This window comes from Desulfovibrio piger (genome assembly GCF_012843875.1).
GTDB lineage: Bacteria > Desulfobacterota > Desulfovibrionia > Desulfovibrionales > Desulfovibrionaceae > Desulfovibrio.
This window is the reverse complement of record NZ_JABAFY010000012.1, coordinates 1-57671: the sequence shown is the minus strand read 5'-3', so window position 1 is coordinate 57671 and position 57671 is coordinate 1. Positions and strand designations below refer to the sequence as shown.

The window sequence follows — 57671 nt, the reverse complement described above, 5'->3', positions numbered from 1 at the left end:
GGTGGCGGATGTGGACATGCAGCGGGGGCTGGTGCTGGTGTCGGGCAAGGGCGCCAAGGACAGGCTCGTGCCGCTCCATTCCTTGGTGCTCGATCTGTTGCAGCAGTGGCTGTCCTTCTGGCGTGACGACTTTTCGCCCCAGAGCCGCTACCTTTTCCTCAACCGTTCCGGCAAGGGCCTGAGCCGCCAGTACGTCTGGAAGATGGTCAAGAAATACGCCTTGCTGGCGGGCATACGGCGCTCCATCTCGCCGCACACCTTCCGCCATTCCTTTGCCACCCACCTGCTGGAAGGCGGGGCTGACCTGCGGGCCGTGCAGCTTTTGCTGGGCCATGCCGACATCAGCGCCACCGAGATCTATACCCATGTGCAGGCCGAGCGCCTCCATGCCCTGCACAGGCAGTTCCATCCACGGAGTCAGTCGTAATGTCCGCATCTTCTCCCCGGATCCTGGTCACCTGCCATGCCAATGCCGATTTCGATTCCTTTGCGGCCATGCTGGCTGCCCACTTCCTCTATCCCGGCAGTCTGCTGCTGTTCCCCGGGACGCAGGAGCGCGGCCTGCAAAAGGTCGTGGCCTCGCTGGATGCCAAATGCTACCATCTGACCGAAAGTGCCGACATCCCCTGGGACGAGATCACGCATCTCGTGCTGGTGGATACGCGCCAGCGGGAGCGTGTCCGGCATGTGTCGACCCTGCTGGACAGGGAAGGGGTGACCGTCGAGGTCTGGGACCATCATCCGGCCTCGTCCGAGGATGTCCCGGCCCAGACGAGCCATGTGGAGACCGTGGGCTCGGTCACGGCCCTGCTGGTGCGGGAGCTGCGGCAACGGGGGATCGTGCTGGAAGCCGCGGACGCCACCCTGCTGGGGCTCGGCATCTACGGGGACACGGGCTCTTTCACCTACAGTTCCACCACGCCGCTGGATTTTGAAAGTTCCGCCTGGCTGCTGACCCAGGGCATGGATGTCAACGCCATCAACGAGATGGCGGCCCATGAGCTGACCAGCCTGCATGTGCGGGCCCTCAACAGTTTGCTGGAATCGGCGCGCGTCTACCATATCAACAATGAGCCGGTGGTCATCGCCGAGGCCTCCATGGAACACTACCTGGGGGATTTTGCCTATCTGGCCCATCGGCTGATGGAGATGGAGAAGTTCACGGTGCTTTTTGCCGTGGGCCGCATGGAAGACCGGGTGCAGGTGGTGGCCCGCAGCCGCAGCGATGCCATCAATGTGGGCCGCATCTGTGCGGAGCTGGGCGGGGGCGGGCATGCCTATGCCGCGTCGGCCTCCATCCGCAACCTGACCCTCAACGAGGTCCATGACGCCATCGTGCGCAATCTGCACATGCAGGCAGGGCCGGAAAAGACCGCCAGCGATTACATGTCGTCCCCGGCGGTGGGGATCGAGTCGGACCGCAGCATGCGTGAGGCCGATACCCTGATGATGCATTTCGGCCTCAAGGCCGTGCCTGTCTTCAAGCCCGGGACACGCCGCTGCATCGGCATCCTGGATGCCCAGACGGCTTCCCGCGCCACCAGCCACAAGCTGGGCGACCGGCCTGTGGACGACTACATGCGTCGCAATATCAAGAGCCTGGCCCCGGATGCGCCTTTGCGGGACATCTCGTCCATCATCGTGGGCGGCCGGCAGCGTCTGGTGCCCATCGTGGACAAGGAACTGGTGGTGGGGGTGGTGACCCGCACGGACCTCATCAACGTCATGACCTCCGAGCCCGGTCAGGTCCTGGACTATCAGGAAAACAACTCGCGCGAGCGCAATGTGGCCAAGTTGCTGCGTGACCGTCTGCCCGCACGGGTGCGCCATTTGCTGGAGCTGGCGGGCCGTCTGGGGCAGCGGCTGAACATGCCTGTCTATGTGGTGGGCGGCTTTGTGCGCGACCTTTTGCTGGACCGGCCCAACCATGACGTGGATTTCGTGGTGGAGGGCGAAGGCGTGGCCTTTGCCCGGGCCCTGGCCGCCGAACTGGGCGGCCGTGTGCGTGAACACCGCAAGTTTTTGACGTCCATGGTCATCTACCATGACGAAGACGGCCTGGAACAGCGCATCGACGTGGCCACCGCGCGCCTGGAGTATTACGAATCCCCGGCGGCGCTGCCCACGGTGGAGCTTTCGTCCATCAAGATGGACCTGTTCCGGCGCGACTTCACCATCAATGCCCTGGCCATCCGCCTGGACTGCACGCCCTACGGGCAGCTGGTGGACTTTTTCGGCGGGCAGCGTGACATCAAGGAAGGCGTGCTGCGCGTGCTGCACACCCTGAGTTTCGTGGAAGACCCCACACGCAGCCTGCGGGCGGTGCGCTTTGAACAGCGGTATGGCTTCCATATCGGGCCCAGCGCGGAAAAGCTCATCAAGAACCTGCTCAGCCTGCATATGCTGGACAAACTGTCCGGAAAGCGTATCTTCAACGAATATACCCACATATGTGACGAAGACGATCCCGCGGCCTGTTTCGAGCGCCTGGATGGGCTGGGCCTGTTGCGGGCTCTGGGGCCCTCCCTGACCCTGACGCCGAGCAAGCGCCAGATCCTGCAGCAGGTACGTTCCATGCTCAACTGGTACCGCCTGCTGTATTTCGATGAGAGCGTCGAGAACTGGCTGATCTACTTCCTGGCCCTGGGACACCGGCTGAACTATGCCGAAGTCTCCGCCAATTTCGCCGCCCTGGGGCTGCCCGAAGGACGCAAGCAGGAGATCTTGCAGCAGCGGGAGTCCATGCGGCATGTGCAGCCCAAGCTGGCCCGCTGGCAAAAGGCCTTTGAGGCCGGAACAGGCAGGATCAGCGAGCTGTATCTGCTGCTGGAAAAGTTCTCGCTGGAGTTCCTGCTCTACATCATGGCCGGTGTGGAAGACAGCGGGCTGCAAAAGAACCTTTCCCGTTACATCACCCAGTGGCGCCGTGAAAAGCCGGATATCGACGGCCGGGATCTGCGCGACATGGGCATCGCGCCGGGACCGCTGTTCGGGCGCATCCTGCGGGCCGTACTGGTCGGCAAGCTGGACGGAGAGACCCCGGATGCGGACAGCCAGCGTCGTCTGGCGCTGGACATGGCCCGGCAGGAAGGCGTATTTCCTAAATAAAAGAGCGGCGTTCAGGGCAGGACTTGCCCTTGAAGCGCAAGCCGTGTATTGAGGAAAAGAAAATGAAACAATTGTGGACGCCCTGGCGCATCGAGTACATCCTTGGCCCCAAGCCGGACAGCTGTGTTTTTTGTCTTCCCGAAAGCAGGGATGAAGACGAGGAGCGGCTGGTCCTGTACCGGGGCAGGCATGCTTTTGTGATCATGAACAAATTCCCGTACAGCAACGGGCATATCATGGTCTGTCCCTATCGGCATGTGATGGCGCTGGCCCAGCTTGAAACGGATGAGACGCACGAGATCATGGACCTGATGCAGCGCTGCACGCTGGTGCTGCAGGAACATTTTCACTGCGAAGGCATCAATATCGGCCTCAACCAGGGGCAGGCTGCCGGAGCCGGTATCCGGGAACATCTGCACTTCCATCTCGTGCCGCGCTGGAACGGGGATTCCTCCTTCATGGCCGTGATGGACGAGGTGCGCACGATCCCGGAACATCTGCGCAGCAGCTATGCTCATCTGAAGCCGTATTTCGACAGGTTTTGAACACCACCGCGCAGAGGAGGAGACTATGCGCTATATAAAGGTCCTGTTACTTGTTCTGCTGATTTTCTTCAGTCTGGTCTTCTTCTTCCAGAACCAGACGGCCCTGTCGACGGCCATGACGCTCAAACTCAATCTCTTCTTCGTGCCTGAGATGACGTCCATCCCGCTGCCGTTCTACTTCATCGTCATCGTGGCCTTCTTCGTGGGCGCCCTGCTGGCGGTGGCCCTGCTGTTGTGGGACAAGATGCACCTGACGGCCCGTTACATGAAGAGCAAGTGGCGTGTGTCCGCTCTGGAACGTGAAGTGGCCAAGCTGAAGAAGAGCCTGGACGGTGAGACCGCGCGCGGCGATTTCCTCCGCAAGGTCTCCCAGGAAAAGGCCCAGGCCATAGAAGCCGCTCCCGCCAAGGAGAAGGCCGAGGCCAAGCCGGAAGAAGTGACCGCTCCCGATCCTGACAAGGCCTAGTCCCTTTCCCCCGCGCATCAGGCGCATTTTTCTGCAGCGGCGTCGTCCTTGGATGGCGCCGCTGCGCAATTACGCATATGGCAGAAAAAACTCCCAAGCTGACTCCCATGTTCGAGCAGTATCTGCGCATCAAGGCCGACTACCCTGATGCGCTGCTGTTCTACCGGATGGGCGACTTTTACGAGCTCTTCTTCGACGATGCCGTCACCGCGGCCCGGGAACTGCAGATCGCCCTGACCAGCCGCAGCCGGGACACGGAAAACCCCGTGCCCATGTGCGGTGTGCCCTGGCATGCCGCACAGGCCTACATCGCCCAGCTCATCGACAAGGGCTTCCATGTGGCCATCTGCGACCAGACCGAAGACCCCAAGGCCGCCAAGGGGCTCGTGCAACGGGCCGTGACCTGCGTGGTGACGCCCGGCACCGTACTGGAAGACGCCAACCTGGACGCCCGCAGCCACAATTATCTGGGAGCCGCTTTCTGGGAGGGACACAACGGTGCCTTCGTCTGGGCGGACATCTCCACGGGCCAGTGGTCCGGCATGGAGGTGAAGCGCCTGCCCGAGCTCTGGCAATGGATCCAGAAGCTGGCCCCGCGCGAGCTGCTGGTGCCGGACGACAAGGAGTTGCCGCCCAAATGCCTGCTGGAAGGCGTGCGCCTGCTGCGTCGTCCCGTGGCCGGTTTCGACGCCCGCAAGGCCGAACGCCGTTTGCTGGAAGCCCAGTCCGTGCAGGAACTGGCAGCCCTGGGCCTGCAGAACAAGCCCTGCCTCGTGCGGGCCTGCGGCGCGCTGCTGGTCTATCTGGAGCAGACCCAGAAGCGCCGTCCCGAGCATCTGATGCCCTTCCAGCCGCTGGACCTGGGCCGTCACATGCTGGTGGACGACGTGACGGAGCGCAATCTGGAGATCTTCCAGCGCCTCAACGGCCACAAGGGCAAGGGGACCCTGCGTCATGTGCTGGACGATACCATGACGCCCATGGGCGGCCGCCTGCTGGAAGATATGCTGCGGCATCCGTGGCGCGAAGCGGCCCCCATCCTGGCCGTGCAGGACGCCGTGGCCCTGCTGCACGATGATGACAACCGCCGGGCCCTGTTGCGGGAAGCCCTGAAGGACGTCTATGACCTGGAGCGCCTTTCCACGCGCGTGACGGTCAACCGGGCCACCCCGCGGGATTTCATCGCCCTCGGCAACAGCCTTGCGGCCCTGCCTGCCGTTCTGGCGGCCCTGACGCAGCCCCTGGACGGGAAATATCCGTTGCCCGGGCAGGAGAACGGGGAGGACGCGCCCCGTGTCATCCATGAGTTGCTCAAGGGCTGGGACGATCTGGCCGATTGTGCGCATCTGCTGCGCAGCGCGCTGGTGGACAGCCCGCCGGTGGTCATCACGGACGGCGGCCTGTTCAAGGCCGGGTACAATGCCGAGCTGGACCGTCTGCTGGATCTGGTGGAACACGGCGAGCAGAAGCTGCAGGAAGAGCTGGCCCGCGAACAGCAGGAGACCGGCATCGCCAAGCTCAAGCTGGGGTTCAACCGGGTCTTCGGCTATTATTACGAATTGAGCAAGGCCGCGCACAGCGGGCCGGTGCCGGAACATTTCATCCGCCGCCAGACCCTGGCCAATGCCGAACGCTTCACCACGCCCGCCCTCAAGGAGCTGGAAGAAGCGCTCCTTTCCGCTTCCGAAAAACGCAAGACGCTGGAATATCAGCTCTATCAGGATCTGCGCACCTTCATGGCCCAGCAGCGGGAGCGCATCCTGCACATGGCGGACGTCATCGCCCATCTGGACTACTGGCAGAGCCTTGCCGAGGTGGGGCGCCGCAACGGCTGGTGCCGTCCCGAACTGGACGGCAGTGCCGACATTTTCATCGAGGAAGGCCGCCACCCGGTGGTGGAGGCCATGATAGGCGCGGCCAATTTCGTGCCCAACAATATCACGCTGGATGCCCGGCGCCGCCTGTGCCTGCTCACCGGCCCCAACATGGCGGGCAAGTCCACGGTGCTGCGGCAGGTGGCCATCATCTGCCTGCTGGCGCAGACCGGTTCCATGGTCCCGGCCACACGGGCGCGCCTGGGGCTGGTGGACAGGCTGTTCTCGCGTGTGGGCGCTTCGGACAATCTGGCCCAGGGGCAGAGCACCTTCATGGTCGAGATGATGGAGACGGCCCGTATCCTGAGGCAGGCCACCAAGCGCAGCCTGGTCATCCTGGACGAGATCGGGCGCGGCACCAGCACCTATGACGGTGTTGCCCTGGCCTGGGCCGTGGTGGAAGATCTGGCGGCCCGGGCGCATGGCGAAGTGCGCACCCTGTTCGCCACCCATTATCACGAGCTGACGGCGCTGGAAAAACGCGTGCCCGGCGTGTTCACCATGAATATCGCCATCCGGGAATACGGGGGCGACATCCTCTTCCTGCACAAGCTGGTGCCCGGCCCTGCGGACCGCAGCTATGGCGTGGAGGTGGCCCGCCTGGCAGGCGTGCCTGCGCCGGTGGTGCAGCGGGCACGGGCCATCCTGGCGGAACTGGAGCAAAGCCGGGGCGAGGGAAAGCGCATGTCGCCCCAGACGGAGACGCTGGCGCTTCCCGGCATGGAAAAGCGGGTCGCCCGCGAGGAGCCCCCGTCTTTGCCCATCGACATCCCTGCCGCACCGGCCGCCGGGCCGCATCCGCTGGTCCTGCTGCTGCGGGACCTGGATCCCGAGGAGCTCTCGCCGCTGGCGGCCCTCAAGCTGATCATGGAGTGGAAAAAGCTCTGGGCCGATGCTCCCGATACGGAGGAAAAACATGTCTGAGGTCAGTCCCTGGTCCGTCATCCAGTCCATTGCCGAGCGCCGTATCGAAGAATCCATGGCCAAGGGCGATTTTGATGACCTTCCCGGCCGGGGCAAACCGCTGGAACTGGAAGACGACAGCCATGTTCCCCCGGAGCTGCGCATGGCCTACAAGGTGCTGCGCAACGCAGGCTGTGTGCCGCCGGAACTGGCCGAGCGCAAGGAGATCAGCAATCTGGCCGACATGCTGGAACATTGCGAGGACGAGCAGGAGCGCGTGCGCCAGATGCAGAAACTGCGGTTCATGATCCTGCAGGCCCGCATGAAGCATCAGCGTCCCCTGAACCTTGATGACGACACCTATTACGACCGCCTGCTGGAGCGGCTTTCCCGGCACGACAGGAAAAAATAGCGTCTTCTGTTTCTTAGGCAAAAGGACACGAAAAAAGGCTGCCCGCAGGATGCGGACAGCCTTTTTCAGTATCGTCGTGTCGGACGGTCAGCTGCTAGCCAACCAGGGGACGCTTCATGTCGGCCTTGGGCACGCCCAGGCGCACGATGAGGTCCACTTCGCAGGGCTTGCAGGCCTGGCAGATTTCCAGGTCGCCGCGCAGGGACATGTACAGGTAGGCGTCGGTGGCATCCCAGCCGGTAGCGGCAGCCACCAGGCCCTGCATCTGCACGCTGGCGTGGCGCAGGGCTTCTTCATAGCCGGCGGCGCTGGCCATGGTGTACCAGGTGTCGGCGGTCTCCAGCACGGGCCATTCCAGCGGGCAGTTCTTGATGACGCTCACGCGGGCGATGACGGTACCGTTGATCTCCAGACCGGTGCCGCACAGTTCGCTGTCACCCATGACGGCGTGCATGTCGCCCATCTGCACCAGACCACCTTCCACGCGCACGGGGAAGTAGGCGGTGTTGCCCTTGACCATCAGCTTGCAGTCCAGGTTGCCGCCGTGGCTGCCGGGGTAGCCGCAAGGCACGCTCTTGCCCTTTTCGGGGGCCACGCCGATGACGCCGATCATGGGATTGATGGGGAAGGTCACGTCATTGAAGACGGCCTTGCCGTTCTCGATGGGGATGCGCTTGGTGCGGGTCTCGCACTTGTCCCAGAGGGGGCCGATCTTGGGCAGGGTGGTGGTGGTACCGATGGTGTCGCACTGCACGTCCAGCAGTTCCACCTTGATGACGTCGCCGGGCTGGGCGTCGCGCACGAACAGCGGGCCGGTGGCGGGGTTCATCTTGCTGTAGTCGCAGCTGGTCACCAGCTGGCTTTCGGAATGCATCTGGTTGCTGAAGCAGTCCTGGGTGCGGAAGATGACGATCTCGCCGGAATCGATGGTGCCGGTGGGTTCGTTGTCGGCACTGAAGGTATAAACGACCTTGTCAAAGTACTGCATGATTCAACTCCTGCAATGAAGGTTACACCATATCGCTCTTGCGGAAGGCTTCGGGGACGACCTTGTAGCCCTTGCTTTTGACGTAGCCGATGACCAGGCCGATGGCCAGCCAGCTGAAGCCCACGATCTGGGTCATGCTGTCGAAGGAGAGCCACACATAACCGAGGATGAGCACGCCGCAGAAGGGGCAGATCACATAGTTGAGCAGGGCCTTGCCGCCGCGCATCTTTTCACGACGCCAGAAGAAATTGTACACGGCGAGGTTCAGCAGGATGAAGGAGGTCAGGGCGCCGAAGTTCACCAGGCGGGCCAGGTCTTCCACGGTGGAGAGCTCGGCCACCAGGATGGAGAAGATACCCACGGCGATGGTGGCGATGTAGGGGGTCTGGAAGCGGGGATGCACCTTGCGGAGCAGGCCGGAGACGCCGGGCAGCACGTTGTCGCGGGACATGCCGTACAGCACGCGGGAGGTGGCGGCCTGGGCGTTCATGGTATTGGCGATGCCCACGGCCAGGATGTTGACCACCAGCAGGACCTTGCGGAACCAGTCACCGGCGGCGAGCTCGGCAGCGTCGAAGAAGGCCGTGTCGGGGTTCATCTTGCTCATGTCGGGCTGGATGATGGTGGCCACATAGGTCTGGAGCATGAACAGGAAACCGATGCAGAGCAGGGCGGCCATGGTGGCGCGGCCGATGGTCACTTCGGGGCGGTGGGTCTCTTCGGCCAGGGTGGAGATGCCGTCAAAGCCCAGGAAGGAGAGGCAGGCGATGGTGCAGGCCAGGCCGATGAACTGCAGGTTCATCTCGCCGGGGCGGTACAGGGGATCCATGACCAGCTGGCCGGTGCCGCCGCCTTCACCAAGGACGTAGTTGAGGCCGAAGCCGATGAACAGGGCCAGGACCACGGCTTCCACATAGAACATGATCCAGTCGGCACGAGCGGTATAGGTGATGCCGCGGACGTTGATGAGGGTATTGATGCCCACGAACACGATGACCCACATCCAGCGGGGGGTGGCCGGGAAGAGTTCCACACACCAGTTGGCGGTCATCAGATAGAGCAGGGCGGGCACGAACACATAGTCCAGCAGGATGAGCCAGCCGGCGATGAAGCCCACATGGTGGTTCAGGCCGCGCTGCACATAGGCGTAGACAGAGCCCGCGATGGGGAAGCGGTTACTCATCTTCATGTAGCTCAGGGCCGTGAAGAACATGGCGCAGATGCCCACAAAGTAGACAAAGGGCGCCATCATATGGCTGTCTTTGGAAATGTAGCCATAGATGGACATGGGGGCGATGACCACCATGAACAGCATACCGTAAACAAATACGTCCTTGAAGCTGAGTTCGCGCTTCAGCTCCTGGCCGTAGCCAAAATTGTCCGTGGAACCTGTGTTCGACATAAAGCAACCTCAAAAAAATTTTTACCGGGCAGACGAACCGGTATGTGCGTTTTAGCCCCTTTTTTCATAAAGTCAAAGCCTAATTGCCCGATATGCGCAAAACATGTACCGCCATGTCCGGGACTCCGCCGGGCAGGAACGGATACCACCTGACATGAGCGGAGAAAAATTTTTTTGAAAAAAAAGCTTGCATACGGCAGGCCTTCGGTGTAATGTCCTCTCTTGCAACGGGATGTGGCTCAGTTTGGCTAGAGCGCAGCGTTCGGGACGCTGAGGCCGCGCGTTCAAATCGCGCCATCCCGACCATAAAAAAACAGACGGGTTCCAGTGAAGCTGGAGCCCGTTTTTTTTATGCTGCAAGCGGTATGTGTCCCTTGCCTTGTACTGCCTGTGCCCGTGAGGGGGGAAGGAGAGTCCGCCTCTCAGCCCAAAGGGGGCCAGTTTTTTTGAACTGTCGCAATCGGTGGGACCAGGTCGCTGGGCAGTTCGTGTTCCAGGGGGAACAAGCCTTTCCACAGGCTGATTCTGTTCCCGGCTTTTGCGGTAACATCCGGCAGCTAGCCTGCGTCGTCAGACGGTGTTCCTATGGCGGCAGAAAGTGTGGGGAAAGGGGCCTGGTCTGTTATGTGGTCCCATCGAAAGCGGGACGGCCGATAAGAGCGGCTGCATAAAAATTGATTTTTTTACGCAAAAATGTTTGACAGGGCAGGGCGATTGCTATACATAGCTTTTCACGACGCGCTCGTAGCTCAGCTGGATAGAGCAACAGGCTACGAACCTGTAGGCCAGGAGTTCGAATCTCTTCGGGCGCACCACAACAAAAACAAGCGGTTAGCTGTAACAGGCTGACCGCTTTTTTTGTTGTCTTCTGCATTTTTGGGGCCCCGCGTGAGGACTTTTCAAGAGCTACTTGGCTGACACGCGTGCGCACCCGTCAGCAGCATGCAACAGGAATGATGGCAAACAAGGCTGTGGGAGGACTGCAGACGACAGGAGCTGGTCCGCCTGGCAGAGGGAATGTCTTCGCGTCAGCCCGAGTCCCGTGTGCTTTGTTTGAGCCTTCCATTATTGGCTAAAAACAAGCTGGATCAGCAAACAGAGAAAGGGCGTGGGGATGTCTAAATGACACCCCCACGCCCTTTCTCTGTTTGGAGCAATCTCTAGCCACCGTCCCTACGTCGAAAAGGTGCCGAGCGCTGTTCTCAAGTTTCGTAACAGCTCACAACCGTAAACTTATTCGCAGCAGCGCGCAGGATGGTCGCAAAATGGTCGCAAAGCCAAAAAAAATGGGACACCGTTTTTGCCGGTATCCCATTGATTTTATTTGGTGCGCCCGGCAGGAATCGAACCTGCGGCCTACTGCTTAGGAGGCAATCGCTCTATCCGACTGAGCTACGAGCGCGCGTCGTATCTTGTAAAGCAGTCTGACGCGCGCTGTCAAGTTGAAGCTGGCGGGCGGAAGGTCCTGTATTTCCGGGGCTGAAGGCAGGCCGTTTTGTGCCGCAACGCAGGAAAAATCCTCTACAACGATTCCGCTAGTATGACGCGCTCAGCTCAGGAACGCTTGTGCGGCAGGTGCAGCATGGGACCAAGCGCGATGCCCATGGCCCCCAGCACGACAACGACAGCTCCCAGCAGGCTGAGCAGGCCCAGATGCTCCAGAGGAAATACCTGGGGCAGGGCCAGCGCCCCCAGGGCTTCCAGGCCAAGCGTGAACAGCGGGGTGGTGGTGACCACAGCGCTGACCTTGGCGGCATGCCAGTTCTTCATGGCCGTGGAAAAAGCACCGTAGGCGACGATGGTATTGATGCAGGCAAAGATCAGGCAGGCCGTCTGCAACGAGTCCAGCTCAAGAAAGGCCGAAGGAGTGGAGAGCGGCGTCAGGGCCAGGGCACCGGCAAGATAGATGAAACGCATGATGCGCCCGGGCGAGATCGTGCGCAGCAGGACTTTCTGGGCGATGCCGTAGCTGGCCCAGACGACGGCGGCCATGATCCCCAGCGCCATGCCGATGAGCATGTCACCGTTGGCCAGCTCCAGCAGCCGGGTATTGAAAAACAGCAGAAGGCCCGCGAGCAGAACGATGACGCTCCCCCCCTGGATGGGGAGGAATGGCTCGCGCAGGACGAACACACTGCCCAGCAGCAGGAGGACGGGGCCCGCCTGTGCCAGGATCTGGCAGGCGGAGGCGCTGAGGTAGGCCACCGACGAGTTGAAGAACACGAAGTTGCAGCTTAGGCCCGCTGCGGCCAGAGCCAGCAGGACTTTTTCCCGGCGGCCCAGCGGTGTGCTGTTGCCGGGATGTCGGCAGGAAAGGCCCCATGTCCAGGCGGCAGCTACCCAGAAGCGCAGGCAGACGATGGAAAGCGCGTCCACCGTGGAAAGCAGGTGTTTGAGGGCCAGCGGCAGGGCCCCCCAGAATAAGGCCGTGAGCAGGGCCAGCATCAACCCGGTAGCGTTGGAACCCGGCATGTTCATCCTCCGTTGAGCGTTACGGGGGGCACCCTACAGCTTTGTCATGGGCTTGTCATGCGGAAATGAAGGCAGGGGGCGGGCCGAGCCATGAGCGGACGGGGCAGGGCTCCGGCATGGTAGACGCTGCAGCAGCCGTTACATCGGGAACAGGGCGGAAGCTTGCAGCAGATCCCTGAAAAGGCGCATGGCGGGCGTGCTTTCTCTGTTCTTGTGCCAGACGCAGATGGCCTGGACGATGCATCCAGACATGCGTACCGGCAGCTCTATCAGACTCCCCGTGGCCAGTTCCTGCTCCACGGCAAACGTGGGCAGGAAGGAGACCCCCAGGTTGGCAGCCACGGTTTTTTTGATGGATTCGAGGCTCCAGAGCTCTATGGTGTTGCGAAAAAGGATGTCCCGGGCGCGCAGGTGGGCTTCCATACGTTCCCTGTAGATGCTGCGAGGCTCGTTGATGATGAAGCTGGTCTCCTTCCTCTGGTGGGGCGTATCGAAGTCCCGGAGCCCGGGAGCGAGCAGGGGGGAGGCGACGATGATCCCTTTTGCCTGGCCGAGCGGCAGTACTTCCAGCGTGTGCGGATGTCCGCCCACATCATAATAGACCCCCAGATCATACTGGCCGGAGAGGATGCCTTCCCTGATGTCGTGACAATTGAGGCTGTGCAGCTGGAGCTTCACAGCCGGAGCCCGCTCCACGAAATCGCCGAGCAGGGCATGGAGCTTGTAGGAGAGCAGGGATTCCGCCACAGCCACACGCAGCTCCCCGTGCAGGGACGCAGGGTCGTTGCATGCCGTGATGGCCTGCATGGAATGCAGGATAGCTTCCATATGAGGCAGGATGCTCTTGCCGGCAGGGGTGAAGACCATGCGCCTCCCAAGACGCTCGAAAAGGCGTACAGAAAGCTCGTTCTCGAGCTGGCGCACCTGAAAGGTCACGGTGGACTGGGAGCAGTTGAGGCGCTGCGCGGCCTTCTGGAAACTGCCTTCTTCCAGGATGGTCTTGATGACGACGATGCTGCGCGTATCCACAGGCCCCTCCAGAATATATCGAGATTATAGAATCATGGCTGCGAATATATTTGCTTTTTCGCATAAAGTCATCAGCGTACCCTGCAGAGATGTCGCTTGGCCCGGTACGGGATCGGGTCATAGATACGACAGTCGTCCCAAAACGCTACGGAGGGGCACATGCCTGCATCGGTACTTTCGGCTTTTTTCGTATTCACCTTCATCACGGCCATCACGCCCGGCCCCAACAACATCCTGGCTCTTACGACGGGCGGCCGGGCAGGATTCAGGGGCAGTATCCCTGTTCTTGCCGGGATCTGCGGCGGTTTTTTCTGTGTCATGGCCATTTGCGGTGTACTTTCTTTCTCGTTTTCCGTGCTGTCCGCCTCCTTCCTGCAGATCATGCGCTATGTCGGGAGCGCCTATCTGCTCTGGCTGGCATGGAAGACCGCCATGCCGAAGGCAGGGGGCAACAGTGACGGGCGTGCCGATGCGGGCTTCATGACCGGATTCGTGCTCCAGTTCGTCAACGTCAAGATCATGGTCTACGGCATGACGGCCTATTCCGCCTTCATCCTGCCGCACCATGATTCTGTTGCGGCACTTCTTGCCGGGATGTGCTTCCTGACCATGATGGGCAGTCTGGGCACCATCGTGTGGGCCGTGGCGGGAGCCAGTCTGCAGAGCGTTTTCCAGCGGCATGCCCGCGTGACGAATGGATTGCTGGGGGCTATGCTGGTCGGTTGTGCCTGGTCCCTGCTGGATCAGTGATGCCGATGGGCCGCAAACGCCGGGAAAGGGCCCGCAGCCTACAGCCTTTATCATGCTTAAAACACATGGATAGATATTTGATATAGGTATTTTACCTGATAACTGCCTTTCTGCTATCTCCTCAGGGAACGCAGGCGGTCGCCATCAGGCCTTGTGGCAGCGGTCAGCCTGATCTTCATCATGAAGGAGAATAAGCCATGATGTCTCTGGACACATTGCTGGAACACCTGGATGCGGGACAGCCGCTGGTCACGGGCACGGAAGCCTTTGACTGCATGCACGGCTATTCGTACGAGGCCATGCGCCTGACCGCGGAGCTGAACAATGCCTTCCATACGCCTGAAGAGATCCGGGAGATCATGGGGCGGATCACGGGACGCCCGATAGATGAGACGTTCCGTCTTTTCCCGCCGTTCTATACCGACTTCGGCAAAAATATCCGCATCGGGCGCCGTGTTTTCATCAATGCCTGCTGCTGTTTCCAGGATCAGGGCGGGATCAGCATCGGTGACGGGACGCTCATCGGGCACCGGGTGACCCTGGCCACCATCAACCACGGCTTGCCGCCGGACCGGCGTCATGTCCACAACATCGCGCCCATCGTCATCGGCAAGGATGTCTGGATCGGTTCCGGTGCCATCCTCCTGCCGGGGGTGCATGTGGGCGATGGCGCCGTGGTGGCGGCAGGATCTGTGGTCCGTGAGGACGTTCCGCCGCGTACCATCGTGGCTGGTGTCCCGGCCAGGATCATCAAAACTGTGGAGCAGGGCGCCTAGGCCTGCCGTACCATTGCACGCAGGACGCCGCCCTGCGGGTCGTCCCGCCGGATCATGAACCGGCTCAAAGCCGGACAGGGGAAAAGAATATGCAGTACGCGACGCATTACGAAGAAGGGAAAAAAGTTTCGTTCAAAAAGTTCGATCTCAATTTGGCGGGCCTGCTGTTCCTGCCCGATGGTTTTGATGCGGACGCCAAATATCCGGCGGTGGTGGTCACCCATCCCGGCGGCGGCGTGAAGGAACAGTGTTCCTCGCTTTACGCCTGGCATCTGGCCCGGGCCGGCTATGTGGCCCTGGCATTCGATGCCTCCCATCAGGGCGAGAGCGAAGGTCTGCCCCGGTGTCTGGAAGATCCTTTCTCGCGCGTGGAGGACATCCGCTCGGCTGTGGATTACCTCGTCACCCTGCCGTACGTCGATGAAGAGCGCATCGGGGCCATGGGCGTCTGCGCGGGGGGCGGCTATACCATGAGCGCCATCCAGACCGATGTGCGCATCAAGGCGGCGGCCGGGATCAGCACCTGGGACGTGGGCGACAGCGCCAGAAACGGCTTTCCCGGTGTCGAGATCGAGAACTTCATGCAGAAGCTGCTGCAGGAAGTGGCCCGCGCCAGAACGGCGGCAGCCCGGGGAGAGGAAGCTCCCTGCTGGAAGTATGTTCCGGACGGCCCGGACGAGATCGACGAGCATACGTCCGTGATCCAGCGGGAAGCCTACGAATACTACAGGACGCCGCGCTGCAGTTATCCGACGTCCGTCAATCGTTACCTTGTTTCCAGCAATGACAAGCTGGCGGCCTTCGATGCCTTTGCCTATCTGGATACGGTGTCGCCCCGTCCTCTGCTGTTCATCGTGGGCAGCCGGGCGGATACGCTCTATTTCACGGAAGATGCCTACCGGCGGGCCAGGGAGCCCAAGAAGATCCATGTGGTGGAAGAAGCCAGCCACGTGGACCTGTATGACAAGCCGGAATACGTCACTCAGGTGGTGGAAGCCCTGAAAGAGTTCTTCGGCAAGGCGCTGTAGGCATAGCCCTTTCTTGTGTTGCCGGAGGGCTGCTCTTGCGGGGCTGTATCCTCCGGCAGCAAGGGGCAGGCGGAGGACTGACCGTGTCCTGCCTTCCTGTGTGCTGTCTGCGGGATGGCCTGAGTTCAGGGCAGCGGAGAGGACGCACCCAGGTTTCTGCGCTGTGAGGGAAAGCCTGCAGAGAGAAAAAAGAAGATCAGCCCGGCCTCTTTACACGAGGGGCCGGGCTTTTCGTCATACGGGAGAGCCGGTAAGCGGCTTTTATCGGAAATCGTCCAGGTAGTGCAGACAGGCGGCAGTCTGCCGGCGAGACAGGGGCTTTGCCGGCGGAAAAGCGTTTGACAGGCCCGGGCGGGCGTGGAATGGAATCATGTCCATGAACGCCGTCGTCATATCGCTGTTTCTTGGTGGGCTGGCCCTGTGCATCGTCACGGGCGCATCCTTGCTGTGGGCTCTGGCCTTCGGACTGCTGTGTTTTACCGGGCACGCTTTCCGTCTGGGCTTTCGGCCCCGCGAGATCGTGGGCCTGTGCGGCAGGGGCGTGCGGACCATCGGCAACATCCTGAAGATCTTCGTCCTCATCGGTATGCTGACAGCGGTCTGGCGTTCGGCCGGGACCATCCCCTACATCATCCACCACTGCCTGCCGTGGGTGGATCCTGCCCATTTTCATTTATGGGTCTTCCTGCTGTGCAACCTGCTGAGCCTGCTGCTTGGGACCTCGTTCGGCACGGCCAGTACATTGGGCGTCGTTTTCATGCTGCTGGCGCGCACGGCCGGGCTCGATCCGCTCCTGACGGCCGGGGCGGTCATGAGCGGCATTTATGTGGGGGACCGAAGTTCGCCCATGTCGTCCAGCGCGGCGCTGGTCTGCGCCCTGACAGGGACGTCCATCTATGACAACGTACGGCTCATGTGGCGTACGTCCCTGCTGCCCTTCTTTCTGGTCTGCCTGGCCTACGTCCTGTTGCCGTCGGCACGGGCCGAGAGCCTGCCGCATGTGGACGGTCTGTTTGCCGACGGGCTGGTGCTGGATGCCCGGGCCCTGCTGCCGGCCGTCTTCATGCTGGTCCCCCTACTGTTGCGCTGGGATGTCAAAAAGATCATGGCATGCAGTATCCTTGCCGGATGCGTGGTCTCTCTGGCTGTCCAGCAGATGTCACCGGCTGCCTTGCTGCGCTGTCTGGTGCTCGGCTATGAGCCTCCGGCGGGCATGGAGATGCTGGCGGGGGGCGGCCTGCTCTCCATGGCACAGGTGGCGGGCATCGTCCTGTTGACTTCGGCCTATGCGGGCCTTCTGGAGGCGACCGGTCTGCTGGATAGTCTTTCTTCGCTTTGCAAGCGGCTGTCCTTACGGCTGGGGGCCTTTCGGACCACGGTGCTGGCAGGCCTGCCCGTGGCTGCCGTGAGCTGCAACCAGACGCTCGGCATCATGCTGACGAAGCAGCTGTGCGCCCCTCTCTGGCAGAACGGGAAGGAGATGGTCCTGCCGCTGGAAAACGGCATCGTCCTGCTGGCGGCCATCATCCCCTGGAGCATCGCCGGGAGCGTTCCTTGCGCCATCATGGGCGTGGGACCGGAGTGCCTGCCTTATGCTTTTTATCTGTATATGGTGCCGTTGACGGACATGCTGTTGCGGCGCCGCTAAGACGGTATGTCTGGCGGCTGTCGGGCAGGGGAGAGCAGGAGGCCGCGTCCTTTTCCGCGTGTTTTTTCTGCCCTGTCGTATGCAGTCCCGGCATCTGGTGGAGCATTTTTCCCGGCAGTGTCCTATATGTAAAAAGCCCCGGCCTTCCTTCATCTGCGGAAGCGTCGGGGCTTTTTCGTTACCATTTTGGGGGGAACTGAACAGGGGCGCTCACTGGCGTCAGGCCATATTGCCCGGCAGTGTGTCCTTTGCCGGGGCACTGGAGAAAATGCTCTGCCGGGAAGCTGTTTTTTTACCGGCCGGCGGGCAAAAGCGGTTTCCAGGCAGTTCGGGCAGGCCGTATCTTGGGGTGGTTGCAGAGAAGATCTGGCGTTTTGTCGCCCATATCCGGGATGCGGCTAGACCAGATACAGTTCCGTCCCGGCTTCCTGGAGCATGTGCTGCCAGTGCTCCTCGAGCGGGGCATTGGAGAACACGGCTTCGATATCGCAGACATTGGCCACCCGGACCATGGCGGAACGGCCGAATTTGGAATTGTCCGTGGCTAGGAAGACCCGGCGCGAGCATTCGATGATGGTCCGGGCCACCGAGACCTCCCTGTAATCGAAGTCCAGCATGTTGCCTTCCTGGTCGATGCCGGAGATGCCGATGATGCCGTAATCCACCCGGAATTCCCGGATGAAATTCTCCGCGCTGGGGCCGATGATGCCGTGGTCGTGATGCCGCACCGTGCCGCCGGCCACCACCACGTCGAAGTTGGGATTGCGGGCCATGATGGCGGCCACGTTGAGGTTGTTGGTCAGCACCCTCAGGTTGTTGTGCCCCAGCAGGGCATAGGCGACCTCCTCGGTGGTCGTGCCCAGGTTGATGCAGATGGAGGCCCCGTCGGGGATATGTTTGGCCAGCATCTGGGCGATGGCCTTTTTTTCAGGCAGGAAGAGCTTTTTGCGCTGCTCGTAAAGGATGTTCTCCGTGCTCAGCGGCATGCCGACACCGCCGTGGAACCGCTGCACCTTGCCCTGTCCGGCCAGGGTATTGATATCCTTGCGGATGGTCTGCGGGGTCACGGAAAAACATTTGGTGAGCTCGTCGATGGTCGCATAGCCGCGCGCGTTGAGCATGTGCAGCAGGGCCTGATGGCGTTCCGTTGTCTTGGTCATGGGGTGTCCTGATGGGGGTGAGGATGCCGCAATATACTGGAATGACAGGGGCCGCGCAAGCCGCTCCCGGATATCGGATGAAAAGGTTTCGTTTTCGAACTTCTATTATCAAAAAACGAAAATTGATTGACGCGGAGCCTGTCTAAGGCTTATGACAAAAACAAGTATATACGCCTGTTTTCCCGGCATCCTGTCGGGATCGGTCCCCGGATAGGGCATCCGGCCCGGCCGGATGGTTTGCTTTGTGAAACAGGTGGCCTGACGGGCAAAAGGCCGTCAGGGTGCGGAAAAGGTGCTCCTTATCTCAATCCCAAATCAGCAGAGGTGGATGATGAAACGTATCGTTGCACTGCTTTTGGCCTGCGCCTTTGTCATGGGTGCGCTGGCTGCGCCTGCCATGGCTGCCAAGACCGTCGTCATCAAGATCGCCGGTATGAAGCCCGAAGGCGAACCTGAAACCATCGGCATGCACAAGTTCGGCCAGTATCTGAAGGAACTGTCTGGCGGCAAATACGAGGTGCAGGTCTTCCCCAACAGTACCCTGGGCAAGGAAGATGCCTACATCGCCAGCACCCGTAAGGGCATCATCCAGATGTGTGCCACGGGTACCCAGACTTCGGCCCTGCATCCTGCCATGGCCATGCTGGAAACCCCCATGCTGTACGACAGCTATGACCACGCCCGCCGCGCCATGGAAGGCGAGACCTTCAAGCTGATCAATGAAGGCTTCACCGAAAAGTCCGGTCTGCGTACCCTGAACGCCTTCCCTCTGGGCTTCCGTCACTTCTACACCAAGAAGCCCCTGAACAGCGTCAATGACGTGAAGGGCCTGCGCATGCGCGTGCCCAACATCCCTCTGTACACCAACTTTGCCAAGGAATGCGGCATCAGCGGCCAGCCCATGCCCTTCGCCGAAGTGCCCAGCGCTCTTGACCAGGGCGTCATCGACGGCGGCGACAGCCCCCTGTCCGATATCGTGGCTCTGAAGATGTACGAGATCACCCCCCAGATCACCCTGACCGGTCACATCCTGGTGATCCACTCCCTGTACATCAACGAAAAGTTCTACCAGAGCCTGCCGGAACAGGACAAGGCCTGGTTCAACGAAGCCGCCAAGCGTGCTGCTGACGACATCTGGCAGATGGTGGAAGAAGGCGACGCCAAGGCCATCGAGACCATCAAGGCCGCCAAGGGTTCTGTGAACACGCCTTCCAAGGAATTCCACGACTACATGGTGGAAGCGGGCAAGCGCAGCTGGAAGCTGTTCTATGACACCGTTCCCAATGCCAAGGAAATTCTGGAAAGCGCCGCCAGCTACCGCGACGCGAAGTAACATCTGAACACCGGGGGATGCCGCATGGGGCGGCGTCCCCCTTTTTCGACCCTGAACCACGCATGCAGACACCGCAACAGCGGTTTTTCTTCCGATACGCAGGGGGATACGATGAGCAGCGAAACCAAAACGACGCCCGCGACGGCTCCCGGGCAGCCGGCTGCCGAAAACAGGCACGGTTTGTCTGGCGAACTGCTTTTTGAAATTTTCTGTGCGGTCATCTTTCTGGGGATGATCGGTCTGGTCTTCTATAATGCCTTTTTGCGCTATGTATTTGGCGGAAGTTATCCCCCCAGCGAGGAATGGGCGCGCTTTCTTTTCATCTACATCACCTTTTTCGGTGCCATTGAGGCGTTCTACTGGAAAAAGCATATCGCGGTGGACATGTTTGTGGACATGTTCTCGGGCATGTCCCGCAAATGCATAGAGATCCTGGCCATTCTGCTGACCATGGGCGCCCTGGGGCTGCTGCTTGACGGCGGCATCACCTATGTGCTGCAGACCATCGACACCAACTCGGTCGCCACCAATGTCAACATGGCCTTCATCAACAGCACGCTGCCCATCATGGCCTTCACGGCCATCCTTATCTGCCTGCGGGATCTGATCGCCCTCGTGCGCCGTCCCGCCAGCAGCTTCGTCAAGGCGACGGAAGAGGAAAAGATCGAGCAGGAAATCAGCAAGGAGTTGTAGGGGATGGAGCTTTTTCTTTTCCTTGGCAGCCTCTTTGCGTTCCTGTTCGTAGGCATTCCCATCTCCATGGTGCTGGTGCTGTGCTCCATCGTGCTCATGTGGCATTCCGGCATGTGGGACAGCATGATCATTCCCTCCACCATGCTGGACGGGGCCAACAACTATCCCCTCATGGCCATCCCCTTCTTCGTCTTTGCCGGCGAGATCATGGCCGAGGGCGGCCTGTCCAAACGAGTGGTGCAGCTGGCCCAGCTCATGATCGGTCGCGTGCGCGGCGGTCTTGGTTATGCCGCCATCATCTCCAGCGTGATCTTTGCCGGTCTGATGGGCAGCTCCGTGGGTGAAGCCGCGGCCCTGGGCGGCCTGCTGCTGCCCATGATGGCCGAAGTGGGCTACAAGCCCGGCCGTGCGGGCGGCGTCATCGCCTCGGGCGCCATCCTTGGCCCCATCATCCCGCCCAGCACCAACTTCATCCTGCTGGGTGCGACCATCAGCGGCCTGTCCATCACCAAGCTGTTCATGATCGGCCTGTTCCCGGGCATCTTCATCGGCCTGGCCCTGATGGTGGTCTGGTTCTTCATCGTGCGCATCGATGGTTATAACGAGACCATCACCTTCACGCGTGAAGAAAAGTGGAAGATCATCCGTGACGCCACCCCGGCCTTCATGATGCCCGTGCTGCTGCTGGGCGGCATCCGCTTTGGCGTGTTCACGCCCACGGAAGGCGGCGCCTTTGCGGCCATCTACGCCATCATCGTCTGTATGGGGTACTACCGGGAACTGAGCTTCCGCGGTCTGCTGCGCGTCAGCGCCCGTGCGGCACGGACCACTGCTGTGGTCATGCTCATCGTGGCTACGGCCACGGCCGTGGGCTGGTTCATCACCATCGCCCAGATCCCCAACCAGGTGACCGATCTGTTCCGGCCGCTCATCGACAGCCCCGTGCTCCTGCTGCTGGCCATCAACATCTTCCTGTTCCTGGTGGGCATGGTCATGGACCTGACCCCCAACATCCTGATCTTTGCCCCGGTGTTCTATCCCCTGATCACCCAGGCCGGTATCGACCCGTACTTCTTCGGCCTGCTGTTCATCCTGAACCTGGGCGTCGGCGTCATCACCCCGCCCGTGGGTACGGTGCTTTACGTGGTCTGCGGTGTGGGCAACATCAAGATCACCAAGCTGGTGCAGGGCATGTTGCCGTTCCTGGTGACGGAGATCATCATGCTCTTCCTGCTCCTCTTCTTCCCCTCGCTCTCCCTTACGCCGCTCAACTGGCTTATGGGCGGCTAGGTTCGATCCGCATCTTTGCCATGCAGGGCCCCTTCGGGGGCCCTTTTTTTATGCCCCGTGATGAGAAGAGGGAGACTGCGGTGCCTAAGGGAGGGGAGAGGTCTGTATCCGGGATGGATCCGCTGGGGACTTCCTGCTGGGAGGGACGAGCCCCGGGCAGAGGAAGGACAGGTACAGGCATAACGGCGTCGCGCCTTCGTCGCCGGTCAGGCGCTGCCCGCGGTCTTGCAGGCATGATGGAGCTGGAAGAGGAGAAGGTGCCCTCTTGTCTAGGCTGCCGTCAGGGGACCTTCCCTCAGTACCCTGTTGCGGATGGCGGTGGCAAAGATGAGCGTACACCATAAAAAAAGCATCCCCACAGGAGATGCTTTTGCGTTTTCAGGTTCGTTGTCAGCGGATGATTCAGGCAGAGCGCGATGTCCCCAGCCTGTTCCCCAGCAGGAAAGCCAGCAGGGCCGCGAGAGTAGAGGGCACGATGGCATGGATGCCGTACATGGAGGGCTTGAGGACGCTCAGAGCAAAAAAGCAGGCCACCCCCACCAGAATGGAGCTCAGGGCGCCGGCCGCATTGGCCTTGCGCCAGTACAGGCCCAGCAGCAGGGGCCAGAGGAAGGTGGCTTCCAGACCACCAAAGGCAAACAGGTTGATCCAGACCAGCAGGTCCGGCGGCTCCAGGGCTGCCATAAAGACAACGGCGCCGATGGCGGCCGTACAGCCCAGGCTGAAGCGCTTGATGCGCTGCAACGGCATGCGGCTGCTGTCGCCCTTCAGGACGTACTGTACATACAGATCCTTGATAATGGCCGCTGAGGCCAGGAGCAGCATGGAGTCCACCGTGGACATGATGGCCGCCAGAGGCCCGGCGATGAAGACCCCGGCCCAGAACGGCGGCAGCAGCTCCAGTATCAGGCTGGGCATGGCCATGTCGCCTACGGCAAGGCCGGGGATGACGGCCCGGCCCAGTGCCCCGGCCAGATGGACGCTCAACAGGAGGAAGCCGATGATGACCGTGCCCATGATCATGGCGCTGTGCATGGCCCGTGAGTCCTTGTAGCCCATGCAGCGCTGGCTCGTCTGGGGCAGTCCCAGTACGCCCAGGCCCACCAGTACCCAGAAAGAGAGGATCATGGGCTGGGGCACGGCATCCTTGGGCCCTGTGGGCGTGATGAGGCCGGGATCGATGGCCTTGAGGCGCAGCATACAGGCCTCCATGCCGCCGCCGGCCTGGACCACCGCCAGCAGTACCACGACGGAAGCCACAGTCATGACGATGCCCTGCATGGCATCGGTAAGGACAACGGCACGGAACCCGCCCAGCGCAGTATAGGCGATGACCGTGATGCCGAAGAGCGCCAGTCCGACTTCATAAGGGTAGCCGGTGATGGCCTGGAACAGGCGGGCACCGCCGATGAACTGGGCTGTCATGGCAGCCACGAAAAAGACCAGCAGGGCCAGAGAGCAAAGGATGGCCACGGCGTCACTGCCATAGCGGACGCGCAGGTAGTCGGTGATGGTCACGGCATTCATGGCCCGGGCTTCCATGGCGAAGCGTTTGCCCAAGACCCCGATGGTCAGGAAGACGGTGGGCATCTGGATCATGGCCAGCAGGACCCAGCTCAGACCCACGGTATAGGCCACCCCAGGCCCGCCGATGAAACTGCTGGCACTGGTGTAGCTGGCCACCACGGTCATGGCCAGCACAAAGCCGCCCATGGAACGGCTGCCCAGAAAGTATTCCTCAAGGAAGCCCGACGCGTTCTCATGTTTGCGGGAAAGTTTTCCGGCCCACAGGGCCACCACAAAGGAAAGCGCCAGATAAAGGACGATGGGGAGCAGCGTGGAGGAAGCAGCCGTCATGGACGTTCCTCCCGGCCGGGATGGTTTTCGGAGGAGGGCGCTTCCGATGCCTGTGACGCATCGTCATCGTCAAGGGGCATGTCCTTGAAGAAAAAGCGCACCAGTCCCCAGACGAGCAGACAGGCTACAGGGTAACCCAGCACACAGCTGTAGAAGAACCAGTCCGGCATGCCCAGCGTATAGCTGTAGTTGTCCGGGGAATCGCTCCCCAGTCCGTAGGCTGTCAGATACCACCAGAGGAAATACAGGGCGTAGGCGGCCAGGGCGAACAGGGCTTCCCGGTTCGCCTGAAGGAAACGCGAGTCGTTTTTGCGGGCCATGGGTACTCCGGGGCTGAAAGGGACGGGACGGCCACTGCTCCCGCCAGTATGACAGAGTGTGCGTCCGTAGTCGAGCAGGCAGCCATGAAGGAAAAGTATCCCGCCGGGATAGAGATAGAAACAAACGGCATTTGCTGTGCCGTCCTGGGCCAATACAGGGCCAGCTCCTGCCGTCTGTGTCTGCCCTTTTGACCTGCAGGGCCGTCCTGCGTAGGCTGGCGGGAACACGTCGTACGGAGAATGAAGACCATGCACATGCTTGCCGCCATCGATCTGGGGGGGACCCACTGCCGTTTTGCCCGTTTTGCCGCCACGCCCCGGGGGCTGGATCTGGAGGCTGTGGAAACGTGTCCGACAGCCGGCCTGCAGGACAGTGATGCGGTCCTGCAGCAGTGGGAAAGCTGTCTGCACACCCCGCTGTCACGGGTGGCAGCGCTGGTCATGGGCGTTGCCGGGCCTGTGCAGGATGGCCTGCGCGCTCGTCTGAGCAATGCTCCCTTGCGGATAGATCTGAATGCCGTCATGCCGCAGTTCGGTCTGCGCCGGGCCCGTGTGGTCAATGATTTCGTCTGTGAGGCCTGCGCCTGCCTGACCCGGGTGGGGGAGCGGTCCCTGCATCTGCTGGGACCGGCTGACATCCCTTGTCCGTCGCATCGTTCTCCCGGGGAGGTGCCTGCGCCTGTGGCCGTGCTGGGGGGCGGTACGGGACTGGGGTCCGGCTGGCTGGTCCCGCAGACGGACGGCGGGCGGTTGCGCTGGTCGCCCCTGCCGTCAGAGTCCGGGCATCAGGCCTTTGCCTTTCTGGGGCGGGAAGAAGAGGACTTCGCGGTCTTTGCCCGTGAACGGCTGGGACGGTCATTGCTGCGTCCTGATGATGTGGTCACGGGGCGCGGTCTGGCCGTGCTGCACCACTTTCTGACGGGCCGGGATCTGACGCCTGCCGCTGCGGCGGCCGAAGGTCTGGTGGGGGATCATCCGACCCTGCGCTGGTATGCCCGTTTCCTGGGGCGGACATGTGCGCACTGGGGGCTGGCCACGCTGTGTTACAGCGGCCTTTTCCTCACCGGGGGCATGGTGTTGCGCAATCCTGCGGTCACAGAGCATCCGGCTTTTGCGGAAGGTTTTTCTCTGGCTCCGGAGCTGGGGGTGCTGGAGCGTATCCCTGTCCGCCGTTACACGGATGCGTACAGTGGACTGTGGGGCGCGGCCTGGCTGGGGGCGAATCTGGCCGGGGTGCCGACAGGGAGATAGCCAGCTCTGCAAAAACAGACGCACCGGTGTCTTCCGCTGGGGAAAGCCGGAGAAAAAAGATGACGCAGGTCCTAGGACCTGCGTTTTTCATGTCAGGCAGGGCCGTCAGGAAATGAAGCCCGTAGACAAGAGAATCCGGCAGGCGTGCCTGCCGGATAGAGGAGGGATTAGGAGGTTGCGGGGAGGCCTCCGGCCTGGTGCAGAACGGAAGGGGGGAGAGGAGCCTTTCCTGCCATCTCACCAGAGGAGTATTTTTTATTTAACGATTGTTCGAATGTTAATAGATATGGGAAGTCCGGTTTATGGGCAGTATTCCCTGGATAACTTTGCCGTATCGGAGAAAAAAGACAAAGGCTCCCCTTCTTTTTTAATCGATTGATTGACTAAAATTATAGGGAGCGCTACGGTCCAGGGCAGGAGGAAGAGCATGGACGATATGCTGGAGGATAAAAGACGCAGCAAGGGAGAGGCTACCCGGATGGCCTTGCTGGAAGCGGCCCTGGTCCTGTTTGGGGAACGCGGCTTCGAGGGGACGAGCACTCGAGATATCGCCGGGCTGGCCGGCTGCAATCAGGGGCTCATCTCTTTCCATTTCGGCGGCAAGGAGGGCCTGTACGATGCGGCCCGTACCGTCATTTTCGAGAATCTGGGCAGCATCGTGCGCCCCATGACACGCCGTCTGGAGGAGGCCCTGGCTGCGGAGACGGATGCCGCAGCCCTGTGCGGCATGTTGCAGACGGAGATCACGGCGATCCTGACCACGTTCATACGCAAGCAGCACCACCAGTCCTGGTTCCTGCTGCTGCGGCGTTCGCTGCATGTGGGCGACGAAAAAACACGCGATCTGCATTCGGCCCTATTCCTGCCCCTGCTGGACGTCATCGGCCGCATCCTGGCAAAGGCCGGTCCTGCAGGAGAAGACAGCGCCCTGAAAGCCTTCCTGCTGGTGGATATGGCGTTCAGCATCCTGCGTGATTATCCCATGTTCTCTGCGATCTCTCCTGCGCGTGATGCGGAGGCGGATGCCCGGGAACTGGCCGGGATGCTCTTCCGGGGGATACTGGCCCGCTGAAGGAGGAAAAGATGATGCGTCGTTTCTTGTTGCCGGCAGTACTGGGGCTGGTGGCTGCGGGGATCGCGGTCATGGCTTTGTCCGGCCTGCTGGATGTCGACCGGGAAAACACCTTCATCCAGGGAGAGATGGACGGGACGCGGATAGATGTCGCGGCCAAATTCTCGGCCCGGGTGGCCGCGACACCGGGGCGGGACGGGGCGCCCGTGCGGCAGGGCGATCTGCTGTTGCGCCTGGACGGGACGGAGATGGAGGCCCGTGTGCTGCAGACCCGTCAGGAGCTGGAACGGGCGCGGGCCCAGCTGGAAAAAGCGCTCAACGGGACGCGCGAAGAAGAGATCCGCCGCCTGCACCAGCAGCATCAGGAAGCTGTGGCGGCGCTGGCCCTGGCGGAAAAGACCCACGCCCGCTGCCGTGTCCTGCATGCGCAGCAGGCCGTCTCCACCCAGCGCTATGATGAAGCGGTCAATGCCCTGACCCAGGCCCGGGCCCGCGAGCTCGCCATGAAGGCCGCGCTGGAAGAAGCCGTCACCGGTTCGCGGCAGGAGGACATCGCGGCGGCCAGGGCTGCCACCCAGGCACTGGAAGCGCGCCTGCAGGAAGTGGAGAGCATGGCGCGGGACGTGGAGCTGCGCTCGCCCGTGGATGGGGAGATCAGCAAGGTCCTTGTGGACGTGGGGGAACTGGTGGCGCCGGGCTATCCTTTGGTGACGCTCATCGAACTGGATGATCTGTGGATGGTGATCCAGGTCCGCGAGGACCAGCTGCAGGATGTCCGCATGGGCAGGCTGCTGGTGGGGCAGATCCCCGCGCTGTCCGGCAAAAAGGTGGTCTTTCGGGTCGATTACATGGCGCCGCTGGGCAATTACGCCACCTGGCGCGCCACCAACAATTCGGATTCTTTCGACCTGAAGACCTTTGAAGTCCGGGGACGCCCCGTGAAGCCCGTCCCCGGTCTGCGGCCGGGCATGAGCGTCATTTTTGCCTGGCCTTTCGATCCCGTCATGGAGGATGGACACTGATGGGCTCATTCTGGGCCGCCGCCCTGGCGCAAGTCCGCTCCTGGCCACGGGACAGGCTCTTCATCTGGCTGCTGCTCATGGCGCCCCTGTCCGGCATGGTCATCCTTGATGGGCTGTTTGCGGATGGCCTGCTCCGCCGCTTGCCCGTAGCCGTCTGCGACCTTGATGGCAGCAGTACGTCCCGCGAGCTGATCCGCCGGGTGGATGCCCTGCCCAGTGCGCGTGTTGCGGCGCTGCTCGCCTCACCGGACGAGGGCAGGGACGCCATCCGCCGTGGCGAAGTCTTCGCCGTGCTGGTGATACCACGCCATTTTGAGCGGGATCTGCTCCGCCGGCGTCCTGTGCAGGCCATAGCCTATATCGATGGGCAACATATGCCGGTGGGCAGCGTCCTGCGGCGGGATCTGGTGGATCTTGGCACTGCCGGCTGGAAGCTGGCCTTTACCGATACGCTGCGCCGATCCGGGGTCCCTCCGGTACAGGCGGACTGGCAGACAGCGGGGATAGGGTTGGATCTGCGTTCACTGGGCAATCCCGCGGCCAATTACAAGATCTTCCTCGTCCATTCCTTCCTGCCCATCCTGCTGCAACTGACCTCCCTGCTGTACAGCGTCTGCGTCCTGCACCGTCTGCGTCCGGAACGGCCTTCCATGGCGCGGGTCTGGGGCAGTGTCTGTCCGGCGGCCCTGCTTGTGGGGATGCTGGGCTGCCTCCAGACAGGCCTGCTGGCTGCGCGCGGCTACTTCCCCGTGCAGGCCCCCATCCTGACGGTCTGCGCGATCTATCTGCTGTTCTCGCTGGCCTGCGCGGCTCTGGCGGTCTTTATCGCGGGCCTGTGCGACGAGATTCTTCTGGCCCTGATGATGGTCTCGGGACTGGCATCCCCGGCCTTTGCCTTTGCCGGGATCACCTTCCCGCAGCTGGCCATGCCGCCTTTTGCCCGTTTCTGGTCGGGGCTGCTGCCGTCCACCCAGCTGCTGCGGCTGGAAGGCAGCGTGATCCAGATGGGCGATGCCCTGGGCCAGCACTGGCCCATCCTGGGGGCCCTATGCCTGCTGGCCTGCGTGTACGGCGGACTGGGGAGCCTGTTCCATGGCCTGCGTTCGCGCCGTCAGGAAGAGGAGATCGCCCGATGAAGAAAATACTGGAGAGCTTTTGTGCGGAATGCGCCGTATTGGCGGCCTCCCGTGGTGCCCGTTCCATCTTCATCGTGGGCATCCTGTTCTATTCGCTGCTGTATCCCAGCCCGTATTTTTATGAGGTCCCGCAGGATCTGCCGTTTTTTGCCGTGGATCAGGATGGCAGCACCAGCAGCCGCCAGCTGTTGCGCAGTCTGGATGCCACGGAAGGGATACGCCTGCATCGCTATGCCGATCTGGGGCAGGCCTTTGCCGATCTGCGGTCGGGTGACATGGTGGGCGGCATCGTGGTACCGCGGGATTTTGAGCGGGGACTGTTGCGCGGGCAGGAGACCGTGGTGCCGTTCTACAGTGAGGCGGCTCATCTGCTGTCCTACGGCATGCTGGTACAGGGAGGGCGGCTGGCCACGGAAAACCTGGGAGCAGGGGCCCGCGTGGAGCGCCTGCGCAAACAGGGCGTACCGGAAAGCGCGGCGCTGGCCCTGCAGGTGCGGGGACGCATCGATGCCCGGCTGCTGTACAATCCCGCGGGCAATTATGCCAGCAATGCGGTCCCGCCCGTGTTCGTGCTGATCTTGCAGCAGATCATGATCATCGGCTGCGCCATGCTGGCCGTGACCCGGAAGGAGAGCTTTCCCCAGGCCCCCGACGGCATGGCCGCTGCAGCGGGCAGAGTGCTGCTGGCCCTGTGTCTTGGCCTGATCTTTGCCTTCTATTATCTGTTTGTGCTGCAGCAGGTGGACGACCTGCTGCCTGTCCGGGATTTTGCCGTACTGCTGTTCTTTCTGCTGCCCTTTTTCAGCGTATGCCATTTCCTGGGCAGCATGCTGGGGGAATATTTCAGCAAGGAGCATACGGTCCTGCTGCTCATGCTCCCTACGTCCATCCCCTTCCTCTTCCTGAGCGGCACCATCTGGCCGTTGCAGGCCATGCCCCTGCCTTTTGCCTGTCTGGCCCAGTTCGTGCCTGCCACACCTGCCATTTCCGGCTATATGCTGATGGCCTTCCGCGGAGCGACGCTGGTCGATGTCCTGCCATTCTGGGGCCAGCTGATCCTGCTCAATGCCGTGGTCCTGGCGGCCTGGAAGGCCCAGCGTCTGCTCAGGGCTGAAGTTCCCGGCGGATCTGGGCGCATATCCGTTCCGCGATGACGGCAGCCGTCAGAGGGTGGCCGGCATAATGCCGGAGGCTGTGCGATACCCGGCTGAGCTGCAGGTAGCCGATGAGGGAACTTTCGATGGATTCCATGATCCGTTCCGTATCCCGTATCCCGTACTGGGCAAGTATCTTGATGAAGTTCTCGTGAAGGGTGGCAAAAACGCTGTCAGCGAGGAAGTGGAGACGCTCTTCCAGCCCTTCGTTGAGCTCGCGGAGTAGAAGGCGGGTGAAGATGGGATTGCCGCAGCAGTAGGTGACGACGTTCCTGATGAGGCATTCCATTTTTTCGATGCCGGTGGTCCCCTGCGGGGCCTTGAACGCGCTTTGCACGCCGGTGAACACCATGACCAGGGTCTGCCGGTACAGGGTCTCCTTGTCAGGAAAGTAGTAATAGAGCGAAGCCGGCGTCAGTTCCATCTCGGCTGCGATATCGCGTACCGAGACGGCGTTGTAGCCTTTGGCCGCAAAGAGCCTGGCAGCGGCCTGCATGATGGCGATTTTTCTGGAAGGGCGGGGCATGGCTATCCTTGGGGCTGGGCAGGAAAAAGGCGACTGTTGTTGTATCGCGGCAAAGGGTGCGGGCTCCGGCAGGACGGGAAGGCAGGCCGCCGAAGCGGCCTGCCCGGCACAACGGATGAAAAGATCGGGAAAAATCAGCCGAGCCGTATCAGCATGGCCCCGCCCATGACGATGAGGATGGCCATGATGCGCGAGCGGGAAAGCCGTTCATGCAGGAAGATGACGGCCAGCAGCATGCCGAAGATCACGGAGGTCTCGCGCAGGGCCGCCACCAGGGCGATGGGGGCCAGGGTCATGGCCCAGAGGGCGATGCCGTAGGAGCCCAGACCGCACAGGCCGCCGAACAGGCCCGTGGCCGCGCGCTTCCGCAGATAGCTGATGTAGGTGCCGCCGTGCCGCCAGAGCACATAGGCATGGATGGGGAAGATATTGAGGAAGAAGATCCAGCAGGTGTAGCTGACGCCGTTGCCGCTGGCACGGGCGCCGTAGCCATCGGCCAGCGTATAGCCCGCGATGACCAGGGAGGTGCGCAGACAGATGAGGATGTCCGCGGCGCGGGCGCCCTTGTGGACGTGCTCCAGGGTCAGGGTCAGGATGCCGAGGCAGAGCAGGAGGACGCCGCCCCAGACGGTGAGACTGATGTGATTGCCGAGCAGCAGCAGGGCCAGGGCCGTGATCATGGGGGCACAGCCGCGCATGATGGTATAGCCCATGGAGAGATCCACCTTGTCATAGGCCTGCGAGATGCAGATGTAGTATGTCAGGTGGAAACAACAGGAAAGAGCCAGCAGACCCCAGGATTCCGGCGCCGGTGCGGGCAGGAAGGGCAGGATGAGCAGGGCCCCCAGCCCGCCGCCCAGGGCGTTCATGGAAGATTCGAAGAGTTTGTTGGAGCCGCCTTTGACGATGCTGTTCCAGGTGGCATGCAGCAGGGCTGCAGCCAGCACAAGAAGCAGGACATGTCCGTCCATTGTTACGACCTCGCGTCAATGATGTGACGAGTAGGTTACACGAAGTCGCACAGAAGGCAAGCAGGGAAAAGCATTGGATTTTTGGCCGCACGAAAGGCAAATTGTGTTTCGTGCGGCCAAAAGATGCGGCTGTTTACCAGCCCCGGCAGCGTTCAAGGCGGCCGCTGATCCGTCCTTCACGCAGGACGGTATAACTGTCGAAGCAGGCGGCGGTGGCGCAGGCGTGGATGGGCAGGATGCGCAGCCGGCTGCCCGCAGGCAGGGCAGGGCAGGAAGGCCCGCTGACGATGCCGTGCTCCTGATTGGTCTCCGTGACGCGCAGGCCGGGGATCAGGTTCCCGGCTTCGTCGCAGACGAGCCCGTAGCCGAACTCTTCCCGCTTCCAGGGCAGGCCCGTATCACGGGAAAGGGCCATCCAGCCCGCGTCGATGATCAGGGCGCTGCCGTCGCTCTGGCGGCCGATGACCGTGGTCAGCACGGAAAGGGCCAGGTCTTCGGGGCGGCAGACGCCCAGACCGGCCATGACAAGATCCTGGAAGACATAGACACCGGCCCGGACTTCCGTGATGCCGGAAAAATCCTCACCGAAAAAGGCCGTGGGCGTGGAACCGACGCTGACCACAGGGCAGGGGAAGCCGGCTTCCCGCAGCAGCCGGGCCGCCGTATTGGCCGCGGCGCATTCCTGCACGGCCAGAGCGGCGATGGCTTCCGTGGTGGGCAGGTCGTAGGCAGAGCCCGCATGGGTCAAGACGCCGCGGACCTCCTGGCCGCCGTCCCGCAGCAGGGCGGCGATGGCCGTCAGGCGGGGATCGTCGGGGCGCAGTCCGGCCCGGTGTCCGTCGCAGTCTATCTCCAGCAGCACGGCCAGACGGCAGTCCCGCTGCCGGGCAAAGTCCACCAGCAGCCGGGCGCTTTCCTCATTGTCCAGCACCACGCTCAGGTCGATGCCGCGCCGGCGTAGTTCGGCCACGCGCTCCAGTTTGTTGGGAGCGATGCCGACGGCGTAACAGATGTCATGCACACCGCCTGCGGCGAAATATTCGGCTTCCGCCAGTGTGGAGACCGTGGCCGGGCCGGAGGGGCTTTCCATGCAGCGGCGGGCGATCTCGATATTCTTGCAGGTCTTGAGATGGGGCCGCAGGGAGACGCCGCGCTCATGCAGGCGGCGGGCCAGCCGGTCCATATTGGCTTGGAGCTTTTCGTCTTCCAGCAGCAGACAGGGCGTGGTCAGCGCAGCAAGTGTGGTCATCTGTTCCTCCTTGTCGGGAACCGTTACAGAGGTGTGGTGGCGGTGAACGTTTCCGGCGGCAGGTCCTGTTCCCATTGATGGAGCAGGCGGGCGGCCAGGGCCGGATCGTCGGTGGTACAGGTCAGCTCCTTGATGACGGGGGCCTGGCGGTTTTCTATCTGATGCGCGTAACAGCGGTCATAATAATGGAGCACCGCGCGGGCGGCATCGGCATAATTCCCTTCATCTATCCACAGCCTGCAGCGCTGGGTCAGCTCACTGCCCAGACGGCGCTGCAGACGCTCCAGGGCTGCCAGCAGGCCTTCCCGCATGTCCTGTCCGCCGTAATCGCGGACAAGATGGGCGACGCGTTCCTCATCCGGCAGGAAAACGCGGACCAGCGGACTGCGGCCCAGCTGGGCAAAAAATTCCTCACACATGGTCACATGGCCGATGTGGCGGCTTTCGTCCTCGAGCCAGACAGGCCGGGCAGGATAGCAGCGCCGCCATGCTTCATAGAGCTGGTTCTCGAACCATTCGTTGCCGGGCTGGTCTTCGGCCTGGCCCAGAGCGCCGAAGGCAGAGCCCTTGTGGTGGGCCAGGCCTTCCAGATCGATGACCTGCGAACCGAGGCGCTGCAGTTCCAGCAAAATGTCTGTCTTGCCGCAGCCCGTGTAGCCGCCCAGCACGAGGATGGGCCGAGGGCGCGCCAGCTCGCTGCGCACGAAGGTCCGGTAGCTTTTGTAGCCGCCTTCCAGCCTGTGCACGGTGAAGCCGCCCGTTTCCAGCAGCCAGCGCATGCTGTCGCTGCGCATGCCGCCCCGCCAGCAGTGGAGCAGGACCTCGCGCTTGCTGCCGCACAGATGGCGGGCGCGGGCCAGCAGGGCGGCCAGATGACCGCCCACCAGCTCCAGGGCCAGATGGACGGCGCCTTCGCGCCCGCTGCGGGCGTGGGCTGTCCCGACCTTGGCGCGTTCTTCGTCGGTGAACAGGGGCAGGTTGAGGGCACCGGGGATATGGGCAAAGGCGAACTCGCCGGGAGAGCGGACATCCAGCAGCGGGAGGCCCTGGTCCCGCATGGCCAGAAATGCGGCAACGTCCTGAACTGGGGGCATGACGATCCTCTAAAAAAGTAAAAAAAGTCTGTTATGGGTACGCCAAAGCCGGGACGCTGTAAACCGTGTCCCTTCCCGCAGATATCGCACGAGACCTTGACAGCGTACAGGGCGCAGCATAGCGTGGATTGCCCCGAACTTTTTTCATTTACAGCAAGGAGTTGGATATGGCAGTCCATGTAGTGGATCATCCCCTGGTGCGTCACAAGCTCGGCATCCTGCGCAAGGACAGTACGTCCACCAGTGAATTCCGCAGTGTTTCCAATGAGATTGCCCGTTTGCTCATCTACGAGGCCACCAAGGGCTTCACTACCGAGAAGCATACGGTGCAAGGCTGGGCAGGGCCCGTGGAAGTGGAGGCCATTTCCGGCAAGATGGTGACCATCGTCCCCATCCTGCGCGCCGGTCTGGGCCTCATGGACGGTGTGCTGGACATGATCCCCGGCGCCAAGATCAGCGTGGTGGGCCTGTACCGCAATGAGGAAACGCTGGAGCCCGTGGAATATTATGCCAAGCTGGCCCGCAATATCGAAAGCCGCCTGGCCATCATCCTGGACCCCATGCTGGCCACGGGCGGTTCGCTCATCGCCACCATCGACATCCTCAAGAAACGCGGCTGCAAGCACATCTGCAGCCTCAACCTGGTCTGCGCGCCCGAAGGCATCGCCAAAGTCCAGGAAAAGCATCCTGATGTGGAGATCTACACCGCTTCGGTGGACTCGCACCTGAACGAGAACGGCTATATCATCCCCGGCCTGGGCGATGCCGGTGACCGCATCTTCGGCACCAAGTAGGAGACCGCATGGCGGAACAGCTCAACACCGGAGGCGGGGAGTTCGATCCCTGCCGTTACAGGCTGCGTCTGCGTGACTGCCTGCTGGGTGCGCAGATGCTTTTCGTGGCTTTCGGCGCGCTGGTGCTTGTCCCCTTGCTGACAGGACTCAACAGCAATGTTGCCCTGTTCACCGCCGGTGTGGGCACGCTGCTGTTCCAGCTCATCACGCGGGGCAAGGTGCCCATCTTCCTCGCATCTTCCTTTGCCTTCATCGCGCCCATCATCTATGGCGTGGAGACCTGGGGCATGCCCCGCACCATGGGGGCCCTGGTCTTTTCCGGCCTGCTCTATGTGCTCATCAGCCTGGTCATCCGCTGGCGCGGCATGGGGCTCATCCTGCGTCTGCTGCCGCCCATCGTGACCGGCCCGGTGATCATGGTCATCGGTCTCGTGCTGGCGCCTACGGCCGTCAAGATGGCCCTGGGACAGAGCGGCCCGGCCATGCCCCAGACAACGGCCATGAGCATCTCCATGGTCTCGCTGGCCGTGACCGTGGCCGTCTCCCTGCTGGGGCGCGGCATGCTGCGTCTGGTGCCCATCCTCTGCGGCATCGCCGCTGGTCTGGTGATGGCGGAGATCATGGGCGTGACCAGCTGGGAGGCCGTGAGCAAAAGCCCCTGGCTGGCCCTGCCGGCCTTCAGCCTGCCGGAATTCGCATGGGAGCCGCTGCTCTTCATCATCCCGGTGACCTTGGCCCCTGCCATCGAGCACTTTGGCGACATCATCGCCATCAGTTCCGTCACGGGCAAGGATTATCTGCGTGATCCCGGTGTGAAGAACACCATGCTGGGGGACGGGGTGGCCACCATGGCCGCCTGTCTGCTGGGCGGGCCGCCCAACACCACCTATTCCGAGGTGACCGGCGCCGTGACCCTGACCCGGGCCTTCAATCCCGCGGTCATGACCTGGGCCGCCCTGTGCGCCATCCTGCTCTCCATGGTCGCCAAGGTGGGGGCGTTCCTCAGCTGCATCCCCGCGCCCGTCATGGGCGGGATCATGATCCTGCTGTTCGGGGCCATCATGGTGGTGGGCCTGAACACGCTGGTGCGTGCCGGGCAGGATCTGCTGCGGCCCCGCAACATGGTCATCGTGCCCCTGATCATCATTTTTGGCGTGGGCGGGATGCAGGTCAGCATCGGCGGTTTCAAGCTGGCCGGTATCGGTCTGGCGGCCATCACCGGTGTGGTCCTCAACCTGCTTTTGCCGCAGGATGATCCGCAGGGATAAAAAAGCCCTGAAAGAGAAAAACGATGCGCAGGATGGCGTGATGCCATCCTGCGCATTTTTTGTGCGGTTTCTCCGGTCGATGCTCAAAGGGGCAGGCAGAAAACCCTCTGCCATGAGAGTGTTGGGGAGGGCATCTTCGCTGCCGTTGGCGAGCCTCGTTCCATCATGGCCGATGGAGCTCCTTTGCTCTTCCGGGGCAGACTTTTGGAGCAGGGACGCCGACCGCCACGGATAGGACCGTTGGCAACGCCGGTCGCCACGTGTCCTTTTTGGGCGGTTCCCGGGCTGTCAGTTTGTGGCATCCTGTGGGCCGTTACCGCCGTTTTGTGCAGCAGGCCACTGACCGCCTAGGAGGCGGCCCGGCTCTTGTCCATGTTCAGCCAGAAGACGGCGGCCAGCACCAGGGCGCTCCCGGCCCAGCCCAGCGGGCTGAAAAACTCATCCCAGAACAGCCAGACCCAGATGGTGCTGAGGATGGGCTCCAGGTAGCAGAGCACGGCCGTACGGACCAGCCCCAGACGCTTGAGGGCCTGGGCGTAGCAAAAGAAGGCGAAATAGCCGGTGAAGCCGCCCAGGATCAGCAGCCAGCCCCAGGTGGAGAGGCTGTGGTCGAGGCTGACAGGCGTGAGGCAGAAGATGACCGCCGCGCCGCCCAGCTGCATGAAGGCATAGAGGGTGGCCGGGGTATAGCGGTCCTGCCACCAGCGGCAGAAGGGGTAGTGGGAGGCGTAGCACACGCTGATGAGCAGGCCGCAGGCGATGCCTGTCCACGATGTCTGCCCCGGCAGGCTGCCGCCGGATAAGCAGACCATGCCCGTACCGGCCAGGGCCAGAGCGATGATGCCGCACTGGCGGGTGGTGATGGGTTCATGGAACAGAAAGCGGGAGAACATGGCGACCCAGACCGGCGCCGTATAGAGCAGCACCACGGCCATGGCCGCGCCGCTGAGCTTGATGGCGTACAACGTGGCCGTGTAGAAGACGCCCACGGCCCAGAAGCCGAAAACGGTGAACAGGGCCGCGTGGCGTAGCGGGATGCGGATCTGCCTGCTCAGTGTCGCGTGGGTGATGAAGCAGGCGGCGCCGATGGCGGCACGCCAGAAGGCCGTTTCGAGCGGGCTGACACCGGCGGCCAGACAGTTTTTGGAGATCAGGCCGATGACCGACCAGGCAAAGACGGTCAGCAGGATCAGGATCAGGCCGTGACGGCGGGCGGAAGGGGAGACGGGAGAAGGCAGGGACGCGGCCATGAGTGTCATTCCTCGGTCAGATGGAGCCATGAAAAAAACGCTGTGTCGGTCCACAGCGTCTGGAAAAACGGGACAGGCTAGGAGCCTGTCCCGTTCGGTTTGCGTTTTACCAGTCGCCCTGGCCTGCCGGGCGGGCAGGGAAGGTGCCCGCAGGCAGTTCTGCCAGCTGGCTGGCGGTGCAGCCCTGGACCGGGAAGGTCTCCCGAAGCCAGGACAGGAAGGCATGGATGCGTTCCAGAACGGCGTCCGCGGCCTTCTGGTCAGGCACATGCGGGGAACCGCCGGGCAGCATCTCGGAAGAGTGCCAGAACAGGCTCAGCACCTGTCCGCCCCGCCGGCGGTGCAACCGTGCGGCCCAGCGCATGATCCGGGGCGCATGCCAGAACGGATTGGGACTGAGGACGCCCCAGAAATGGAACTTGTCCCGCGAGGCGGCAGGGCAGGCCCGGTACCAGAGCTGGGCAAACGTGGGATGCAGAGGGATCTGCGTGATGGGTGCCTCCAGCAGGGGAGCTCCCTGCCAGCCTTCCACCCAGTAGGGATCCGCCGGGGCAAGAAAGTGGTCCGGTCCGCCCGGGAAATGGCGCAGGGGGCAGACGGAGCTGTCCACCTTGATGCCTGCCTCGGAAAGCAGGGGACGCACGCAGTCCTTGAGGTCCCAGCGGCCCATGCGGAAGCTGGTCAGGGGAGCGCCCTGGAATTCCCGCCCGGCATCCAGCAGCGTGGCCAGACGCTGGCGCAGCAGGTCGCGCGGCAGTTTGTCCGTGCGTGTGGGCTGGCCTTCGTGGGGGGGATCCAGCGGAGAGGCCGGCGGCGTGCTCCAATGGTGGAGATGGGCCCCGATCTCCGCGCCGTAATGGTCGCGCATCTGTTTCAGCACACGACAGGCCCCGGCATCGGCAAAGACCGTATGGGCACAGAACAGCGTCAGCGGGAAGCCCAGATCCCTGCTCAGCGGCGCGAGCCTGGGCAGGAGGGAAACGTTGGAAACGCCACAACCGCTGGTGGCATAATGGCCGGAAAACAGGCCTTCTTCTTCGACATCGAGACTGACGACCACCCGCAGGGGGCTGTCGGATGTATGGGGATGGGGGTTACTCATAAAAAGACGATACGCCCAAGGCGCGCGCAAGGCAATGCGGCTACGGACTTGCAAATTTGCCCGGAATACATGAGGATGCACCCATGTCTGATAAAATACATGTGCTCTTCGTCATGGAAGATCTCTGTTTTGGCGGTACCCAGCGCCAGATGGTCGAGCTGGCCTGCCGTCTGGACAGGACGCGCTTCCATGTCTCCATGCTGGTCCTTACGGGCAGGACCGACCTTGATGCACAGGTCGAACAGGCCGGTATCCGCGTGGAATATCTGGGGCGCAGCCGCAAGGTGAATCCCTTTTTCTTTGCGCTCATGCCGGCGGCCCTCAAACGCCTGGCACCTGATGTCCTCGTCCCCTGCACGGCTCTGCCCAACATCTGGGGCCGTCTCTGGGGACGGCTGCTGGGTATCCCCATCGTGGGCACGGTGCGTGGCGGTGGAGCGCCGCGCAGGCAGCATGAGCGTTTTCTCTGGCGTCTGACGGACCACATGGTCTGTAATTCCGAGGCGCTCGCTGATGTCCTTTCCGGCCTGGGCGTCCCGGCCGCACGGCTGACCTATGTGCCCAACGGGGTGGACACGGAGCGTTTCGCGCCTGCGCAGCCCGCGCCTTCGGAGCGTCCGCCGCTCATCCTCTGTGTGGCGCGTCTGGCCGAAGACAAAGATCATCTGACCCTGCTGAAAGGCTTCGCTCTTCTGCGTGAACGGCATCCCGGCGTCCGCCTGCGTCTTGTGGGCGACGGCCCGCGGGAAAAGGAGCTCAAGGCCTGGGTCGCGGAGCATCTGCCGGACGGGGGCGTGGAATTCTGCCCCGGCTCCCCGGATGTGCGCGCCCATTACGCGGCCGCCCGCATCTTTGCGCTGACTTCCGTGCGTGAAGGCCAGCCTAATGTGATCCTGGAAGCCATGGCAGCCGGTCTGCCCGTATGCGCCACGGAGACCGGTGGCATCCCCCGGCTCGTGACCCGGGGGGAGATCGGTCTGCTCTCCCCGGTGGGGGACAGTGCCGCCTTTGCCGACAACTGTGCCGCGCTGCTGGCGGATCCCGCGCAGGGCGACAGGTTCGGCAGGGCCGGACGGCAGCGGGTGGAACGGAGTTTTTCGTTTGACGCCATGGTGGCGGCGCATGAAGGCATCTTTATGCGTCTGGCGGCACGGGAGCGGGCATGAAGCGTCTTTGGGCCTGTCTTTGCCTATGCTGCTGCCTGTGCGCAGCCCCGCTCTGGAGCTTTGCCGCCGCACCTGCGGGAAATACCGGGACCTATGAAGTGACGGAACTCTGGACAGGCGATGTCCTGACAGCCAGTTTCCGTATGGGCATGTGTTTTGCCGCCGACGGCAAATTACGCGGTGTCGTCCTGCTCCGTTCCTCCAACGGCCAGGTCGATGTCTATCATGTTTATGGTTCCGTGCAGAACAACACGTTTTCTGCCACCCATGGTTCAGGGCACAAGATCACCGGGCGCTTCCTGCCCGGCGATGATGTCGAGGTCAAGATCCGTCTGGGGAACGGCATGCGCTTCACGACAGTGGCCAGGCGTTTCCGGGATGTCCCGCTGATGGACGACTGTGCGCCCCTGCCTGAAACATCAACGCATCAACAGGATTGAGGTCGTTATGGGGACTACCTTCTTTGTTCTGGCGCTGTTGCAGTGTGCCCTGCTTTTTTTCCTGTCCCGGGTGGGCAGCAGGCTTGACCGCGAAGAACGCAAGCCCGCTCCTCAGCGGACGCACTGGCCCCGTACCGGTCTGATCGTGCCTGCCGGGGGGAACCACCCGCGTATGCGGGAGGCCCTGGAGAGCCTGCTCAAGCAGGATTACCCCGCCCTGTACCCCGTGATCGTCACGGCCACCGCTGACGAACCGGCAGCCGGTATCGCGCGAGAGCTGCAGGCCCGCTATCCGCAGCTGCGGCATGTGGTGGCCGGTTTCGCCAAGGGCTGTGGCCAGAAGAACCATAACAGCCTCAAGGGCGTGGAAGCCGTGGAGGACGAGGTCGAGCTGCTGGCCTTTTGCGACAGCACGCACATCGCTCCCCGTGATTTCATCCGCCGTCTGGTGGCCCCTGTGGTGGACGGCGAGGATTTCAGCACCGGCTATCACAAGGTCGTGGCGCGGGATACGGGCATCGTCACCATGGCCTATGCCCTGTGTGTCCAGCTGATGCGCTATCTGCAGGGCATCTCGAGCTTCACCCAGCTGTGGGGTGGCGCCATGTGCTTCCGTTTGTCGGCGTTCCGCCGTTACGGCGTGCGCGAGTTCTGGATGTCCAATGTGGTGGACGACTGCTCCCTGGCTGACCGGCTCATCCATCTGGGGGCCCGCATCCGTCTGAGTGGAGACGCCGTTTTGATGACCGAGGCCCGGGAACATGACCTGGGGGTCTGGCATCATTGGATGGACCGTCAGATCCTGTTCCTCAAGTTCTGTATTCCCTACCAGTGGGTCCTGCTGGGCGTGCTGGCCTGCCTTATGCTGCTGCCCGTGCTTTGGGCCGTGTTGGCCGTGCTGGGCGTGCTGCTGGGCAAGCTTTCCTTCGGCTGGCTTGTGGGCGTGCTGGTCTATGCCGCGGCCCTGGCGCTGGTGCTGCGCGGCTGGGCCCATTTTCAGGAAGCCGTTTTTCCTGTCTGGCGCTGGATGGTCGCTTTTTGCGCCAGCGCCTGCATGTTCGTCTGGGTTTATCTGGGTACCATCCTCGCGGAAGGCGTCCTGTGGCAGGGCATCTGGTATGAGGTCGGCCGTCAGGGCCGTGTCATCAGGATGCGCCGCCAGAAGTAGGGCATTTCTGCCGCCGGTACCTCTTAGCTATCTACAATCAGGATGCAAGTCCTTATGGTGACAGCATGATTGCAATGTCGGACCTTTTTCGCGTGAGCTTGCGACAGGTCGTCCGCCAGCGTGGTTTTGGCGTGATACTGTCCATCGCTCTGGGCATCATGGCCTTTATCGCCCTGTCCGTACTGGGACAGGAGATCCGCTACAAAGTGGGTCAGGACATGGTGCTCATGGGCGGGGTGAACATCATCCGTGTCTACATGGATGATGCGCAATACCCCGGCCAGCCACGACGCGATTTCTCTCCCCGCACGGTGGAAGCGCTGCGCAAGATCCCCGGTGTGGGCATGATCAGTGAAAATGTGCGTCAGGGGATAACGTTCAGTTTGCGTGCCAGCGGGGAACGGACGCTGGGGGTCCATTTCATCGGTGTGGACCAGTATTTTGCCACGACCTATTCCCTGGAGCTCGTGGCCGGCCGGATGATGTCCGAGGAAGACGTGCGCGGCCATCGGCGCATCTGTATGCTGGGCCGTGAGGCCGCCACGAATCTGTACGGAGACCCCGCCCAGGCTGTGGGCAAGCTGCTTTTCCTGGGCAAGGACGTCGTCGAGGTCGTGGGCGTGGTGACCGGCGTCATGCTGGGTGAGTGGAACCAAGGCGGCTTTTTGCCGACCACGGTCATGGAGGACAGAAACTGGGGCTCCGGCAAGATCACCCGCCTGTTCGTCCGTGCCATCGGCTGGGAAGACGTGGCCCCGGTGGTGCGCCAGATCCCCTCTGTGGTCCGGGCCAACCAGGACGCGCCGTATCTGGTCATCGCCACGCAGGATGACCAGCTCGACCGCATCAAGACGACCTTCATGTGGGTCGAGGCCCTGCTCTGGCTGGGTATCGTGGCCTCCCTTATGCTGGGCGGCTTCGGCATCTGGTACGGGACCTTTGCGGCTGTGCGTGCCCGCACGCGCGAAGTGGGCCTGAAAAAGGCCATGGGCGGTTCGGACAAGGATATCCTGGCCCAGTTCCTGGCCGAGGCCCTGTGCAAGTCCGTGGCCGGTGGCCTGCTGGGCATCCTGGTGGGTACCCTTAGTGTCGAGATAGGGGCCTGGTCTCTGGGTACCTCCATCTCGTATCCGCTGCTCGCGGCCAGCAGTGCCGGCAGTATTCTTTTCTCCGCCATCATTGGGGTGGCCGGCGGCCTGTATCCTGCCATTCAGGCCAGTCGCATGGATGTCGTTTCCGCCTTGCGTTTCGAGTAGGTGAACTATGGCGCCGGTTATCATTGCCAAAGATCTGTACAAGTGCTACGCGGGCTTCTCGCCTGTTTTGCGTGGCGTCAACATCGAGGTGGAAGCGGGGGAACTCGTGGCCATCATGGGCCCGTCCGGGTGCGGCAAGTCGACCATGCTGCACGTGCTGGGCATGCTGCATGCGCCCGATTCCGGCACGCTGGAGATCCTGGGGACCAATGTCCTGGAATTCAACCGGGAGCAGACCGCTGCTTTCCGGCGGGGCAACATGGGCTTCGTCATGCAGTCGAGCAATATGTTCGACCACTCCACCGTGTTCGAGAATGTGGAATTCCCCCTCATCTATGAAAACGTGCCCCCCGCGGAACGCTGGGAGCGTGTCATCCGTGCCTTGGAGCTGGTGCGGCTCTCCGCCCGCGTCCATTACCGCAGCAACCGCCTTTCCGGTGGTGAGCAGCAGCGTGTGGCCATTGCCCGCGCCATGGTGAACAATCCCCGCATCCTGCTGGCGGACGAACCCACCGGGGCCCTTGATGCCCGTACCAGCCGTGTGGTCATGGACAACTTCCGCACCCTTTGCCACAAGGGCGGGGTCGCCATGATCATGGTGACCCACGACCCCAAGATGGCCGAGTTCTGCGACAGCGTCTACACGCTGGAAGACGGCATCTTGGTCTGCAAAAAGCACGAGCCCGTGCCTGTCAGCCCGGATCAGCAGCAGAACCTGCTGGCGGCCCCCACGCCCATCCTTCGTGGGGCCCTGGTGGCGGAAAAATTCCCTGAAGCTTCGGGCCGCTGCCTGATGGAAGAGGCCCACCGCATGCATGCGGCCGGTCTGCTTTCCCGCATCTACGCCATCGAGGGGGCCAGCTTCCTCAACAGCGATTCGCAGGGCTATGCCCTGCCGCTGCCGGTGCGGCACATCAGCTCGTGGCGCTTCTTCTCCGTCATGCGCATGCTGTTCTCGCACTTGCGCGGCACCTCCACCACTGCCTGGGAACTGTGGAAGTCCATCCCCTCCGGGAAGGGGAGCTTTTTCCACAATCTCTGGCTCATGGGGTGCGGGGCGCTGCTGGCCCGCTGGTGCCTGGAAGAAAAGATCGAGTTCGTGTACGCCTCGGGCGCCCATGCTCCGGCCTCCGCGGCCTGGGTGGCGGCCCGCATGCTGCAGATCCCCTTTGCCTTTGCCGTGCGTACGGCGGACCTTGCCTCACCGGCCAAGGACTGGCTGGTGAAGGCCGAACAGTCTGCCTTCGTGCGCTGCGATACGGAGGCAACGCGCAAGGCTGTCTGCGAGCTGCTGCCCTCCGTGGATCCGCGGCGCATCGTGCTCCTGCGTGATGCCCTGACCCTGACCCCGCCGGACGAAGACGTCTCCATGCCGCCGTCCAATGTGCCGGAGCCCTTGCAGCTGCTGGCCGTGGGGACCATGACCAGCCGCAAGGGCTACGATACCCTGCTGCAGGCCTGCCTGGCCCTGCAGAAGGCCGGAGTCGACTTCCGGCTGACTTTGGTGGGCACGGGCCCCTGGCGTCTGCGTTTACGGTTGCTTGCCTGGCGTCTTGGCCTGCGCAAGCTCGTCTCCTTCCCCGGTCAGCTGCCGCACGAGGCCATGACCGATCTGTACCGCCGTGCGGACATCTTCATCGCTCCCGGTCATATGACCCGGGGCGGCGATATGGACGGGTTGCCGTCGGCCCTGACCGAAGCCATGGCCTTTGGTGTGGCCGTGGTGGTGAGCGATCTTCCCGGCCAGCTGGAGGTTGTCCAGAACGGCCGCAACGGTATCGTCGTACCGCAGAATGACGTCACGGCCCTGTCCCAGACCTTGCTGGATCTGTCCGCCAGTGCGGAAAAGCGCCGCCATCTGGGGGCGGAAGCCTGGAAGCGTATCCGGGAAGTGCTGGACGAAGAGGCCACGGAAGCACGGCTGACCTCGCTGTTCAAGGCGGCCTGCCACCGCTGAGAGCGTGCTTTTTCCTTTTGACATGGAAACGGCCGGTCCTGTTACGGATCGGCCGTTTTGCCATATCCTGCTGCCAGGACGACAGGGCGGCAGCATTGCTCCGGGAGCCCAAGGTCGACCTTGCCCGGAGCCGCAGAGAACGGCATGGAACTGGAATATATCACGGAAGAAGAGTCTCCCTGGCGGCCTGAGCTGTGCCGCATCTGGGAGCAGAGCGTCGATCTGGCCGCACAGCCGGATCCTTTTTGTTGTGCTCCTGTCTGGCAGTTGTCCGCGCACAGGGCTTTCGCGCCGGGGCGTCGTGTCCTGGCGCAACACACGGAGGACAGTGTCCTTGTTTTGGCGGAAGCCTTCCTGTCTTCAGGGCAGCCGCTCCTAACATCGCTGGAGGCCCATTGGCTCTTCGGCTGTCCCCTGCTGGGGCCGGATGCGATCGGGCTGCTGGCTGAGGCGCTGGCCGTCATGTCACATGGTTACGGGCATCTTCCGGCGCTGCTTCTGGGAGGGATAGTGCCGGGGAGCAGGAGGGCCCGGGAGCTGTATGCCTGCTGTGAGTCCCTGTTCACCATTTATCTGGCCGGGGAGTGCATCCAGGCCGGGGCCTCGCTGGAAGGCGGACTGGACGGCTTTTTGAGCCGCCGTTCCGCCAATCTGCGCAGCAAGTGGCGCAAATCTTTCCGCAGGGCCGCCGACAGGGGCGTCACGTTCGAACGCTCCTGTCCCACCGATACGGCCGGGGCCGATGCCGTCTATGCCCGGATGCTGGCCGTGGAGCAGCGCAGCTGGAAGGGCGTGGGGCATTGCGGCATGACGGAATCCCCGGCCCGGGAATTCTATGCCGACATGATCCGCCGTCTTGCCGCGCAGGGCACGGCGCGCGTCATGTTCGCCCGGCATGAAGGCCAGGACATCGGTTTCATTTTCGGCGGGATGCTGGGGCCATGTTACCGCGGGCAGCAATTCAGCTATGATGCCGCCTGGAAGGATCTTTCCATCGGCAACCTTTTGCAGGTGGAGCAGATACGCTGGCTGTGCGAGGAAGGGGCTGTCCGCTACGATATGGGCACGGCCTCCGGGGAGCCCATGGCCTACAAGTTGCACTGGACGGAAGCGCATCCGACTTCGCAGACGTGGTTTTTGCAGCCGCGTTAGGAGGATGCGGCCGCGGGCGTGGGTATTTCACAGGGAAAATACCGATGGTGTTTTCCTGCCCGCAAGAAGAGGAAAGGGGATGCCGCAAGCGGCATCCCCCTTTTTGTCATGGTTGGGCCATGGAGTCCTAGCCCCACAAAACGAGGCGCGTCTCCAGAGGCGAGGACAGGCCTTCGGTGCAGGGCATGACGCGCACACCGTACACATGGATCCCGCTGCGGGAAGGCGTGTAGGTGCAGACAAAGGTCATGGTCCCGTCCACCCCTTCGCTCTCCGGCTGCATCTCCACCACATCGGGCGTTTCCGTAAAAGTGGAGCCGTCGCCGGGACCGGCCACCAGCTGGACCAGCAGCTCGTCGAGCTTCATGCTGCCGGGATGCACGGTCACGGCCACATGCAGGGACTGGCCGTCCAGCAGGCTGTCTTCCTTGATGCCTTCGATGCGGATGGTATCCATCTGCACGGAGCCGAAGCGCACGTTGACGTCCTGCTTCCATTGGCTCAGATGGCGGGCCAGGGCGTAGTGGTTGCTGCGGATCTCCTGATGGCTGGTGGCCGCCGGGATGTAGTAGTCGCTAAGGTAATCGCGCAGCATGCGGTGCGAGCTGTACTGGGCGATGAGCGTCTGCATGGCCTTGCGGACGCGCAGCAGCCAGTTGTGGGGCCGGTTGTCCGCATCGCGCTCGAAGTACAGCGGGATCACCTTGTCTTCCAGCAGGGAATACAGGGAGGCCGCATCGTCATAGTCGCTCTGTTCGGGGCCTAGGCTGCCTTTGGCCACCAGGGGGCCGATGGTCCAGCCGTTGGTGCCGTTGTAGCCTTCGCACCACCAGCCGTCGGCCACGCTGAGATTGAGGCCGCCGTTGACCGCCACTTTCTGGCCGCTGGTGCCGCAGGCCTCGTAGGGGCGGCGGGGATTGTTGAGCCAGACATCGCAGCCCTGCACCATCAGGCGGGAGATCGCCAGGCTGTAATCCTCGATAAAGAAGATCTTGCCGAAGAAACGGGGCGACAGCATGTGCTGGAAGAGTTCCCGGATCAGGCCGATGCCCTGGCCATCGGCAGGATGGGCCTTGCCGGCAAAGACGAATATGACGGGCTGGCCGCTCTTTTCCAGGATACGGGCCAGACGGTCCACATCGGCAAAGAGCAGGGTCGCACGTTTGTACGGTGCAAAGCGGCGGGCAAAGCCGATCACCAGGGTCTCGGGGGTCAGCCGGGACGTCATCTCCTGCTGCTTTTCGTAGGGGATGGCGAATTTTTTGAAGAACTCCGGCAGGCTGGAGCGGATGGTTTCCAGCAGGTGCTTTTTCTGGGTCTGGCGGGCCGTCCAGAGGTCGGCATCGGGGATGTCCGCGATGCAGGTCCATTTCTGGTCGTCGGGCGTCAGTTCCTGCCAGCCTTCGCCCAGGTGCTTTTGCAGCAGGGGACGCATGGCCGGACCGGCGTAGGAGGGCACATGGATGCCGTTGGTCACGGAGAAAATGGGGATCTCCGCCACCGGGACCCCCTGCCAGCCTTCCTGCCACATATGGCGGGAGACCACACCGTGCAGGGCGCTGACGCCGTTGGCCTTCATGGAATACTTGAGGGCCAGGACGGTCATCTCGAAGACGTTGCGCTCGCTGCCTTCGAAGCGGCCCATATTGACCAGGGTCTGCCAGCTGATGCCCACGGTCTGGATGTAGGGCTTGAAATAGGCCTCCATGCTTTCCAGCGAGAAACGCTCGTTGCCGGCATCCACGGGCGTATGGGTCGTGAACAGGGTGCTGCCGCGCACCACTTCGCCCGCCTCTTCGAAGGACAGGCCATTCTCCTGCATGAGCAGGCGGATGCGTTCGAAGATGAGGAAGGCCGAATGCCCTTCGTTCATATGATAGGCGGCGGGGCGGATGTCCAGGGCGCGCAGCATGCTCACGCCGCCCCGGCCCAGCAGGATCTCCTGCCGCAGGCGGATATCGCGGTCGGCTTCATACAGGCGGGCCGTGATCTTGCGGTCCTCCGCCGTATTGGAGGGCAGGTTGGTGTCCAGCAGGTAGAGGTTGATCCGTCCCACGCGCACCAGCCAGATCTGGACGTGCAGGCGGCGGCCCGGCATCTGCAGGTAGATCTCGCGGGGTTTGCCGTCCTGATCCTTGACCTGCTCTATGGGCAGGGTGGCGAAATCGTTTTCGGGATAGACTGGGGTCTGGTCGCCGTTCTTGTCGATGATCTGGCGGAAGTAGCCGTTCTTGTACAGCAGGCCCACGGCCACCAGCGGGATGTTCAGGTCACTGGCGGATTTCAGGTGGTCGCCGGAAAGGACGCCCAGACCGCCGGAGTAGATGGGCAGGCATTCGCTCAGGCCGTATTCTGTGGAGAAATAGGCCAGAGGCTGCTGCGGGGTCAGGGGGCCGAAGCTTTGCGGCGCCTCGGTCATGTAGGCATCGAAGGCCGCCATGGTCTGGTTGTACAGCCGCAGGTAGCTCTGCTCGTGGGCCACGATGATCAGCCGTGCCCGGGTGGCTTTTTCCAGCGTGGCGATGGGATTGTGGTTGCTGCGTTCCCATTCTTCTTCGTTGAGGGCCGAGAAGAGATAGTGGCATTCGGGGTGCCAGCTCCACCAGAGGTTGTGGGCCAGCTCACGCAGGCGGCCGATGGCCGGGGGCAGTGAGGTCAGGGCCGTGAAGCTGTGCAGGTTGGGCGTGGTGGACATGGTGGCCGCCAGCACACGGGTCAGGGTCGTGCTGCCGCCGGCGGGCTGCGAGCTGCGCTGGCGTGCCTTGTCCAGGGCCAGACCGTAGGCCTGCACATAGTAGGGGAAAAACTGCTCCCAGGAGCAGCCTTCGGCCACATGGCGCACCATGTGCCGGTGTTCCTGCATCTGCTCTTCGGGCAGGGAGGCATACTGCAGGAGCACGTCGCGCAGGCTGGCCGCGGTCTCGTCATACGAGGTCTGGCGGCGGCAGATGATGGTCACGCCGTTCTTATCGCGCTGGCTGGAGCGCACCCACATGCCGAAGCCGGAAAGGTCTGTGGTGACCGTGGGCACGGCATGGGCGGCGCTTTCCTGCGGGGTATAGCCCCAGGGCTCGTACCAGGAGGGGAATACGCCCAGATCGCAGGCGGCCAGCACCTCTTCATAGCGCATGTTCAGGAAGCCGTCCTTGCCGTCGAGCAGGGCAGGATCGAAGATGACCTGCACGTGGTTCTCCGGCCTGTTGTCCAGGCCCAGGCGATGGCAGGCATTGAGGATGGGATCGTTGGGCTGGTTGTAGACGTGATGGCTGCTGATCCAGAAGCCGCCCTGGCCGGGGAGTTTGGCCGGGTCGCCGCTGACTGCGTCGGCATTGACCCCGCTGTGTCCGCCCATGACCGCGCACAGGGCCAGCACATTGGACTGGGACTGGCTGAGGGCCGTATTGACCATGCCGAGGGCGTCAAGGAACACGTCGATGCCCTTGTTGTGATACTCATAACGGCCGGACACGAGGAAGACGCGGGTATCCTCGGGCAGGCGGCGGCGCAACAGACGGCCGGCGGCCTCCAGCAACCGCTGCCGGGAAGCTGCGGCCAGGCTCCTGTCCCGGCTGTAGTCGGGGATGACGCGCAAGTCCAGACCGTTGAGGGTCAGCACATCGGGGGTACGCCCCAGAAAGACGCCCGCCTCGTCGGCCGTGATGCGGCTGACGGTGGTGAAGCAGTCGGCTTCGCGTGCCGAGGCCGTCTCCATGGAGCATTTGGCCGTGATATTGTAGGCCCCGGCCTCATGCTTGGGGTTGATCTGGTGCATCTGCTTGTAGATGTCGAAGCCGGAACCGGCCATGGAGCGCCCCAGCATGGTGGCGTGCGTGGTGAAGACCGTGCCCACATAGGGGGCGTTGGTCTTGAGATAGAGCAGGCCGCCGCCGCACATCCATTCGTGGAAGTGGGCCAGGGCCGGGCCGTCGGCAGGGATGTGCAGCGCCTTGCAGGCGGCTTCGATCACTTCGCCGCAGGCCGTGCTGAACATGACCGGTTCCACATAGTCCCAGCCGCCGGAGATGGAGTCCACGCCGTAGCGGTTCCAGAGCGAGAACAGCAGCTGGCTCTGGTCGTAACGGTCACGGTACCCGACCAGGATGACTTTGGGGCGGCCGGGGATGTTCCAGCGGCCGAAGCGGCAGCTCAGGTTGCGCCGGTCGGTCTCCTGGCGCAGCTCCTGCCAGCAGGGCTCGTCGGTCTCTTCAAAGTCGGGGTTGTTGCCCAGGTCGGGCCCCAGAAGAAAATAATTTTCTCCAAAGGCAGCCAGGGCTTCCAGGATCTTGCTGCTGACGACGGCATAGATGCCGCCGACCTTGTTGCAGACCTCCCAGCTGACTTCGAAGAGGGTCGCGTTTGACAGATCTTGTGACATTGAGACGGATCTCCTTGCATTCATGAAAGCCCCCGGAGAGGTCTGTCCGGGCCATGCCTTCGCGCAGGGCATGATCCGTCAGGCAGGCCGTGCCGGGAGTGCGCTAACTGCGGGACGCTCCGGCAGTGGGCAGGGGGGCATCCAGGGTCAGGCCGAAGTCGGCCAGTACGTTCATGTAGTTGATGTAGGCATCATAGGGGGTGTCGTACGGATTGAAATAGCTGTGCACGTCGCCGTCGGCGAACCACTTGGTGCACATATAGTAAAAATGGTCGGATGTCTGCAGGCGTCGCCAGGTGCGCAGCAGATCTTCGTTGCCGCTGGCCTTCACCTTTTCTTCCAGACGGTAGACAGCCGTGATGGCATCCTGCTGCATGTCATTGCCCAGCCAGGCGGTCAGGTCGCGTTCGGCGTCGGCCCAGGACATGAAATTGTGCACGTCGAGACTGGCCACGGGCTGGAACATGGCCGCCGCTTCGGTGGGCGTCACGAAACTGAAGCCCGGCAGGGAAAGCAGGACGTCCGGCAGGGCCTCCATGAACTGGAAGATGCCCGTGGATTCCCACTGGTGCTCGCCAAAGGTCTCGTAGTCCATGAACAGGTTGATGATGTCCCCTGCGGCCCCGGAGGCCTGGGCCCAGCTGGCGAATTTTTCCGCCGTCAGCGGGAATTCCGGCCATTCGTGGTTGGAGAAGCGGAAGGCGATGTCGTCGGAAAGGCGGTAGTTCTTGAGCAGCAGGCGCAGAGAGTCGCACCCCGAAGGCCTGTAGACGAAGTTGGGGCTGCGCCAGCCCAGCACATGGTCGGCGCCTTCCGCCAGGATGGCCTTGTAGCCCATTTCCTCCACGGTACGGGCCAGGGCGTTGTTGTAGATGAGCTCGGTATTGCGGAACGAGGTGGGCCGCACTCCGAACAGCTCTTCGATGCGGTCATCGTGCAGGCGGACCTGCTCCCGGAACTCGTCAGGCGAGTAGAGGAAGGCCAGCGAGTGGTTGTAGGTCTCGGAAAGCAGCTCCACGCAGCCGGTGGCCACCAGCTCCCGGTAGCTCTGGATGACTTCCGGGGCGTAGGTCTCGAACTGGTCTAGGGCCGTGCCGGAGATGGAGAAACTCACCTTGAACTGCCCCTCATGGCGCCGGATGAGCTTGAGCAGCAGGGCGTTCATGGGCAGATAGCATTTGCGCGCCACCTTGAGGAGGATGCCGCAGTTGGCGTTCTCGTCCTCGTACCAGGAATTGGCGCCGATATCGAAGAAGGTGTAGTGGCGCAGGCGGTACGGCTGATGTACCTGAAAATAGAAACAGATGGCGGACATGCTATCTCCTCCCCGCAACAAGCTGGTCGTAGATGGCGCGCAGCTTGGTGGCGGCATTCTCCCAGCGGATGTTCTTCAGTTCTTCACGGCAATTGCGGACTTCCTCGGCGGCCAGCAGGGGATAGGCCAGCAGGGCGCAGATCTTGTTGGCCATTTCCCGCACATCCCAGAAGTCGACCTTGATGGCGTTGCGTACCACTTCCGCCACGCCGGACTGGCGCGAGATGAGGACGGGGACGTCGTAGGCCATGGCTTCCAGCGGCGCGATGCCGAAGGGCTCGGAAACGCTGGGCATGACGTAAAGGTCGCTCATGGCGTACATGCGGTCTACTTCGCCGTTGCGCAAAAAGCCCGTGAAATGGAATCTGTCCCCGATGCGCAGGTGGGCCACACGGCGCACCATGTTGGGCAGCATGTCGCCGCTGCCGGCCATGATGAAACGCGTGTGGGGCAGACGGTCCAGTACCAGCTTGGCGGCTTCGACAAAATAGTCGGGGCCCTTCTGGTAGGTGACGCGGCCCATGAACAGGACCCGCTTCTCATGACGGCAGCGTTCGGGGATGACCACGCTCTTGTGGATGTCATTGCGGGAGACGGCGTTGTGGACCACGGAGATCTTGTCCTCGGGGATGCCGTACTGCGCCATGACTTCCTGCTTGGTGTAGTGGCTCACGGCCACGACGCGGTCGGCGGCCTCCATGCCTGCCTTTTCGATGTCGGCCACGGTCTGGTTGAGGTTGTCGCCGCTGCGGTCATGCTCCAGGGCATGGATATGGGCCACCAGCGGTTTGCCCGTCAGCTGCTTGACCAGCATCCCCGCCGGATAGGTCATCCAGTCATGGACGTGGATGACGTCGAATTCCAGGCGTCCGGCGATGACGGCCGCGGCGCAGGCATAACGGTAGACCTCGCTCATGAGGTCTTCGCCGTAACCGCCGTGCAGCGTCAGGGTCTCGCACTGTTCCCGGCTCTCTGCGATCTCGCGCAGAAGGTGCTCCCGCTCCGGGCCTTCATGCTGCAAGACGGTCCGCAGGGTCGGGTCGGCCAGACGTTTTTCGGAAAGCAGACGCTGGAGCTCCCGGTGCTCTTTCAGATAGCTGCCGCTGTTCAGATAGGGGCGCAGCGGCGAGTCGATATATTCCAGATGCAGCTTTTCGCGCCAGATCTCTTCGATCTCGTCCCGGAAGCCGGGGACGAGCTCCGTGTACTGGCGGTCATGCCATATCTCGCGCACGTCTTCTTCGCGCCGGAGGCGGGCGCTGCGGGTGCAGACCCGGGTGCCCGAGGCGGAAAACATGGTCAGGCCGTCCTGCAGATGGACGGGGCGGTCACTTTCGGCACGGGGCAGGACAAAGAAGATCTCCGTGCCTTTCTTGGCTAGTGCCGTGGCCATGCCCTGGCAGGCCGTGCCCAGCCCGCCGCTCTTGAAGGGGGGAAATTCCCAGCCGAACATGAGGACGCGCATTACCTGTCTCCTTGCAGCAGGGCGTTTTCCCACTGCGCATAGGCCTGGGGAGCCACCTTTCCCAGCCTGTTCAGCAGGCGCAGGCATTCGGCCACGCTCCAGGCTTGGGCGATGCTGCCGTTGGGCAGATGCGGCGGGTCTCCGTCGAATATCTCGGAGATGCTCCCGATACCGGCGCCGCCCAGATGGCTGCCGAAGAGGGGCGTCAGGGTATGCAGCAGGTCGCGCGCGGCGCCTTCCTCATCCCAGGCCGCCCGCAGCAGGGCATCGCCGTAAGCGCCCAGAAGCCAGGGCCAGACCGTGCCCTGATGGTAGGCTTTGTCACGCTCTCCGGGCCCGCCTTCATAAAGGGAGCAGTACTCGTTGGCGCTGGGGGCCAGCGTGCGCAGCCCGCAGGGGGTCAGCAGGCACTGGCGCACGCGCGAGACCACGGAGGCGTAATTGTCTTCTTCGAGGATGGGGAAGGGTAGGGAAACGGCGAACAGCTGGTTGGGCCGCACACGGAAATCCCGCTCGCCATCCCGCCAGACGTCGGCCAGATAGTCGCCCCGGTAATCTTTGATCCAGTGCCGGTGGACGAAAACGGCGCGCATGCGGTCCCGCTGGTCGACGGAATCCTGCCAGTGAGGTTCGTCGAAGCGCCGTGCCAGATGGTCGGCAAAGGCCAGGGCATTGTACCACAGGGCGCTGATCTCCACCGGCTGGCCGTGCCGCGGCGTGACGGGCCTGCCGTCGACCACGGCGTCCATCCAGGTGAGCTGGGTCTGTTCGTCGCCCACGTCAAGGAAACCTTCCTCGTCGGCATGGACGAACGGAACCTGTCCTCCGGCATAGGCCCGGAGGATCTCCTTGATGGCGGGCCAGCAGTGTTCTTTCACAAAGCCCATGCGTTGCGGATCGACCTGGAGCAGCATCTGCACGGCCCAGACATACCAGAGGGAAGCGTCCACAGAGTTGTAGGCATGACGGCCGTCGGCGGAAAAAACGTTGGGGATGAGGCCGTCACGCACGGCGGCGCCCATGTTGGCAAGGATCTGTTCGCCCAGAGCCTGGCGACCGGCAAAAAACGTCAGGCCGGGCAGGGCGATCATGGTGTCGCGCCCCCAGGAGCCGAACCAGTGGTACCCGGCCACGATGCTGTCGATCCGGCCGGTCGTGCTGCCGGGCGTGGTGATGAGGAAACGTTTGCCTTCCCGGGCCAGATGCTTTTGCAGGCTGTCCGTCTCGGCTTCTTCCTCGATCCGGCGCTGGCTCTCTTCCTGCCACAGACGTTCGAAGTCATGCCGGCTGTGTTCCTTTTGCAGGCTCTCCGTGGAGACGGTGAGATAGACGGCATGACCGGGAGCCAGGTCCACTTCGAAAATCCCTGGCATGAACAGGTCTTCCTGGAAGGGAAAGCCCCGCTCCTGCTCCACAAGATACTCGATGTTGTAGTACCAGTCCTGGGCCGTCTGCCAGGAGGCTGGGCCGTCCATCTGCAAAAAAAGTTCGGGTAGCTGGGGATCCGGGCGCACGGAAGCTCCGTACAGGGTCGGGGAGACGCTGCTGTCGATGGCTTTGTCGGCGCGGATGACCGTATGCATGCTGCGGCAGGCCAGCAGGGGCTTGATGCGCAGGCGCAGGGGCGGGGTCTCGGGACTGGCGATACTGGCCTTGTAGCGTATGAGGAGAACGTGCCGTCCCGGCAGCAGCATGAGCTCGCGGGTCAACGTCACGTCACCGAAACGATAGCGGAAGGAAGGCCAGAGCCCGGCAGAGGCAGCCTGCATGTATTCATGCCCGCGCGGGAAGTACACGCCCGGATGCTTGCGGCAGGAGAAGAAGAACTCTTTGCCTGCCATGAGCAGGGATTCCTCAAGGGTGGAGAGCATCACATGGCGGCCTGCGGGCCGGGCCAGCTCGGTGACGAACAGGCCGTGGTATTTGCGCGTATTGCAGCATACCAGCGAGCTGGAGGCATAGTCGCCAAGACCGTTGGTCTCCAGCCACTCCTTGCGGAGGGCCTTGCGCAGGTTCTGGCAGGCGGGACGGTCAAACTGGAATTTCATGTATCCTCCTCAACCGGAAAGGATGGACATATCCGCGGAGACCGTGGAGAGGGGCGGGCCGCTGCATCCGCGAAAGTGCAGGGCAGGGAAAGGCAAAGCGGCGTCTTTCCGGGGCTGACGGCCGCTTCATGTTTGGTTTCAATATACGTCAGCTCTTGCGGGGATGTCAAAACAGCTTTTCGGGAAAAAGGATACGCACGCTTCCGGCAGAGAGTATGACAAGGGGACGGCGTTTCACGTCGTCCCCTTGGGTGATCTTTCTGGCTAGGCCTGGGAAGAGTCGTCCTCTCCGGCCAGGGCAGCGCGCAGGTCCTCTGCGGGGATCTCCCGCAATGCCAGCACGATGGCGGGGTCGAAGGCCGGGCTGGACGACAGGATGTCCAGGGCCTGGCTGATGGGCATCCCCTGTCTGTAGGCCCGGTCGCTGACCATGGAGCAGAAGGCGTTGACCACGGCCAGCAGGCGGGCATGGGGATTGATCTGATCGCCCTTCAGGGCCCGCGGACCGCTGCCGTCGAATTTTTCGTTCATGTCGTGCAGGGCTTCGGGAACAGGCAGCCCGAAGTTGATCCCGTACAGGACGCGGAAGGCATACTCCGAAGACTGCAGTACGGCCTGCTGCTCCTCGGGCGTGAGCTTGCCGCTTTTGCGCAGCAGGTGGTGCGGTACGAAGATCTTGCCGATCTGCGAAAGCTGGGAAGCCATGCGCAGGGTCAGGACAGCCGTATTGTCCAGCTCCATATGCCGGGCCAGCAGCTCCGCCACATGCCGCATCTTCCGGGTATGGCCCACCAGGTTGGGGTCCACATATTCCACGGCGCACACCAGGGCTTCCATAAGATGGTGCTGGCGTTCCTGGGCTTTCTGGGCCTGCCGGCGGAAGCGGGTGATATCCTTGAAGATGGCCACGACGCTTTCGGGAAGGGGAGCTTCCTTGGCGGCGTCCTGCTCCTGCCTGTCCAGAAAAACATAGAGGGAGACCCTGTAAAGATGTTCCTTGCCGTCAGTACCGGGCAGGGCCAGCTCCACGCCGTCGAAGGACGGTTCCTTGATCTTGCGTTCGATGCCTGCCTGCAATTTGTCGGCGTCCTCCTGGGGGAAGAGATCCCTGGGGGACTTGCCGGCCAGTTCCTCTTGCGGGATGCCGCCGCAGATCTTGGCAAATTCGGGGTTGAAGATGCGGACGCCGTCCGTGGCACTGAACAGGACCAGCCCCAGGCGCATGGAATCATTGACGCTGTCCAGCACTTGCTTCTGGTCGCGGATGACCGTATACAGGGCCTTGAAGTAGGCGGCCGAAGCCCGGTGGGCCCGCCCCACCAGGCAGGAGACCCCGAAGGCCAGCAGCAGGCCGATCCCCAGGCTGGTCAGCAGGCCGACGGCATAGATCTGCATGGATTTGTGGAGGATCTCCCGGTCGATGTCCACGGCGGGCAGGGAGGCCACCAGCATCAGCGTATTGGGCAGCGAGGAGATGAAGGCCAGGGAATAGACGTCATCTCCTCCGGCCATGGCAGGACGCTTTTTGAAATCCAGCGAATGGGCGCCGGCCACGCCTGCACGGAGGGGGAGCTGTTGCAGGGCGTCCTCCCGCAGCAGGAAGACACTGCTCCTGTCCGGGAAAAGATCCACCAGCCTGAGCTGGCTTTCCTTGTCCTGGAGGATGTTCGTCAGGGCCGCGTCCATGGGGAAGCACAGGAGCAGGCAGCCGACGACACGGGGCCTGTCCTTGCCGCTGATCTCGAACAGGGGGGCACCGGCCTGCAGGGCGAAACGGTCCCCATGCTTGTGGATGGCGCCAAAGGAAAGCGTCCTCGATGTGACGGCCTGCCGGACGAGAAGATCGTCGTCGTGATTGTCGGCAGCGTCAGAGGCGCTGTCCACGATCTTGCGGCCATCGGGCAGGAACATGCAGATGCGGTCAAGATCGTTCTGGTAGGCGATGTCCGCCAGCAGTTGCTGCATGTATTCGCGCTGGTCCAGCAAGGAAAGCTGGTCGCTGTCGGATCCGGGAGCGGCGGTGCGGGAACTCTTGTCCAGCAGATCGGAGGGCAGGGCGGCCATGTCCGAGGCGAACAGGCGGACGCTCTCCGAAAGGGCCAGCGTTTTGGTCTGTTCCAGCATGGTCCGCCGCCAGTCTTGCAGGCGGATCTGCATGGTATCGATCTTGGACAGGAGGAAGCGGTTTTTGTCCGCCAGGATGGCCTGGGTGCTCCGGTCGACCTGCAGGGAACACAGGGCATAGGAGAGCAGCAGGACCAGCACGAAAAGCACGAGGCTGATACTGATGCTCAGCCGTTTGCTCATGAAGTGATGCGGCTTGGCAGGGAAGTCGGGGTCGGGAGTGTTCATGGGCTACTCGTTTGTTTTTTTGCCTCGCATGTGGGCCCAGCGTGACTTCTCGTTGAACGAGAACTGCGGGACATAATGTCGCAGGCGCCCCTGGGGCAGGATGGCATTGCTGATGTTGTCCAGGATGACGATGTCATTGTCCATGTAGACGGCCAGAACGGCATGGGACAGGCGGCGCAGGGTATCGCGCAGGACGACGATACGCAGTTTGTCCGTATCCATGCCCAGCTCTTTGAGCGTGAAATATTTGACGATGGCGTAATCTTCGCAGTCGCCAGATTTTTTGAGGAACAGGTTGGGCCAGACCCAGTAGTCGGCCTTGCCCCAGTTGGTGATATCCTCACGGTAAGGAAAGCGGTTCCAGAACGTGTTGACATAGCGCAGCAGTCCCATGCCGCTCTTGCCCTGGGCTCCCTGTTTGAAGGAGTCCCAGGTGGCGGTCCGGGTGAAAACCTTGCCGCTGACGAAGATGAGCTCCAGCTCGTTCATGCGGCGGACCTCAGCCCAGGCGGGCAGGCTGTCGAGAGGGCGCCGGAACTCCACGGTCCCGAACAGGGGGATGGAGGCGGCCTGTGCCGGGAGGAAGCTGAACAGACCGGCCAGAAAAATAATAAGGCAGACGGTGATGCATGCGATCCGCTGCGGGCGTATGACCGGAGACCGGAGGGGAGACCGGGCCGGGCAGGATACGGGAACAGAGCGCACAGGAAGCATGGAAAAACCGCCGGAAGGCTGATGTCTGGGAATATGGGGATGCGTTTTTGTACTGCGGGGGACGATCCTTGTCGAGAGATACCGGGAAGGCTCTTTTGCCGGCAAAAGAGCAAGGATTTTATTTTTTAGGAGTCATGTATTAAAATTGCTATATAATATTTTATAGAAGATTTTATGGTAAAATTGAGATGCGGGATCACTCGCGAAATCAGCGCGTTATAATTTTTTTTAGAGATTTTCATAAGAGCGTGTTTGGAAACTCATTTATCAATAATGAAACGTTTCAGCAGTATGCTTGCCATGGCTATTTGAATCATGGA

General features: G+C 62.3%; 45 protein-coding genes and 3 tRNA genes (1 of these 48 running past the window's edge). 28 read left to right on the top strand and 20 right to left on the bottom strand.

The window, feature by feature from the left end; all coding sequences use genetic code 11:
* The 6 genes from xerD to HF854_RS04950 form a co-directional block, all read left to right on the top strand.
* Positions 1-427 carry the end of a site-specific tyrosine recombinase XerD gene (gene xerD / locus HF854_RS04975; protein ID WP_204626485.1) on the top strand. It extends 512 nt beyond the left edge of the window, so 427 of the gene's 939 nt are visible here — the last part of the coding sequence; its start codon lies off the left edge, out of view; it ends in the stop codon at positions 425-427.
* The gene (locus HF854_RS04970; RefSeq protein ID WP_168935300.1) at positions 427-3108 is read left to right on the top strand and encodes a CBS domain-containing protein; all 2682 of its coding nucleotides are present in this window, start codon (positions 427-429) and stop codon (positions 3106-3108) included. Before xerD ends, HF854_RS04970 begins: the two co-directional genes overlap by 1 nt.
* 62 nt (positions 3109-3170) lie before the next feature.
* On the top strand, positions 3171-3653 hold the full coding sequence (locus tag HF854_RS04965; RefSeq protein WP_168935299.1) for an HIT family protein: 483 nt from the start codon (positions 3171-3173) through the stop codon (positions 3651-3653).
* Between the two features lie 25 nt (positions 3654-3678).
* Positions 3679-4119, top strand: a complete 441-nt coding sequence (locus tag HF854_RS04960; RefSeq protein ID WP_168935298.1) for a lipopolysaccharide assembly protein LapA domain-containing protein — start codon at positions 3679-3681, stop codon at positions 4117-4119.
* 77 nt (positions 4120-4196) lie between these two features.
* The gene (gene mutS / locus HF854_RS04955; protein ID WP_168935297.1) at positions 4197-6917 is read left to right on the top strand and encodes a DNA mismatch repair protein MutS; all 2721 of its coding nucleotides are present in this window, start codon (positions 4197-4199) and stop codon (positions 6915-6917) included.
* Complete coding sequence (locus HF854_RS04950) at positions 6910-7308, top strand: DnaJ family domain-containing protein (protein WP_168935296.1); 399 nt, start codon at positions 6910-6912, stop codon at positions 7306-7308. The genes mutS and HF854_RS04950 overlap by 8 nt, the downstream gene beginning before the upstream one ends.
* Before the next feature lie 94 nt (positions 7309-7402).
* On the opposite strand, the gene HF854_RS04945 is transcribed toward HF854_RS04950, so the two are convergent.
* Both HF854_RS04945 and HF854_RS04940 read right to left on the bottom strand, forming a co-directional pair.
* Complete coding sequence (locus tag HF854_RS04945; protein WP_168935295.1) at positions 7403-8296, bottom strand: acetamidase/formamidase family protein; 894 nt, start codon at positions 8294-8296, stop codon at positions 7403-7405.
* 22 nt (positions 8297-8318) lie between these two features.
* Positions 8319-9698 (bottom strand): APC family permease, encoded by a 1380-nt coding sequence (locus HF854_RS04940; protein WP_168935294.1) that lies wholly within the window; start codon positions 9696-9698, stop codon positions 8319-8321.
* Between the two features lie 228 nt (positions 9699-9926).
* Here HF854_RS04940 and HF854_RS04935 point away from each other — a divergent pair.
* Positions 9927-10004 (top strand) — tRNA-Pro (locus tag HF854_RS04935).
* Between the two features lie 432 nt (positions 10005-10436).
* Positions 10437-10513 (top strand) — tRNA-Arg (locus HF854_RS04930).
* A 510-nt stretch (positions 10514-11023) separates the two neighbouring features.
* Here the strand turns inward: HF854_RS04930 and HF854_RS04925 are convergent.
* From HF854_RS04925 to HF854_RS04915, 3 genes are all read right to left on the bottom strand, one after another.
* Positions 11024-11100: transfer RNA gene (locus HF854_RS04925), tRNA-Arg, on the bottom strand.
* Between the two features lie 152 nt (positions 11101-11252).
* The gene (locus tag HF854_RS04920; protein WP_240937661.1) at positions 11253-12170 is read right to left on the bottom strand and encodes a DMT family transporter; all 918 of its coding nucleotides are present in this window, start codon (positions 12168-12170) and stop codon (positions 11253-11255) included.
* Positions 12171-12308: 138 nt separating this feature from the next.
* On the bottom strand, positions 12309-13199 hold the full coding sequence (locus HF854_RS04915; protein WP_168935292.1) for a LysR family transcriptional regulator: 891 nt from the start codon (positions 13197-13199) through the stop codon (positions 12309-12311).
* Positions 13200-13358: 159 nt separating this feature from the next.
* Here HF854_RS04915 and HF854_RS04910 point away from each other — a divergent pair, with 159 nt between their 5' ends.
* From HF854_RS04910 to HF854_RS04895, 4 genes are all read left to right on the top strand, one after another.
* Positions 13359-13949 (top strand): LysE family transporter, encoded by a 591-nt coding sequence (locus HF854_RS04910; RefSeq protein ID WP_168935291.1) that lies wholly within the window; start codon positions 13359-13361, stop codon positions 13947-13949.
* 197 nt (positions 13950-14146) lie between these two features.
* Positions 14147-14725 carry a DapH/DapD/GlmU-related protein gene (locus HF854_RS04905; protein ID WP_205906034.1) on the top strand — a complete coding sequence of 193 codons (579 nt, stop codon included), beginning with the start codon at positions 14147-14149 and terminating at the stop codon, positions 14723-14725.
* Positions 14726-14814: 89 nt separating this feature from the next.
* Positions 14815-15753, top strand: coding sequence for an alpha/beta hydrolase (locus HF854_RS04900; protein ID WP_168935290.1), 939 nt, complete (start codon positions 14815-14817; stop codon positions 15751-15753).
* 370 nt (positions 15754-16123) lie between these two features.
* On the top strand, positions 16124-17401 hold the full coding sequence (locus HF854_RS04895) for a Na+/H+ antiporter NhaC family protein (protein WP_168935289.1): 1278 nt from the start codon (positions 16124-16126) through the stop codon (positions 17399-17401).
* 398 nt (positions 17402-17799) lie between these two features.
* Here the strand turns inward: HF854_RS04895 and HF854_RS04890 are convergent, their stop codons facing one another.
* On the bottom strand, positions 17800-18561 hold the full coding sequence (locus tag HF854_RS04890; RefSeq protein WP_168935288.1) for a DeoR/GlpR family DNA-binding transcription regulator: 762 nt from the start codon (positions 18559-18561) through the stop codon (positions 17800-17802).
* Between the two features lie 331 nt (positions 18562-18892).
* Here HF854_RS04890 and HF854_RS04885 point away from each other — a divergent pair, with 331 nt between their 5' ends.
* The 3 genes from HF854_RS04885 (at position 18893) to HF854_RS04875 (ending at position 21877) form a co-directional block, all read left to right on the top strand.
* Positions 18893-19894 (top strand): TRAP transporter substrate-binding protein, encoded by a 1002-nt coding sequence (locus HF854_RS04885; protein WP_168935287.1) that lies wholly within the window; start codon positions 18893-18895, stop codon positions 19892-19894.
* Between the two features lie 111 nt (positions 19895-20005).
* The gene (locus HF854_RS04880; protein WP_168935286.1) at positions 20006-20587 is read left to right on the top strand and encodes a TRAP transporter small permease; all 582 of its coding nucleotides are present in this window, start codon (positions 20006-20008) and stop codon (positions 20585-20587) included.
* A gap of 3 nt (positions 20588-20590) precedes the next feature.
* Positions 20591-21877 carry a TRAP transporter large permease gene (locus tag HF854_RS04875; RefSeq protein ID WP_168935285.1) on the top strand — a complete coding sequence of 429 codons (1287 nt, stop codon included), beginning with the start codon at positions 20591-20593 and terminating at the stop codon, positions 21875-21877.
* A gap of 402 nt (positions 21878-22279) precedes the next feature.
* Here the strand turns inward: HF854_RS04875 and panF are convergent, their stop codons facing one another.
* Both panF and HF854_RS04865 read right to left on the bottom strand, forming a co-directional pair.
* The gene (gene panF, locus HF854_RS04870; RefSeq protein ID WP_168935284.1) at positions 22280-23734 is read right to left on the bottom strand and encodes a sodium/pantothenate symporter; all 1455 of its coding nucleotides are present in this window, start codon (positions 23732-23734) and stop codon (positions 22280-22282) included.
* The gene (locus tag HF854_RS04865) at positions 23731-24054 is read right to left on the bottom strand and encodes a YhdT family protein (RefSeq protein ID WP_168935283.1); all 324 of its coding nucleotides are present in this window, start codon (positions 24052-24054) and stop codon (positions 23731-23733) included. Before HF854_RS04865 ends, panF begins: the two co-directional genes overlap by 4 nt.
* Before the next feature lie 249 nt (positions 24055-24303).
* Between HF854_RS04865 and HF854_RS04860 the strand changes: the two genes are divergently transcribed.
* The 5 genes from HF854_RS04860 (at position 24304) to HF854_RS04840 (ending at position 29689) form a co-directional block, all read left to right on the top strand.
* On the top strand, positions 24304-25305 hold the full coding sequence (locus tag HF854_RS04860; RefSeq protein ID WP_168935282.1) for a glucokinase: 1002 nt from the start codon (positions 24304-24306) through the stop codon (positions 25303-25305).
* A 427-nt stretch (positions 25306-25732) separates the two neighbouring features.
* On the top strand, positions 25733-26377 hold the full coding sequence (locus tag HF854_RS04855) for a TetR/AcrR family transcriptional regulator (RefSeq protein WP_168935281.1): 645 nt from the start codon (positions 25733-25735) through the stop codon (positions 26375-26377).
* An 11-nt stretch (positions 26378-26388) separates the two neighbouring features.
* Positions 26389-27399: an HlyD family secretion protein gene (locus HF854_RS04850; RefSeq protein ID WP_168935280.1), complete on the top strand. Its 1011-nt coding sequence runs from the start codon at positions 26389-26391 to the stop codon at positions 27397-27399.
* The gene (locus HF854_RS04845; RefSeq protein WP_168935279.1) at positions 27399-28535 is read left to right on the top strand and encodes an ABC transporter permease; all 1137 of its coding nucleotides are present in this window, start codon (positions 27399-27401) and stop codon (positions 28533-28535) included. Before HF854_RS04850 ends, HF854_RS04845 begins: the two co-directional genes overlap by 1 nt.
* A complete protein-coding gene (locus HF854_RS04840; protein ID WP_168935278.1) occupies positions 28532-29689 on the top strand; it encodes an ABC transporter permease in 1158 nt (385 codons plus the stop codon). The genes HF854_RS04845 and HF854_RS04840 overlap by 4 nt, the downstream gene beginning before the upstream one ends.
* On the opposite strand, the gene HF854_RS04835 is transcribed toward HF854_RS04840, so the two are convergent.
* The 4 genes from HF854_RS04835 to mnmH form a co-directional block, all read right to left on the bottom strand.
* Entirely contained in the window at positions 29640-30215 is a 576-nt protein-coding gene (locus tag HF854_RS04835) for a TetR/AcrR family transcriptional regulator (protein WP_168935277.1), read from the bottom strand. The genes HF854_RS04840 and HF854_RS04835 overlap by 50 nt on opposite strands.
* A 134-nt stretch (positions 30216-30349) precedes the next feature.
* On the bottom strand, positions 30350-31186 hold the full coding sequence (locus tag HF854_RS04830; protein ID WP_168935276.1) for a DMT family transporter: 837 nt from the start codon (positions 31184-31186) through the stop codon (positions 30350-30352).
* A 133-nt stretch (positions 31187-31319) separates the two neighbouring features.
* Positions 31320-32435, bottom strand: a complete 1116-nt coding sequence (locus tag HF854_RS04825; RefSeq protein WP_168935275.1) for an alanine racemase — start codon at positions 32433-32435, stop codon at positions 31320-31322.
* Positions 32436-32458: 23 nt separating this feature from the next.
* The gene (gene mnmH, locus HF854_RS04820) at positions 32459-33529 is read right to left on the bottom strand and encodes a tRNA 2-selenouridine(34) synthase MnmH (protein WP_168935274.1); all 1071 of its coding nucleotides are present in this window, start codon (positions 33527-33529) and stop codon (positions 32459-32461) included.
* A 167-nt stretch (positions 33530-33696) separates the two neighbouring features.
* On the opposite strand from mnmH, the gene upp reads away from it, so the two are divergent.
* On the top strand, positions 33697-34323 hold the full coding sequence (gene upp, locus HF854_RS04815; protein ID WP_168935273.1) for a uracil phosphoribosyltransferase: 627 nt from the start codon (positions 33697-33699) through the stop codon (positions 34321-34323).
* Positions 34324-34331: 8 nt separating this feature from the next.
* Positions 34332-35591, top strand: coding sequence for a uracil-xanthine permease family protein (locus HF854_RS04810; protein WP_168935272.1), 1260 nt, complete (start codon positions 34332-34334; stop codon positions 35589-35591).
* Between the two features lie 347 nt (positions 35592-35938).
* Here HF854_RS04810 and HF854_RS04805 read toward each other — a convergent pair whose 3' ends face one another.
* On the bottom strand, positions 35939-36841 hold the full coding sequence (locus HF854_RS04805; RefSeq protein ID WP_240937660.1) for a DMT family transporter: 903 nt from the start codon (positions 36839-36841) through the stop codon (positions 35939-35941).
* A 106-nt stretch (positions 36842-36947) separates the two neighbouring features.
* Positions 36948-37943 carry a polysaccharide deacetylase family protein gene (locus HF854_RS04800; protein ID WP_168935271.1) on the bottom strand — a complete coding sequence of 332 codons (996 nt, stop codon included), beginning with the start codon at positions 37941-37943 and terminating at the stop codon, positions 36948-36950.
* Positions 37944-38026: 83 nt separating this feature from the next.
* On the opposite strand from HF854_RS04800, the gene HF854_RS04795 reads away from it, so the two are divergent.
* The 6 genes from HF854_RS04795 to HF854_RS04770 all read left to right on the top strand — a co-directional run bounded on the left by HF854_RS04795 (position 38027) and on the right by HF854_RS04770 (position 45082).
* Positions 38027-39109 carry a glycosyltransferase family 4 protein gene (locus HF854_RS04795; protein WP_168935270.1) on the top strand — a complete coding sequence of 361 codons (1083 nt, stop codon included), beginning with the start codon at positions 38027-38029 and terminating at the stop codon, positions 39107-39109.
* Positions 39106-39549 (top strand): hypothetical protein, encoded by a 444-nt coding sequence (locus HF854_RS04790; RefSeq protein ID WP_168935269.1) that lies wholly within the window; start codon positions 39106-39108, stop codon positions 39547-39549. Before HF854_RS04795 ends, HF854_RS04790 begins: the two co-directional genes overlap by 4 nt.
* A gap of 7 nt (positions 39550-39556) precedes the next feature.
* A complete protein-coding gene (locus tag HF854_RS04785) occupies positions 39557-40717 on the top strand; it encodes a glycosyltransferase family 2 protein (RefSeq protein ID WP_168935268.1) in 1161 nt (386 codons plus the stop codon).
* 65 nt (positions 40718-40782) lie between these two features.
* A complete protein-coding gene (locus HF854_RS04780; RefSeq protein ID WP_168935267.1) occupies positions 40783-41973 on the top strand; it encodes an ABC transporter permease in 1191 nt (396 codons plus the stop codon).
* 7 nt (positions 41974-41980) lie between these two features.
* Positions 41981-43930: an ATP-binding cassette domain-containing protein gene (locus tag HF854_RS04775; RefSeq protein ID WP_168935266.1), complete on the top strand. Its 1950-nt coding sequence runs from the start codon at positions 41981-41983 to the stop codon at positions 43928-43930.
* 144 nt (positions 43931-44074) lie between these two features.
* Positions 44075-45082, top strand: a complete 1008-nt coding sequence (locus HF854_RS04770) for a GNAT family N-acetyltransferase (RefSeq protein ID WP_168935265.1) — start codon at positions 44075-44077, stop codon at positions 45080-45082.
* 127 nt (positions 45083-45209) lie between these two features.
* Here HF854_RS04770 and glgP read toward each other — a convergent pair whose 3' ends face one another.
* From glgP to HF854_RS04740, 6 genes are all read right to left on the bottom strand, one after another.
* Positions 45210-49457, bottom strand: coding sequence for an alpha-glucan family phosphorylase (gene glgP / locus HF854_RS04765; protein ID WP_168935264.1), 4248 nt, complete (start codon positions 49455-49457; stop codon positions 45210-45212).
* 103 nt (positions 49458-49560) lie between these two features.
* Positions 49561-50772, bottom strand: a complete 1212-nt coding sequence (locus HF854_RS04760; protein WP_168935263.1) for a glycoside hydrolase family 57 protein — start codon at positions 50770-50772, stop codon at positions 49561-49563.
* 1 nt (position 50773) lies between these two features.
* The gene (locus HF854_RS04755) at positions 50774-52237 is read right to left on the bottom strand and encodes a glycosyltransferase (protein ID WP_168935262.1); all 1464 of its coding nucleotides are present in this window, start codon (positions 52235-52237) and stop codon (positions 50774-50776) included.
* Positions 52237-54285: an amylo-alpha-1,6-glucosidase gene (locus HF854_RS04750; RefSeq protein WP_168935261.1), complete on the bottom strand. Its 2049-nt coding sequence runs from the start codon at positions 54283-54285 to the stop codon at positions 52237-52239. Before HF854_RS04750 ends, HF854_RS04755 begins: the two co-directional genes overlap by 1 nt.
* A gap of 264 nt (positions 54286-54549) precedes the next feature.
* Positions 54550-56637 carry an HD domain-containing phosphohydrolase gene (locus tag HF854_RS04745; RefSeq protein ID WP_168935260.1) on the bottom strand — a complete coding sequence of 696 codons (2088 nt, stop codon included), beginning with the start codon at positions 56635-56637 and terminating at the stop codon, positions 54550-54552.
* Between the two features lie 3 nt (positions 56638-56640).
* Positions 56641-57351: a transglutaminase-like cysteine peptidase gene (locus HF854_RS04740; RefSeq protein WP_168935259.1), complete on the bottom strand. Its 711-nt coding sequence runs from the start codon at positions 57349-57351 to the stop codon at positions 56641-56643.
* Positions 57352-57671 lie beyond the last annotated feature (320 nt).

Excerpts from the sequence above, each read along its gene's own strand:
- HF854_RS04970 (WP_168935300.1), top strand. The coding sequence starts at position 427 with ATGTCCGCATCTTCTCCCCGGATCCTGGTCACCTGCCATGCCAATGCC.
- HF854_RS04965 (WP_168935299.1), top strand. The coding sequence starts at position 3,171 with ATGAAACAATTGTGGACGCCCTGGCGCATCGAGTACATCCTTGGCCCC.
- HF854_RS04960 (WP_168935298.1), top strand. The coding sequence starts at position 3,679 with ATGCGCTATATAAAGGTCCTGTTACTTGTTCTGCTGATTTTCTTCAGT.
- mutS (WP_168935297.1), top strand. The coding sequence starts at position 4,197 with ATGGCAGAAAAAACTCCCAAGCTGACTCCCATGTTCGAGCAGTATCTG.
- HF854_RS04950 (WP_168935296.1), top strand. The coding sequence starts at position 6,910 with ATGTCTGAGGTCAGTCCCTGGTCCGTCATCCAGTCCATTGCCGAGCGC.
- HF854_RS04945 (WP_168935295.1), bottom strand. The coding sequence starts at position 8,296 with ATGCAGTACTTTGACAAGGTCGTTTATACCTTCAGTGCCGACAACGAA.
- HF854_RS04940 (WP_168935294.1), bottom strand. The coding sequence starts at position 9,698 with ATGTCGAACACAGGTTCCACGGACAATTTTGGCTACGGCCAGGAGCTG.
- HF854_RS04920 (WP_240937661.1), bottom strand. The coding sequence starts at position 12,170 with ATGCCGGGTTCCAACGCTACCGGGTTGATGCTGGCCCTGCTCACGGCC.
- HF854_RS04910 (WP_168935291.1), top strand. The coding sequence starts at position 13,359 with ATGCCTGCATCGGTACTTTCGGCTTTTTTCGTATTCACCTTCATCACG.
- HF854_RS04905 (WP_205906034.1), top strand. The coding sequence starts at position 14,147 with ATGATGTCTCTGGACACATTGCTGGAACACCTGGATGCGGGACAGCCG.
- HF854_RS04900 (WP_168935290.1), top strand. The coding sequence starts at position 14,815 with ATGCAGTACGCGACGCATTACGAAGAAGGGAAAAAAGTTTCGTTCAAA.
- HF854_RS04895 (WP_168935289.1), top strand. The coding sequence starts at position 16,124 with ATGTCCATGAACGCCGTCGTCATATCGCTGTTTCTTGGTGGGCTGGCC.
- HF854_RS04890 (WP_168935288.1), bottom strand. The coding sequence starts at position 18,561 with ATGACCAAGACAACGGAACGCCATCAGGCCCTGCTGCACATGCTCAAC.
- HF854_RS04885 (WP_168935287.1), top strand. The coding sequence starts at position 18,893 with ATGAAACGTATCGTTGCACTGCTTTTGGCCTGCGCCTTTGTCATGGGT.
- HF854_RS04880 (WP_168935286.1), top strand. The coding sequence starts at position 20,006 with ATGAGCAGCGAAACCAAAACGACGCCCGCGACGGCTCCCGGGCAGCCG.
- HF854_RS04875 (WP_168935285.1), top strand. The coding sequence starts at position 20,591 with ATGGAGCTTTTTCTTTTCCTTGGCAGCCTCTTTGCGTTCCTGTTCGTA.
- panF (WP_168935284.1), bottom strand. The coding sequence starts at position 23,734 with ATGACGGCTGCTTCCTCCACGCTGCTCCCCATCGTCCTTTATCTGGCG.
- HF854_RS04865 (WP_168935283.1), bottom strand. The coding sequence starts at position 24,054 with ATGGCCCGCAAAAACGACTCGCGTTTCCTTCAGGCGAACCGGGAAGCC.
- HF854_RS04860 (WP_168935282.1), top strand. The coding sequence starts at position 24,304 with ATGCACATGCTTGCCGCCATCGATCTGGGGGGGACCCACTGCCGTTTT.
- HF854_RS04855 (WP_168935281.1), top strand. The coding sequence starts at position 25,733 with ATGGACGATATGCTGGAGGATAAAAGACGCAGCAAGGGAGAGGCTACC.
- HF854_RS04850 (WP_168935280.1), top strand. The coding sequence starts at position 26,389 with ATGATGCGTCGTTTCTTGTTGCCGGCAGTACTGGGGCTGGTGGCTGCG.
- HF854_RS04845 (WP_168935279.1), top strand. The coding sequence starts at position 27,399 with ATGGGCTCATTCTGGGCCGCCGCCCTGGCGCAAGTCCGCTCCTGGCCA.
- HF854_RS04840 (WP_168935278.1), top strand. The coding sequence starts at position 28,532 with ATGAAGAAAATACTGGAGAGCTTTTGTGCGGAATGCGCCGTATTGGCG.
- HF854_RS04835 (WP_168935277.1), bottom strand. The coding sequence starts at position 30,215 with ATGCCCCGCCCTTCCAGAAAAATCGCCATCATGCAGGCCGCTGCCAGG.
- HF854_RS04830 (WP_168935276.1), bottom strand. The coding sequence starts at position 31,186 with ATGGACGGACATGTCCTGCTTCTTGTGCTGGCTGCAGCCCTGCTGCAT.
- HF854_RS04825 (WP_168935275.1), bottom strand. The coding sequence starts at position 32,435 with ATGACCACACTTGCTGCGCTGACCACGCCCTGTCTGCTGCTGGAAGAC.
- mnmH (WP_168935274.1), bottom strand. The coding sequence starts at position 33,529 with ATGCCCCCAGTTCAGGACGTTGCCGCATTTCTGGCCATGCGGGACCAG.
- upp (WP_168935273.1), top strand. The coding sequence starts at position 33,697 with ATGGCAGTCCATGTAGTGGATCATCCCCTGGTGCGTCACAAGCTCGGC.
- HF854_RS04810 (WP_168935272.1), top strand. The coding sequence starts at position 34,332 with ATGGCGGAACAGCTCAACACCGGAGGCGGGGAGTTCGATCCCTGCCGT.
- HF854_RS04805 (WP_240937660.1), bottom strand. The coding sequence starts at position 36,841 with ATGGCCGCGTCCCTGCCTTCTCCCGTCTCCCCTTCCGCCCGCCGTCAC.
- HF854_RS04800 (WP_168935271.1), bottom strand. The coding sequence starts at position 37,943 with ATGAGTAACCCCCATCCCCATACATCCGACAGCCCCCTGCGGGTGGTC.
- HF854_RS04795 (WP_168935270.1), top strand. The coding sequence starts at position 38,027 with ATGTCTGATAAAATACATGTGCTCTTCGTCATGGAAGATCTCTGTTTT.
- HF854_RS04790 (WP_168935269.1), top strand. The coding sequence starts at position 39,106 with ATGAAGCGTCTTTGGGCCTGTCTTTGCCTATGCTGCTGCCTGTGCGCA.
- HF854_RS04785 (WP_168935268.1), top strand. The coding sequence starts at position 39,557 with ATGGGGACTACCTTCTTTGTTCTGGCGCTGTTGCAGTGTGCCCTGCTT.
- HF854_RS04780 (WP_168935267.1), top strand. The coding sequence starts at position 40,783 with ATGATTGCAATGTCGGACCTTTTTCGCGTGAGCTTGCGACAGGTCGTC.
- HF854_RS04775 (WP_168935266.1), top strand. The coding sequence starts at position 41,981 with ATGGCGCCGGTTATCATTGCCAAAGATCTGTACAAGTGCTACGCGGGC.
- HF854_RS04770 (WP_168935265.1), top strand. The coding sequence starts at position 44,075 with ATGGAACTGGAATATATCACGGAAGAAGAGTCTCCCTGGCGGCCTGAG.
- glgP (WP_168935264.1), bottom strand. The coding sequence starts at position 49,457 with ATGTCACAAGATCTGTCAAACGCGACCCTCTTCGAAGTCAGCTGGGAG.
- HF854_RS04760 (WP_168935263.1), bottom strand. The coding sequence starts at position 50,772 with ATGTCCGCCATCTGTTTCTATTTTCAGGTACATCAGCCGTACCGCCTG.
- HF854_RS04755 (WP_168935262.1), bottom strand. The coding sequence starts at position 52,237 with ATGCGCGTCCTCATGTTCGGCTGGGAATTTCCCCCCTTCAAGAGCGGC.
- HF854_RS04750 (WP_168935261.1), bottom strand. The coding sequence starts at position 54,285 with ATGAAATTCCAGTTTGACCGTCCCGCCTGCCAGAACCTGCGCAAGGCC.
- HF854_RS04745 (WP_168935260.1), bottom strand. The coding sequence starts at position 56,637 with ATGAACACTCCCGACCCCGACTTCCCTGCCAAGCCGCATCACTTCATG.
- HF854_RS04740 (WP_168935259.1), bottom strand. The coding sequence starts at position 57,351 with ATGCTTCCTGTGCGCTCTGTTCCCGTATCCTGCCCGGCCCGGTCTCCC.